This window comes from Xanthomonas sp. NCPPB 4037 (genome assembly GCF_041475695.2).
Classification (GTDB): Bacteria; Pseudomonadota; Gammaproteobacteria; order Xanthomonadales; family Xanthomonadaceae; genus Xanthomonas; species Xanthomonas campestris.
Map to the genome: position 1 here is coordinate 2743721 of NZ_CM191261.1, position 53619 is coordinate 2797339.

Genomic DNA, 53619 nt, shown 5'->3' on the forward strand with positions numbered 1-53619 from the left:
AGCGCCGGTTCCGTCGCGCGGTGGAAGAAAACGGCGTGCTGCCCGACGTGTTGCTGATCGATGGCGGCGCCGGCCAGTTGGCGCAGGCCCAGGCCGCATTGGCCGACCTAGGCATCGAGAATGTGTTGCTGGTCGGCGTGGCCAAGGGCGAGGAGCGCAGGGCAGGGCACGAAGCGTTGATCCTGGCCGATGGCCGCGAGCTGCGCCCCGGCGCCGCATCGCCCGCACTGCAATTCATTCAGCAGGTTCGCGACGAAGCGCACCGTTTTGCCATCACCGGCCACCGTGGACGCCGCCAGAAAGCACGCATGACCAGCAAGCTGGAAGATATTCCCGGCATCGGGCCACGCCGACGCGCCAGCCTGCTCAAGCATTTCGGCGGCCTGGTCGGTCTCAAGGCGGCCGGCGAAGCGGAGATTGCGCGGGTGGAGGGGGTCAATGCCGCACTCGCCGCGCGAATCTACGCTAACCTGCACGGGCTGGCGCTCCCCGATGCGGCAGGCGAGTCGAGTCCGTAATGAAGTTGACCATCCCCACGTGGCTGACACTGCTGAGGATCGTGATGATCCCGGTGTTGGTCGTGGTGTTCTACCTGCCGTACAAGTGGACCAATTTCGCCTCGGCCGGTGTGTTTGCCCTGGCCGCCATCACCGACTGGCTGGATGGCTGGGTCGCGCGGCGTTATCACCAGTATTCGGCGTTTGGCGCATTTTTGGACCCGGTGGCCGACAAGTTGATGGTCGCCGTGGCGTTGTTCCTCATCGTGCAAGGGCATCCCACGCCGTGGATGGCGTTCTGGGCGGCGGTCATCGTGGGGCGCGAAATCGCGGTGTCTGCATTGCGCGAGTGGATGGCCGAGATCGGGCAGCGTGCCAAGGTGCGCGTGGCGATGATCGGCAAGGTCAAGACCACCGCACAGATGGTTGCGTTGCTCTGTTTGCTGTATTCGGTCACGCCGGGGCAGATGCCCACGCATGAAATCTGGCTGGGCAACCTGATCTTCCAGGCGGGATATTGGACCCTGGCAATCGCCGCATTGCTGACGTTGTGGTCGGGTTTCCAGTATCTGCAGGCCGCATGGCCAAGTTTGCGTGCCGATGAAAAGGCCGCGATTACCAACAAACCGAAAAAAGTCGAAAGCAACAGTTGACAGCTATCCCGTTCACTGTAAAATTTCGCCTCCCAAGCGGGAATAGCTCAGTTGGTAGAGCGCAACCTTGCCAAGGTTGAGGTCGCGAGTTCGAGTCTCGTTTCCCGCTCCAAGATGTAAACGCGGCCCCATGCGCGGGGTCGTGTTGTTTCAGGGCAGGATGCCTTGGGTTTGATGTTTCGGCCTGGTGGTAGAGTGGTTATGCAGCGGACTGCAAATCCGCGTACGCCGGTTCAATTCCGGCCCAGGCCTCCACATCGTGTGTGTTTTCCCTGCCTCCAACGCGGCGATAGGGCTAGCGCAAAACGGTGACAAGCTGTAGAATATCGCTCCACGCGGGAATAGCTCAGTTGGTAGAGCGCAACCTTGCCAAGGTTGAGGTCGCGAGTTCGAGTCTCGTTTCCCGCTCCAAATTCAAGCCATGGACTTTACGGTCCATGGCTTTTTTATTTGGGTTGCACGTGGCGTGGATGAGCTGCACGTCGCGCAGCGATGGCCGGGCAATTTCGCGCTGGGGATCTAAAATTTACTGCGCTGCGCACTGGCAACGTATGAGCGATGGGCCAGTTGCCATGCAAGCTGGCTGCACCACACGCTGACAGCGCTGCAGGGCGAATGTGATTTCAGCAGGCGTGCCACTCCCTGCGCCACGTGATGGCAGATTGATTCTGATCAAGGCGCCTCTGTCGTAGGTACGGCAGGCTGCGCGCATGGAACCCGATATCGCTGCCGCGCATGCCCGTTGGAACTTCGATCAAGCGTTGTTGCAACGCTACGACCGCCCAGGCCCGCGCTACACCTCCTATCCCACTGCGCCGCACTTCCAGCCCGGGTTTGGTGCCACGGAGTTGCAGGCGGCGTTCTTGCGCGCGCAGGAGCAGCGCCCTGGGCGCGCCTTATCGCTGTACGTGCATGTGCCGTTTTGCAGCAGTCCCTGTTTCTACTGCGGCTGCAATCGGATCATCACGCGCGACGCGAGCAAGGGGCAGGCCTATGTCGCGCGGCTGCTCCGCGAGGCGACCAGCGTCGCCGAGCATCTGGAGCGCGGTCGAACGGTCGTGCAACTGCATCTCGGTGGCGGGACGCCCAATTTTCTCTCGCCTGCGCTGCTTGGCGACTTGCTCGATGGCCTGCGTCGCATCTTTCGTTTCAGTATCGATCCCGGTCGCGACATCTCGATCGAACTGGATCCTCGGGCTGTTCAACCTGACGACATTGCCACGTTGGCGCAAATCGGATTCACCCGGGTCAGCTTAGGTATCCAGGATCTCGATCCGGACGTGCAGGCAGCGATCAATCGCCGTCAGGGCGAGCAGGAGACATTGGAACTCATCGCTGCATGTCGGCAAGCAGGTATCGCCTCGGTGAACGTGGATCTGGTCTACGGTTTGCCGCGGCAGACGCAGGCGGGCTTCGCGCGCACGCTGGACCGCGTATTGGCGGCGCGACCAGACCGGCTGGCGATCTATGGGTATGCACACCTGCCGCACGTGTTCAAGGCGCAGCGGCAGATCGATGTGCAGGAGTTGCCTTTCGCGCAGGACAGGCTCGCGCTGCTCGGGCTCGCCGTACATACGTTGTCGGCGGCGGGCTACCAGTACATCGGCATGGATCACTTCGCGCTTCCCAGCGAAGACCTGGCGATCGCGCAACGGCGCGGCGATCTGCAGCGCAATTTCATGGGCTACACCACGCATGCCGATACCGATCTGATCGGCTTGGGCGTGAGTGCGATTAGCCATGTTGGCGATAGCTACAGCCAGAATCCACGCGAACTGGCTGCGTGGGAAGCAGCGGTCGATCGCGGTGCGTTGCCCGTGTGCCGCGGGATGCAACTGAGTGCAGACGACCTGCTGCGTGCGGAGGTCATCCAGGCCTTACTGTGCTGCGGACATGTGGATCTGGCTGCCGTGGCGCAACGCCATCAGTGCGATGCGCGGCAATGCTTCGATGACGCGTTGGCTGCGCTGGAGGTGCTTGCCGCCGATGGCCTGGTGGAGGTGCGCGGCCTGTGCGTTGATGTCACCGCAACAGGGTGGCCGCTGGTCCGCCTGGCTGCCATGTGCTTTGACCGCTATCTGCAACCTGTGGAGCAGGCCGTGCGCTACTCGAAAGCGATCTGATGGAGCGTGCGATAGGTGTGCCCGGGGCGGGGGTCGAACCCGCATAGCCTTGCGGCTGAGGGATTTTAAGTCCCTTGCGTCTACCAATTTCGCCACCCGGGCAGACCGATAGCGTGCCTGATTGCGGGGCGATTGTGAATCTCCATCGCGTGCAGAGCGGCTGACCGGGCGGTTGCCGGCTGCGCTATGCTGCCGCCGCACTGGCGCGCGGTGCCGTGCCGCGCATGATCGAAGGAACCGCATGTCCCGCACCCCGCCGTTCGACCCGCTTCAGGCGCGCATCGCCGTCATCGGCCTGGGCTACGTCGGCCTGCCGCTGGCCGTCGCGTTCGGTGAGCAGCGCGACACGCTGGGCTTCGATATCGATGCGCAGCGCGTGGCGCAGTTGCAGCAGGGCCACGATGCCACGCTGGAACTGGACGATGCGGAACTCGCCGCTGCAGGGCAGTTGCGCTACACCGCCGACGCTGCAGAACTTGCGGGCTGCACGATCTTCATCGTGACCGTGCCGACGCCGATCGACAGCTTCGAGCAACCGGATCTGGAGCCATTGCGTAGCGCCACTGCCTTGATCGCTGCTGCACTCAAGCCCGGCGATCTGGTGATCTACGAATCCACGGTTTATCCGGGAACCACTGAAGAAGTGTGCGTGCCCTTGCTCGAAGCAGGCTCCGGGCTGCGCTTCAACCACGATTTCTTCTGTGGCTACAGCCCCGAGCGCGTCAATCCCGGCGATCGCCAGCGGCGTCTGCGCGACATCCGCAAGATCACCTCCGGCTCCACACCCGACGCTGCCGACGCGGTGGATGCGCTCTACGCCAGCATCATCACGGCCGGCACGTGGCGCGCCGGATCGATCCGCGTGGCCGAAGCGGCCAAGGTGGTTGAGAACATCCAGCGCGACGTCAACATTGCGCTGGTCAACGAGCTGGCGCTGATCTTCGACAAGCTCGGCATCGACACGCTCGATGTGCTCGAAGCCGCCGGCACCAAGTGGAATTTCCTGCCATTCCGGCCCGGTCTGGTCGGCGGGCATTGCATCGGTGTGGACCCGTATTACCTGCTGCACAAATCCGAGAGCGTGGGTTACCACCCGGATCTGATCCACACCGCGCGGCAGGTGAACAATCGCGTTGGCCGTCACGTGGCAGAGCGCGTCTGCAGCTTGCTCGCGGCGCAAGGGATTGCGCCACCGCAGGCGCGGGTGCTGGTGCTCGGCGCCACCTTCAAGGAGAACTGCCCGGATCTGCGCAACAGTCGTGCCCTGGAACTGGTGCAGCTGCTGCAGGCCGCCGGCGCGCAGGTCGATACCTGCGACCCGTGGGCCGATCCCGAAGACGCGCTGCGCCACGGCGGTGTGCAGCTGTGCGAGATGCCGGAAGAGGGCGCCTACGATGCCGTGGTTTTGGCGGTGGCGCACGCGCAGTACCGCGACTACGATGCGCAGCGCATCGCCGCACTCGGCAAGCCGGGCGCGGTGTTCTATGACGTCAAATCGGTGTGGCCGCGCGCGTCGGTCAACGCTCGGCTGTAGCGCCGCGTTGCAGCCACTGCACCGCGCCCTGCGCCGCGCGCAGGCCGCTGGCAAAGCACGCTGTCAGCAGATAACCGCCGGTCGGGGCTTCCCAGTCGAGCATTTCGCCGGCGCAGAACACCCCCGGTTGCGCACGCGCCATCAGCTGCGCATCCAGTGCCTCCAGACGTACGCCGCCGGCCGTGCTGATCGCTTCCGCCAACGGCCGTGGCCGCAGCAAACGCAGCGGTAGCTGTTTGAGCGTCTGGGCGACGCGCGTGAGGTCATCGCCGGCCTGCCTGCCCAAGTGTTCGAACAGCAGCGCGGTCTTGACGCCATCGATGCCGGTCTGGCGGCGGAGGTGCTCGCTAAAACTGCGCCCGTTGCGCGGCTTTTGCAGATCCGCCTGCAGCCGCTCCAGCGTGCGGCCGGGTACCAGGTCGAGCCAGAGCGTCGCCGTGCCGTGTGTCTGGATCTGCGTGCGCAGGTCCGCCGACAGCGCATAGATCAGGCTGCCTTCGATCCCCGTTGCGGTGATCACGCATTCGCCCTGCAGCGCCTGTGTCGCACCATCGCGCCCTTGCCACTGCGCAACCACCGCCTTCAGTGGCGCACCGGCGTGGCGCTGCACGAAATGCGGCGTCCATGCGATATCGAAGCCGCAATTGGCCGGCTGCAGTGGCGCCACCGCGATGTCGCGCTGCTCCAGGAGGGGTGTCCATTGCCCATCCGATCCCAGCTGCGGCCAGCTGCCACCACCCAGCGCCAGGATCACCGCATCGGCCGCGAATGCCTGCTCGCCGGTTGGTGTGGCGAAGCGCAGCGCACCACCGTCATCCCAGCCAAGCCAACGATGCTGCACATGGAAACTCACACCCTGTTCTTTGAGTCGTCGCACCCAGCCGCGCAGCAGTGGAGCGGCCTTGCGGTCCATCGGAAATACGCGGCCAGAACTTCCAACGTAGGTCTCCACGTCCAGGTTGCGCGCCCACGCACGCAGTGCCTCGGCGTCGAACGCCTGCAGCCAGTGCCCAACCTCGGTGCTGCGTTCGCGATAGCGCTGTGCGAAGACAGGCGGCGGATCGGAGTGGGTCAGGTTCAAGCCGCCCTTGCCGGCGATCAGGAACTTGCGCCCGACCGACCCCTTCGCTTCATAAAGATCCACTGCAAGCCCGGCGGCGCGCGCGACCTCGGCCGCCATCAGGCCGGCCGGGCCGCCACCAATCACCGCGAGCCGCGGTGTGTTTCCATCAGTCATGAGGTGCGTGCTCAGCGCGGCTGCACGCCAAGCAGTTCGACGTCGAACACCAGCGAGGCGCCCGGCGGAATGACCCCACCGGCACCTTTGTCGCCGTAACCGAATTCCGGCGGGATCATCAAGGTCCGCTTGCCGCCGACGCGCATGCCGGCCACACCCTCATCCCAGCCGCGGATGACCTGGCGGCCACCCAGCACGAACTGGAACGGCTCGGCGCGATCCAGCGAGCTGTCAAACTTTTTGCCGTGTTTGTCGGCCGCCTTCTCGTCGTATAGCCAGCCGGTGTAGTGCACGGTGACCAACGCATTGGGCGTGGCTTCGGCGCCAGTGCCGACGGTGCGATCGATCCTCTCGAACGCGGCGATGGTGCCACCGGACGGGGGCAGGGCAGGGGCGCAGCTCGCCAGCGACAGGGCGGCGCAAAGCGTCAAAAAGAGGCGCATGGCGTGATCCACAGGAGTGAGGCGCGCATTATCGCACCTGGCTCCCGCTATCATCGCGTCATGGCGAAACTGCTGCTCAACCTACGCAATGTCCCCGACGACGAAGCCGACGACGTGCGGGCACTGATGCGCGACAACCTGGTGCAGACCTACGAAACGCGCCCCAGCAATTGGGGCATTTCCGCGGGCGGCATCTGGCTTAGCGAGGATGCCGACTATCCACGTGCCAAGGCACTGATGGATGCGTACCAGGCCCGGCGCGGCGCCGATGCGCGTGCGCAGCGGCAGCAGGCGCTGGCGTCGGGGACCGCGGAAACCTTTGGCGCGTTGTTGCGTCGACGGCCATTGTTCGTGCTGGCCACCCTGGTCGGCATGTTGGTGATCGCCTCGCTGGTGTTGCTGCCGTTCCTGCTGTTGCGCGGATAACCCGCCGCAGCGGATCGGGCTTAAAATAGCGCCATGATCACCAATACCGCTGCCTATCAGTTCGCCCCGATCCACGACCCGCAACAACTGGCGGACAGCGTGCTGGAGCGCGCCCAGCAGCGTGCGCTGAAGGGTTCGGTACTGGTGGCCGAAGAAGGCATCAACCTGTTTCTGGCCGGCGATGCCGAGCAGATCGCAGGCTTCTATGCCTGGCTGCATGCAGATGCGCGCTTTGCACAGATGCGCGTGAAATACAGCCATAGCGCCGAGCAACCGTTCGCGCGGCTCAAGGTCAAGGTCAAGCCGGAAATCATCAGCTTCCGCCGCGATGATGCCTCGCCGCTGCAAGGCCGCGCGCCGTCGGTCGCGCCTGCAGTGCTACGGAAATGGATGCAGCAGGGGCACGACGATCACGGCCGCCCGCTGGTGCTGCTGGATACCCGCAATGCCCAGGAAGTGGCGTATGGCACGTTCCAGGGCGCACTCACGTTGCCGATCGACAAGTTCACCGAACTGCCCGAGGCATTGCAGCCGCACCGTGCAGCGCTCGCCGATGCCACGGTGGTGAGCTTCTGCACCGGCGGCATCCGCTGCGAAAAGGCTGCGCTGTGGATGCATGCCGAAGGCATGGACAACGTGCTGCAGCTGGAAGGCGGCATCCTGGGTTACTTCGAGGATGTCGGTGGTGAGGGCTACGACGGGCGGTGTTTCGTGTTCGATGAGCGCGTGGCCCTTGATGCCGAACTCCGTCCGTTAGTTGATGGCGCAGCGTGCGCAGACGCAGGGAAAATCTGACCGGGCACGACTGTATTGCCCGATGTCTGCAACGCGTGCGTCGCGGCACGATGCTGGTCACGTGGAGTGCGGCGCAGCACGCGTTGAGCGCGGGTTCGCCGGGATCTGGCGCAGTACACGCGTCTAACTTCCACGTAATACGTCGCATCGAGCTTGCCCTGAATTATTCACGGAGCTAGGCTGCACCAGCCAGCCGCACAGCGAGGACTACACGGATGACAATCAGAGTTTTTCTGATCGACGATCATGCACTCGTGCGTACCGGCATGAAGATGATCCTGTCCAAGGAAGTGGACATCGAAGTGGTGGGCGAAGCAGAGAGTGGGGAAGCGGCGCTGCCGCAGATTCGCCAGCTCAAACCGGGCATCGTGTTATGCGATCTGCACCTGCCGGGAGTCAGCGGGCTGGAGATCACCGAGCGCATCGTCAAAGGCGACTACGGCACGCGGGTCATCATCGTGTCGGTGCTGGAAGATGGCCCGCTGCCCAAGCGGTTGCTCGAAGCCGGCGCGTCCGGCTATGTCGGCAAGGGCGGCGACGCGCACGAGTTGCTGCGCGCCGTGCGTGAAGTGGCGCTGGGCCGTCGTTATCTCGGCAACACCATCGCGCAGAACCTTGCGCTGTCCAACCTGGAAGGTGGCGGTTCGCCCTTCGATGCGCTGTCGCCACGTGAGCTTGAGGTCGCGCTGCTGCTGACGCAGGGTCTACGTCAGGAAGACATCGCCAAGCGCCTGAATCTCAGCGCCAAGACCATCAACACCCACAAGGCGCGCCTGTTCGAAAAGGTCGGCATCCAGGACAACATCGCCCTGGCGCGCCTGGCCAATCAGTACGGCCTGACCGATCCCGCACGCACGCTGTGAACGCATGCCGCCGCTGAGGCGATGTGGTGTCGTCGGCGGTGTCTGGCCGATCAATCGAGAGGCAGTTCGTGGCGCGTCACTTAGGTGGTCGCGTTGCGTTGGAACATGCGTGTCCATAGTCGGTCATTGAATAGATGGGCTGGCGTGTTCCTGTGCTGGTGCGAGTGGTAGAGCGGTGGTTGTGCTCTGCGCTTAGCGTCCTGTAGCGCTGTCGTCCTTTGGGCTATCAGCGTCTGAGATCGGGAGACGCGCAGGGCTGTAAATCCGCGGAGCGACTGCTCACCGATGTGGTGACGATGCAGGTACTCGCCGATCTGATCAAAGCGCTGAACTTCTGTTTGTTCGATGTGGCAACGGCGACGTTGTGTCTCTACACGCTCAAGGCGCGGTCTGATCGAAGCGGTAGTGGGCAGTAACTGTCGACGTTTGAAGTTCGCGTACCAGGCAGCTGCAGACTCCATGCAGTTCGCGACTGTCAGTTGATGACACAAAAAAGGCGGCCCGAAGGCCGCTTTCTCGTCGCCACCATCCGGGTTGCCCAGGACAGCGTCAGTCACGCGTAACGATCAGTGATCGCTACGCGGCTTGTTGGCATCGTTGGCATCGTCTTTCGACGCTGCGGCCTCGGTGTCGTCCTTGTCGTCCGCTGCACCAGCAGCGTCAACAGACGGTGCTGCCGGCTTGGACGCCTCCGACACGACCACCGTCGGCTGCCGTGCCTCTGCAGGTTGCTGCGCAGCCACAGGCGCCGCAGCAGCGGCCGGCGTGGAGTGCTCAGCTACCTTGGCTGCCGGAGCAGTCTCGACCTGAGCCTGCGGAGCTGCCGCTTGCGGCGATTGCGGAGCCAACGCATCGAGCAGGGTGGTCTGCACAGGCGCGTAGGGCTTGCGCGCCGGCGCCGCTGGCGCGGTATCGGTTGCCGGCTGTGCAACCGCGGCAGTCGAGGTCACTGCGATATCCACATCCTTGCCGGCAGTGCTGGACGGTTCGGCATGCGGTGCGGTGACCGTGACCACGGCAGCTTCGGCCGGCGCAACAGGCGCCGGCGTGACCTGCGCTGCAGGCGACGGCTCAACCGACGCTGTCGCGGCAGGCTGCGCCGATGCTGCAGGCTGCACCGGGGAGACGGCTGCAGTCGCTTCAGGACGAACGCTTTGCACCACTGCCGGAGCCGGGGACGCGGCTTCCGGAGCAACGCGCGGGGCATCCTGCACCGGAGCGCGTTGCTGCTCCTGTGCCGGCGCAGACTCGGTCGATGCGGAAGCGGCATGCGGTGCTGCAGCGGGTTCCTGCGATGCTGCCTGCGAGGATCCCGCCTGCGACGAGACGGCGGTTTCGGGCGAGGCAACCGGTGCCGACTGCGCGGTGATCACCGGCTGCTGCGGGGTAGTCGGTGCGCTGTCGACCGACGGTGCAGCTGCCGCTGTCGTATCAGCTGGCGGCCGCGTTTCGGCTCGCTCCTTCGGCACCGGACGTGGCGTCACCGGCGTCTGCTGCTCCGGGCTGCGCTCAACCGTTGCCTGGGCCCGAGCGGGCGGGTTGCCGGCATCGTCATCGAAGTCGAACTCGGGCTGCCCGGCGCGTGGCGCGGACGACGTCGGTGCTGGCGTACCGGCATCGTCGTTGTCGCTGTCCAGATCACCGTCGGCATCACCGTCCAGATCATCGGACTCAAGACCATCCACTCCGGTCCCACCTTCACCCGTGGCGCCTGCACCACGACGACGGCGGCGACCACCGCGACGGCCGCGACGGCGACGGCTTCCGCCCTCGCCATTGGCGCCGTCATCGCCTGCCGGTGCGTCCTGGGCATTGCCCTCGGCGGCGGCATCGGCAGTTGCCTCGGAGGCGGCGGGCGTCACCGTCACGTCGACCGGATGTGCGGCGTCGGTCTCGTGCGTTGGCACTGTCCTGGACACCGGCGCGGCGGTATCGGCAATGGCCGCTGCCACGCTTGCGGTGGTGGCGGTCGCTGCAGTCGCGGTCACGGCCTGTGCCACTGCTGCATCGTCCTGGCGTGCGGGACGCTGCTGCTTTTCAGCCGACGCACCATCCTGCTGGCGCGGAGGACGCGGCTGCTGGTTTTGCTGCTGCTTTGGCTGCTTCGGTTGCTGACCCTGCTGCGGCTGCTTGGGCGCCTGCGGCTCGTTGCGCGCTGGCTTGGCCACTTGCACTTGCTGCTGCGGCTGGCTGCCAGCTTGCGGCGCGGTCGGCTGGCGACGTTCGTCGCGGCGCTCCTTGTTGGCGCCGTTGCCATTGCCATTGCCGCGGTGCTGACCGCCATTGCCATTGCGTGCATCGCGACCATCGCGGCGTTGTCCGCCACGCTCGCCGCGATCATTGCGGTTGCCACGCGCGGCGTCGTTCTGACGCGGGCGCTGCTGCTGCGACGCTTCCGGCGTTGCGGCCGGGGCATCGACACCGCCGAAGATGCGTTTCAGCCAGCCCACCACTCCGGTGACCGGCGCGGGGAGCGGCAGTGCCACCACCGGCGCCGGGGCGGGGGCCGCGGCGACCGGGGCAGGAGCCTCTTCACGCACCGGAGCCGGTTGGCTCGGCTTGATCGAAGTCACCGCCGGCGCGACCGGGATATTCAACTGCGCCTTGGTCAGCGCATGCACCGGCAACTTGCGCGGCGTGCCGCGCTGATAGCTTGGCTTGCCGCTGTCTTCGCCCAGCTCGTTCTCGCGCAGGCGCGTGACTTCGTAGTGCGGGGTATGCAGCTGCTCGTCGGCCACGATGATGATCGGCGACTCATGGCGCTGCTCGATCTCGCGCAATGCGCTGCGCTTTTCGTTGAGCAGGTAATTGGCGATCTCCACCGGAGCCTGGACCAGCACCTGCCCGGTGTTCTCCTTCATGGCGTGCTCTTCGGCCACGCGGATGATCGACAGCGACAGCGATTCCACGCTGCGCATACGGCCATGGCCGTCGCAACGGGGGCACACGATCTGGCTGGACTCGCCCAGGCTCGGACGCAGACGCTGGCGGCTCATCTCCATCAGGCCGAAGCGCGAGATCCGGCCCAGCTGCACGCGCGCACGATCGTACTTGAGCGCGTTCTGCAGCTTGTTTTCCACTTCGCGCTGGTGCTTTGTGGATGCCATGTCGATGAAGTCGATGACCACCAGACCGCCGAGGTCACGCAGGCGCAACTGGCGCGCCACTTCTTCGGCCGCTTCCAGATTGGTCTGGAATGCGGTTTCCTCGATGTCGCTGCCCTTGGTGGCGCGCGAGGAGTTGACGTCGACGGCGGTCAGCGCTTCGGTCTGATCGACCACGATCGAGCCGCCCGACGGCAGCCGCACATTGCGCTCGTAGGCGCCTTCGATCTGCGACTCGATCTGGAAGCGGTTGAACAGCGGGATATCGTCGGTGTAGTGCTTGAGCTTGCGCAGGCTCTGCGGCATGACCTGCTGCATGAACTCCTGAGCGTCGGCATACAGCTCCGGCGTATCGACCAGGATTTCGCCGATGTCGGCGCGCAGGTAATCGCGCAGGGCGCGGATGATCAGGCGCGATTCCTGATAGATCAGGAAGGCCGCCGGCTTGCTCAGCGCGGCCTCGGCAATCGCCTTCCAGGTCTGCAGCAGGTAATCCAGATCCCACTGCAGCTCTTCGGCATCGCGGCCAACGCCGGCGGTGCGGATGATCACGCCCATGTCGTCTGGGATGTCGAGCTTGTCCAGCGCGTCCTTCAGTGCGGCACGGTCTTCGCCTTCGATCCGACGCGAGACGCCACCGGCACTCGGCGAATTCGGCATCAGCACCATATAGCGGCCGGCCAGCGAGATGAACGTGGTCAGGGCAGCGCCCTTGTTGCCGCGCTCTTCCTTGTCGACCTGGACCACCACTTCCTGGCCCTCACGCAACAGCTCACGGATGGTCGACTTGTTGTGGTCGACACCGGCCTGGAAGTAATCGCGGGAGATTTCCTTCAGCGGCAGGAAGCCATGGCGCTCGGCGCCATAGTCCACGAACGCCGCTTCCAGCGAGGGCTCGAGCCGCGTGATGCGACCCTTGTAGATATTGGACTTCTTCTGTTCCTTGGACGGCTGTTCGATGTCGATGTCGTACAGGGTCTGGCCGTCCACAATCGCCACGCGCAGCTCTTCGGCCTGCGTTGCGTTGATCAGCATTCGCTTCATTGTTGCGTTCCTCGCGCGCTCTACCGCGCGGAACGCCGTGACGTTTCGCCTCTGGAACGGGTCGCCGGCCTTTCGCGCAACGCGCGGACAGGCCTGGCTAGGGTTTCCAGCGCTGCAACACCACGGCAGGCCGCGGGAGCGCTTCTCTTAAGTTTTTTATAGGTGTTTCAGGGCCGGCAGCTGCGTCCGGACAACCGGGACAGCGCACGGGACATGTTCAGCGCAACGGCCAAAAAACCGCTGGCGATGGCCGGGTAGGCCGGTGAGCCGCTAACATGGCCGCCCCGGGGGCGGTGGTCGCGCACTGTGCCGGAATCATCGGAAGTCAGGCTTCTGGCCAATCAACTTTCAACGAAATCAAACCCTTATCTCGCTCGCCGAGTGTAACAGAATAAAGAGCCGGATGACCGACCCCCAGCCCCCCAAGCCTCCCGCCGACCGTGTGGGCGTGCGCATTCTCAAAGTTCCGGAAGACCGCACTGGGCAGCGGCTGGACAATTTCCTGCTGGGACAATTGAAGGGCGCGCCACGCAGCCTGATCTACAAGCTGGTGCGTAGCGGGCAGGTGCGCGTGAACGGCGGGCGGGCCAAGGCCGAGCGCAAGCTGGAGGGTGGGGAAGAAGTGCGCATCCCGCCGGTGCGTCTTACCGAGGAGGGCGACAAGGCTGCGCCGCCGTCGGCGTTCCAGGCGCGGCTGGAAGCGGCCATCGTGTTCGAAGATGCGCGGCTGCTGGCGCTCAACAAGCCTACCGGCGTGGCCAGTCATGGCGGCAGCGGGATCAGCTTCGGGGCGATCGAGACCCTGCGCGCCTTGCGTCCGAATCAGACGCTGGAGCTGGTGCATCGTCTGGATCGCGATACATCGGGCCTATTGATCGTGGCCAAAAAGCGCTCGGCGCTGACCGAGCTGCAGGCCTTGATGCGCGAAGACGACAGGGTGGACGGGCGCAGCATCACCAAGCGCTACCTCACGCTGCTGGTAGGGCGGATGCCCGACGGGGTGATGAGTGTGGATGCGCCGCTGCACATCGGCCTGCGCCAGGGCGGCGAGCGGCATGTGCAGGTCAATGCAATCGGCAAGCCGTCGCTGAGCCACTTCCGGTTGCTGGAGCGTCGCGGCGGGCATTCCTACTGCGAGGTACGCATCGAGACCGGGCGCACCCACCAGATCCGCGTGCATGCACAGCACCTAGGCCATGCGGTTGCCGGCGACGACAAATACGGCGACCCCGAGGTGAACAAGCGCCTGCGCGACCAGGTCGGCCTGCGCCGCCTATTCCTGCATGCCGCCTCGCTGGAGTTCGCGCTGGACAACGGCAAGACGCCGTATGTACTCAACGCACCGTTGGCGCCGGAGTTGGCTGAGGCGCTGGATCGGCTGGGTTGAGTCGCGGCTTCGCATGAGGCGATGGGTTCCTCGCTGGCGCGGGAAAGTACGTACGCGTCGTGCTTGATGCGCGGCGCGTGCAGCCTTTGCGGGCTCAACGTCAGATCTATCGATGCCCCGGGCATGGCAAACGGGACGGGATGAAATGCTTGAGGTCCATGCCTCCGCTGTCACCGGGGAACGGCTAGCGGGTCTAGCCCGCTAGCTGCCTCCGGAGCCTTTTCGTGGGTCTTGGCTAGAGCACGCCTCGCGTGAGTTCGCGTGTGCACGTCAGGCGCGCCGATTTGGCGCGATGTATCGGGCATCGCTGCATCCCTGTAACAGCAGACCAGGCAGCTGTGGGGCAGGGCAGCACTCATCAGCAGTGGCAATTGGCTGCAGGCTCAAGGCGCCGCATAACGGAACAACACCAGGCTGATCGCCAGCGTGCCCATGCCCGACACCAGGCCGTAGACCGTCTCGTGTCCTTGTGCGTAGCGCTTGGCGGCAGGCAGCAACTCGTCCAGGGCGAGGAACACCATGACCCCGGCGATCACCCCGAACACCGCGCCGAACACGGCCTCGGACAGCACGCTGGACAGGAGCAGGTAGCCGATGCCCGCGCCGATCGGCTCGGCCAGGCCGCTCAACAGGCTCGCCCCGAATGCATAGAACTTGTTGCGCGTGGCGAAATACACCGGCACGGCGATCGCAATGCCTTCGGGAATGTTGTGGATGGCGATGGCGAACGCCAGCGGCATGCCCACCGCCGGGCTTTCCAGCGTTGCGAAGAACGTGGCCAGGCCTTCGGGAAAGTTGTGCGCGGTGATGGCGACTGCCGTCAGCAGGCCCACGCGCCGGATGTAGGCGCGGTTGTCGTCGCGAAATTGCGGGTCGTCGGTGGACAGGCTTTGGTGCGGATTGGGCACCAGACGGTCGATCACCATGATCAGCAGCATTCCGCCCAGGAAGGTCAGCGTGCCGTAGGTGAAGCCGAGCTTGTCGTTGTAGGCGTTGGAGAACGAGGCGATCGACTTGTTGAGGATCTCCGACAGCGACACGAACACCATGGCGCCGCCGGCAAACGCCAGCCCGAAGGCCAGCAGGCGCGGGTTGGGCTTCTTGGCGAAGACGACCATGAGACTGCCCAGGCCGGTCGCCAGGCCGGCAGCCAAAGTGACCGCAAGCGCAGTCCAGACATTGTGCGATGACACTTCAAGCATTGACGCAACGACCTCGTCGAAAAGAATGGCGATCCGGCGGAGTGCGTGGCGAGTTCAGCTGCGCGTGTCTGCGCTCGGCCATCCGCTGCTGCAGGATGGCCATGGCGCGATGATGGATGCGTGGTGGTCAGCCGCCGCGGCGGGCGCGCTCTTCGATGGCGAAGCATTCGTCAGGCTTGGGGACCGGCGGCTTGAAGTCCACCGGCACCTGGATGGTCTGCGGCACCGGCTGTCCATTGCGGGTGGCGGCCTTGAACTTCCATTCGCGCACGCGCGTCTGCGCCGCCTCATCCAGCACCGGCTGGCCGCTGCTCTGGGCGACAGTCACATCGGTGGGGGAGCCTTGCGGGCCAACCACCACACGCAGCACCGTCTTGCCACCGATTCCCGCACAGGCCAGCTGCGGCGAGTATTCGGGCGGAGGCGTCTTCAGGGCGGCCAGCTCGGTGGGAGCCACGCCGGGCGTGGCGGCCTCCTGCGATGGCTTGCCGCAGCCGACGAGGGCGCCGGTGACGCACAGGCCGGCAAGCAGGGCGCGATACTGGTTCATGCGGTGATTCCTTGATCGAAGAGCTGCGCTGCCTTGGCCGCGCAGATGAAGTCGTTCTCGCTCAGCCCGCCCACGTCATGGGTGGAATAGCGCACCACCACGCGGTCGTAATGCACGCCCAGATCCGGATGGTGGTCTTCGCGGTGAGCGATCCAGGCCAGCGCATTGACGAAGGCGAGGGTGCGGTAATAGTCGGCGAAGCGAAATGTGCGTGTGATGGCCATGCCGGCTTCGGCCAGCTCCCAGCCGGGGACCTGGGGCAACAGCTCGGCCAGGCGGGCTTCGCCCAGCTTGTGGTCGCTGCCCGTGCGGGGCAGGCAATGGGCCTGTTCCAGGGGGATGAGATCGGTCATGACAGGCGGCCTCGCGAAGTGGCGAACAGAAGCACCCACCAGGATCACGGTGTTCCATGAGCGGGGGCGCATTGAGCGGTAGAATAACCCGCATGATCCAGATATCCGACAAAGCCCAGACCTATTTCCGCAAGCTCATCGAGCGCGAGGGTGTGCCCGGCATGGGCGTGCGCCTGAGCGCGGTGGACGCGGGCACCCCGCGTGCGGACGCCAAACTCGAGTTCGCCGAGCCGGCCGACTTGTCCGGCGACGAATGGGCCATCGATTGCGATGGCTTCACCTTGTATGTGGTGGCCGCTAGCGTGCCGTGGATGGATGGCGCCGAGATCGACTACGTCACCCAGTCCACCGGCAACCAGCAACTCACCATCAAGGCGCCCAAGATCAAGGGCGAGGCACCGGCCGAGTCGGCGTCGATGGTGGAGCGCGTGCGCTGGGTGGTAGAGAACGAGATCAACCCGCAGCTGGCCTCGCATGGCGGGCGCGTCGCGGTCCAGGAAGTCTCGGCCGAGGGAGTGGTGTTACTGCGCTTCGGCGGCGGCTGCCACGGCTGCGGCATGGCCGATGTCACCCTGAAGCAGGGCATCGAGAAGACCTTGATGGGGCGCGTGCCCGGCGTGATTGCCGTGCGCGACGCGACCGATCACGCCACCGGCGACGCGCCTTACATTCCGCGCGACAGCGCGGCCTGATTCCGCACCACCGGTGACAACCGCTGCCGATCTCCTGCAGGCGCTGTTGGCGCGCATGCCGGGCAAGCTCATTCTGGATCGGCGGACCGGGTTGCCCTATGGCTGGGGCATCTGGATGCGGGGGCGGCTGGGTACGCCAGCACGGTTTGATGACGACCAACTGACGGACGCGCTGTTGGCGCGTCCTGCGCCGCGACCTCGCGACGGTATGGCGGGAAGACTGAGTCCGTTCCAGGCATTCCGCAGCCTGTGGTGGCAACACTGGGACCCGCGTCCACGCGACGAGCGCCCGCTGCACTGGGGGGCGGTACTCGGCAGTGCGCTGATCCACCTTGGATTTGTCGCCTTGTTGCTGTGGGTAGTCAGCGTGCGCTGGGCCCCGGACGACACCAAACAGGGCGACGAGGCCCGGGTGCGCCTGACCTATGTAGGAGAGGGCGCCGCAGAGCAGGGCGGTGGCGAAGGCAAGCCGGTGGCGGACGCTGCGCCAGCCACAGCTGCATCTGGCGCTCAGCAAGCGGCGGCATCTGCGGTAGCCGCGTCGTCAGCAGCAGCGTCGCCGGCAAGCGCCGCATCCACAGTGGCCGAGCCGGTGGAGCCGGCAGCCGACGTGCCGGACGTCGCGCCCGAACCTGTTGTGGCCGCTGCGGCGGAACCCAGTACGCCCGATATCCCGCAGGTCCGTGTGCAGGTACCGCAGGTCACGCTGGAATCGCCGCTGCAAGTGACTGAAACACCGGTGCCGACCACGGATTTCGTCGTCCCGCCGCCGCCCACCATCACTGTGGCGCCACGCCCGATCGAGCCGGCTGCACCACAGGTACGTCAGCGCGAGATCCAGACGGTGACCGAGCGGCCACAGGTGCGCGAACTGCAGCGACCGACTACGGCCATTGCCGTGCGCGCTGCCGCGGCGCCCACCGTGCGCGAGCGCGAGATCGTCGTGCCCGAGCAGGCTAGGGTCACCGCGCCCACCGTGCGTGCACGTGAGGTAGTTCCCACGGTTCGCATGCCCGAGCTGGCGGTGCGTGCTGCGGAGCTGCCGAACGTGCCGGACCCGGCGCCACAGCCGACGCCGGCGCAGACACCCCCGGCGCAACCGGCAGTCGTGCAGACGCCTTCGGCCGCGACGGCACCCATATCGCCTGCGGCGCCGACACCTTCCAGCGCGCCGTCATCCGCTAATCAGACCAACCAACAGACGGCTGCGCAATCTGCGAAACCGGCGTCAGCGGCCGCCGCATCCAGCAAGCCGGCGGCCACCGGCGGTGCCGGCCCGAAACCAGTTGATCGCAGTGGCGGATGGGATGTGGCTGCCAACGCGGACGACTGGAGCAAATCGACCCGCGACCGTCCCGGGCAAGCAACCGGTGCCGATGGCAAACGCGACGGCATGTTCAACAACGACGGCAGCGTGCGGGTTGCCGCCGGTGGCGAGGCCGGCAATGGCGCTGGCGATCGCGGCCCGCCTGGCAGCGACACCGACACCTGGACGCGTGACCAGATTGCGCAAGGCGGCACCTGGCTTAAGCGGCCGCCGTACGGTTACACGCCGACGTCGCTGGACAAGTATTGGATGCCGAACCAGACGCTGTTGCAGGAATGGGTGCGGCGCGGATTGAAGAAGATCGAAATTCCCATTCCCGGCACCACGACCAAGATCAGCTGCGTGGTGTCGTTGCTGCAATTCGGCGGCGGCTGCGGCCTGAGCGACCCGAATCTCAACGATCAGCCAGCCACCGCAAGGCCGCCACCGGATGTGCCGTTCAAGCGGGAGTTGCAGGAAGACAATGGGGCTGTGAGATAGCAGGGCTGCAAAGAATGGCTGGGGTTGGTGGCCGGTGCTGCAGAACTGCTGGCAGCTCCAGAGTTAGATAAATTGATCAGTAAATCCGCATTAGCTCATCGAGCCGTCGTCGAACAAGGAGGGATCGCATGACAAGCGGAGGCCGTGAATTGGTGAAGTGGCTCGCGCTGCTGTTTATGACAGGCGACCACACCTTGAAGATTCTGCACCTGGGCTATGTGCCGGTCATTGCAGAACTGGGCCGCGTGGCATTTCCATTGTTCGCACTGGTGTTTGCCTACAATTTGGCGCAGCCGGGTGCTGATGTCGCCAAGTTGATCAAGCGTTTGTTCCTGTGGGGACTCATTGCGACACCGATTGCGGCGATCGCATTCAATCGGGCACTGCCGCTCAATATTCTCTTGTCCTTCGCATTGGCAGCTGTCTGTATTCGTGCGATCGAAGAACGAAAATGGGTTGTGTTGGCTTTCTGCCTGTTGCCGGCACCTTACCTGGTTGACTATCGGTGGAACGGTCTGGCGGTTGTACTCGGTGCTTGGCTGTTCTGGCGCAATCCCGCGGGCTGGCGATGGCCCAGGGCAGCGTCGGTTGTCGTGCTCTTGGTGATCCCGCTAGTGTTCTTGTGCTCGGTGAACCGGACGTTGTGGCCGCTGCTTGCGCTGCCGATTGCAGGTTTGGCTTACCTGTCATGGGCCATCCCGCGGACGGGTAGAGCGTTCTACATGTATTACTGCGGCCATCTGATGGCTTTGACTGGGTTGTCGTACGCAATGGTTTGAACTGATGCTCCTGCAGGCGTTGTTCTGACATAATATACAGAGCGCACGCGCTCGCTCTCCGCGATCCGCATTATACAAATCTGCGCATCGTTCCATTATCAGCAACACTCAGTTCCGAGACGCCAGAGTCTTCGGTGGATTCACCAGAGAGGAGGCGGCGCGCTTTCTCAACGTCAGTGTCCGCACCATTGGTCATTGGGAAACGGGTCGGGTTCGGCCCACCTATGCTGCATTCAAGCTGTTGCGGATATATCGGCATGGCGACCTAATCCATCCGGCCTGGTCCGATTGCTCGATCAATCACCGGGGCGCATTGGTCACCCCTGAGGGTCATGAAATAAAGCCGGCTGACTTGGCCTGGCTATCTCTGTTATTCCGTCGAGCTGAGGCGATGGGGCCGCTTCTTCGTGAGCGTGACCATTTGCGTCGACGGTTGGATGACATCGAGCAGGCCTCGGCCGGCGAAGCCGGCCGGGGCCTTGGGCTTGTCTATTATAAAACAACGCATACGCGCCCCCCCCAAACCCTTATGCAGCAAGGCATTGAGGTGTCATTCCGCATGTCTTGCGATGGGGCCATAATGGGGCCACAATGGCCCCATGAACGACGTCATTCACAAGCTAAATCTGAGGCTCCCAATGCACGTAGTGGAGGAGGCCAAGTCACAGGCTGCGGCCCTCGGCGTCTCCCTCAACGCCTACATCCTCTTCGCCATTTCGGAACAGGTGAAACGGGCCCGTCAGGATCTAGTAGTCGTTCCTGCGCCGGCCAGCAAACCAAAGCCAAAGCCTCGGCCGCCCACCCGGCCGTCAGCGATGCCTGCCTGGGACGATCCGGTGGTGACCACTGTCAGGCGCCCCACGGCCAAGGTTGGCCGCAATACGGATTGCCCCTGTGGAAGTGGTCGCAAGGCCAAGCATTGCCACCCGGAGTGGACCTAACCGGGGGTGCTCGGTGAAGCGTCAATCGAACCTTGAATATCTGCGCTGGGCGTTGGCTCGGTCCCGTCAGATGCGTGCTGTTATCGAGCAAATGAGGACAGAACGGCCGACCAGCATTGAGGAAAAGCTGGCGTTCTCATCAATGATCGAGAGCGCTGACACGTTCATTGCGTACTACGCGCGCGAGATTGATATCAGGACTCGGCGCATTGGTCATCGGCATCGTGTGCGGGGTGCCGCCGCGGCGCGCAGAAAGGCTGACAAGCCGTGCGCGCCCGGTGGTGACGTTGGGGATGCTCCGTGACGCGTCAACATGCGATACAGGGGTGCAGGGGCCTTGCCCCTGCGGGGTCGCGGCATGGATGCCGCGCTGTTGTGTTAGCGGCTGGAGCCGCGCAAGAGTGCGGGTCAGGGCCGGGCGGCAACCCGACTGCTGACCCGTTTTGGCATGCCCAGCTGGGCAATTCTTGCCGGTGGCAGCAACCGCCGGCAACACTCAGGGCCGCGATGGAGGCGGCACGCGTATGAAGCCACAGAACCGAGTCGGACATAATATACAGAGCCCACGCGCTCGCTCTTCGCGATCCGCATTATACAAATCTGCGCATCGTTCCATTATCAGCAACACTCAGTTCCGAGACGCCAGAGTCTTCGGTGGATTCACCAGAGAGGAGGCGGCGCGCTTTCTCAACGTCAGTGTCCGCACCATTGGTCATTGGGAGACGGGTCGGGTTCGGCCCACCTATGCTGCATTCAAGCTGTTGCGGATATATCGGCATGGCGACCTAATCCATCCGGCCTGGTCCGATTGCTCGATCAATCACCGGGGCGCATTGGTCACCCCTGAGGGTCATGAAATAAAGCCGGCTGACTTGGCCTGGCTATCTCTGTTATTCCGTCGAGCTGAGGCGATGGGGCCGCTTCTTCGTGAGCGTGACCATTTGCGTCGACGGTTGGATGACATCGAGCAGGCCTCGGCCGGCGAAGCCGGCCGGGGCCTTGGGCTTGTCTATTATAAAACAACGCATACGCGCCCCCCCCAAACCCTTATGCAGCAAGGCATTGAGGTGTCATTCCGCATGTCTTGCGATGGGGCCATAATGGGGCCACAATGGCCCCATGAACGACGTCATTCACAAGCTAAATCTGAGGCTCCCAATGCACGTAGTGGAGGAGGCCAAGTCACAGGCTGCGGCCCTCGGCGTCTCCCTCAACGCCTACATCCTCTTCGCCATTTCGGAACAGGTGAAACGGGCCCGTCAGGATCTAGTAGTCGTTCCTGCGCCGGCCAGCAAACCAAAGCCAAAGCCTCGGCCGCCCACCCGGCCGTCAGCGATGCCTGCCTGGGACGATCCGGTGGTGACCACTGTCAGGCGCCCCACGGCCAAGGTTGGCCGCAATACGGATTGCCCCTGTGGAAGTGGTCGCAAGGCCAAGCATTGCCACCCGGAGTGGACCTAACCGGGGGTGCTCGGTGAAGCGTCAATCGAACCTTGAATATCTGCGCTGGGCGTTGGCTCGGTCCCGTCAGATGCGTGCTGTTATCGAGCAAATGAGGACAGAACGGCCGACCAGCATTGAGGAAAAGCTGGCGTTCTCATCAATGATCGAGAGCGCTGACACGTTCATTGCGTACTACGCGCGCGAGATTGATATCAGGACTCGGCGCATTGGTCATCGGCATCGTGTGCGGGGTGCCGCCGCGGCGCGCAGAAAGGCTGACAAGCCGTGCGCGCCCGGTGGTGACGTTGGGGATGCTCCGTGACGCGTCAACATGCGATACAGGGGTGCAGGGGCCTTGCCCCTGCGGGGTCGCGGCATGGATGCCGCGCTGTTGTGTTAGCGGCTGGAGCCGCGCAAGAGTGCGGGTCAGGGCCGGGCGGCAACCCGACTGCTGACCCGTTTTGGCATGCCCAGCTGGGCAATTCTTGCCGGTGGCAGCAACCGCCGGCAACACTCAGGGCCGCGATGGAGGCGGCACGCGTATGAAGCCACAGAACCGAGTCGGACATAATATACAGAGCCCACGCGCTCGCTCTTCGCGATCCGCATTATACAAATCTGCGCATCGTTCCATTATCAGCAACACTCAGTTCCGAGACGCCAGAATCTTCGGTGGGTTCACCAGAGAGGAGGCGGCGCGCTTTCTCAACGTCAGTGTCCGCACCATTGGTCATTGGGAGACGGGTCGGGTTCGGCCCACCTATGCTGCATTCAAGCTGTTGCGGATATATCGGCATGGCGACCTAATCCATCCGGCCTGGTCCGATTGCTCGATCAATCACCGGGGCGCATTGGTCACCCCTGAGGGTCATGAAATAAAGCCGGCCGACTTGGCCTGGCTATCTCTGTTATTCCGTCGAGCTGAGGCGATGGGGCCGCTTCTTCGTGAGCGTGACCATTTGCGTCGACGGTTGGATGACATCGAGCAGGCCTCGGCCGGCGAAGCCGGCCGGGGCCTTGGGCTTGTCTATTATAAAACAAAGGCCTCGCCCGCCCCTCAAACCCTTATGCAGCAAGGCATTGAGGTCTCATTCCGCATGTCTTGCGATGGGGCCATAATGGGGCCACAATGGCCCCATGAACGACGTCATTCACAAGCTAAATCTGAGGCTCCCAATGCACGTAGTGGAGGAGGCCAAGTCACAGGCTGCGGCCCTCGGCGTCTCCCTCAACGCCTACATCCTGTTCGCCATTTCGGAACAGGTGAAACGGGCCCGTCAGGATCTAGTGGTCGTTCCTGCGCCGGCCAGCAAACCAAAGCCAAAGCCTCGGCCGCCCACCCGGCCGTCAGCGATGCCTGCCTGGGACGATCCGGTGGTGACCACTGTCAGGCGCCCCACGGCCAAGGTTGGCCGCAATACGGATTGCCCCTGTGGAAGTGGTCGCAAGGCCAAGCATTGCCACCCGGAGTGGACCTAACCGGGGGTGCTCGGTGAAGCGTCAATCGAACCTTGAATATCTGCGCTGGGCGTTGGCCCGGTCCCGTCAGATGCGTGCTGTTATCGAGCAAATGAGGACAGAACGGCCGACCAGCCTTGAGGAAAAGCTGGCGTTCTCATCAATGATCGAGAGCGCTGAGACGTTCATTGCGTACTACGCGCGCGAGATTGATATCAGGACTCGGCGCATTGGTCATCGGCATCGTGTGCGGGGTGCCGCCGCGGCGCGCAGAAAGGCTGACAAGCCGTGCGCGCCCGGTGGTGACGTTGGGGATGCTCCGTGACGCGTCAACATGCGATACAGGGGTGCAGGGGCCTTGCCCCTGCGGGGTCGCGGCATGGATGCCGCGCTGTTGTGTTAGCGGCTGGAGCCGCGCAAGAGTGCGGGTCAGGGCCGGGCGGCAACCCGACTGCTGACCCGTTTTGGCATGCCCAGCTGGGCAATTCTTGCCGGTGGCAGCAACCGCCGGCAACACTCAGGGCCGCGATGGAGGCGGCACGCGTATGAAGCCACAGAACCGAGTCGCACATAATATACATTATGCGAACTGAAGGGCGCTATCAGTGATGTGGGTATGCCGCTGGTGAGCTCGATGCTTCACCTGACTCCGGCGCGGATCCGGGCGCGCTCCGAGCGCTGGGGATCAAGAGCGGCGCATCCGTGCGCCATAGCCTTTTCAAGCAACGGTCAGAAGGACTGAGGCTTCAAGCGCGGCACGTCGTTCCCACCGCTCATTTGCTTGTCATAGGCGGCTGCGGCCTTGGCTGCGATGTCCTTCTCCTCGGCCTGCTGCAACATGGCCATGAGTTGCAACTTAGCTATCTCGTTGGACACTTGGGCTTGCTCGCCACCAAGTCGCGCCTGCAACTCGGCGATGGCTTTGGGATCCGAGGTCCCGTTGATCTGGCCGATTAGGTTCTGAATCTGATCGGCACGCTTCATGGCAGCGTCGAATCCGGCCAGGCCTGTGGCTTTATTGACGGCTCCAAGCCGTTCCTGCCGCGCACGCACATCGGAGTACATGTCGGTGATGGAACCGTTCTTGCTGTTGTTGATGATGTCCTGGACGTTGCCACTGATGCCAGCAACGTTGCCTGTCTGCACAGCGTCATAGAGGCCCGTCCAATCCTGCGGAAGGTATTGGCGCAAAGCCGGGTTATTGAACAGGTCGCCCAGCCCCCGAGAGCCAGTCAGGGACTCATACTGCCGTTTGGCCTGGTCCAACTGATTTTTCAGCTGGACAATCTGTTCGGTGTACTTGGCAATATTGGCTGCTTGATTGGCCACGGTCGTGGTGTTGAGCACCACGTCGGTGGTTGGAATCTGAGCACTGGCAGTGAATGGCATTGCCAGGCTCGCGAGCAAAACCCCTCCCAGCAGGTTCGCTTTCATAGTGGCTTCTCCTTTGATTTGACGCGGCTGACGAACGCCGGCACCCAGCGATCGGGATCATCGCCCACGTCTGCGATGACCGCTTCAATGACTTCTGCGCGATCAGGGGAGCACGACAGAACCAGCAGTTCGTCGGAAAATCCCACGAGGTTGAGGGTGCCGACCGCGCAGTTTCCACCCTGCTTGATGACAAACTTCCGCGAGTCGGCTGGCATGGACTTCACCAGGTCAAACTCAGCATCGGTGAGCTTGAATCCCTCAACATAGTCGGCACGTGTAGCCATCGGGTTCGGCAAGAAAATCTGGGTGGCGCACTGCTGGATGATGGTGCGCGCGATCGGGCTTTCGAGCGCATCGCCCGGCTCTTGCGTGGCAAAGACCAGGAGGCCATTGGCTTTGCGGATGGTCTTCAGCCCGTCCTTCGACCACTTCGTAAAGAATTGATCCTCAAGCGGCTTCCAGAACTCGTCCATGACCTTGATAAAAGGCTGGCCGTTGACCATCGCGTCGGTGCGATGCATGAGGTACATCATCATGGGAGTGCGGATGATCGGCACGTCCAAGAAGTCCGTGTAGTCGAACCCGTATAGGCGATGCTTGGTCAGGTCGATGTCGTCGGTATCGTTGTCGAACAACCAGCCATACTCCCCGCCCTCGCTCCACTTGAGCAGCCGAGCGTGCACGGTCGGGCGTGGATTCGGATCGTTAGGGTCCGGCATTGGGTTAGGCAGATTCTGCAGGAGCAATGAGAACCGCCGCAGCGGTCGATCAAGGCGAAACATCACTGTCTCTAAGGCGCGGGAAATCTCTACTTCGTCGTTGTGGTTGACAGTGTCCCCAGACGACTCAGCTAGCTGCCGGATGAGCGCTTTTAGGAATATGACGTTCTCTGGAGTCGGGTCCAGCTGCAACGGATTCATACCGGTGGGCTGGCCCATCGCGAGGGGGAAGTAGCGACCGCCCATCGCCATCACGGTTCCTTGCATTCCGCGATCCTTGTCGAACACCACAACCGAGGGGCGGAACTTGGCGGCCTGAGCGAGCAAAATGCCGAGCAAGACGGTCTTGCCCTGCCCCGTCATGCCGGTGATGATCGTGTGGCCAGCTGGCCGCTCACCCTCATTGTCTTCGGTCGGATCGGTGGCATGGAAATTGAAGTAGAGCGGTGTGCCGGCATCCGTCTTGAACATCGTCACAGCGGATCCCCAGGGGTTGCCTGTCGGTTTGCCCGCCATGTAGTTGTGCAGCGAAGAGAAGCTGAGGAAATTTTGAGAGGAGATTGGCGCAGGACGCGGCCGGTACTGCCAGTTGCATGGCAGCTGGGCCCAGTACGCTGCCTCCAGCGCCAGGCCGATCACCTGCGGGACGATGCCTACATCGAAGAACAAGGCCCGCGACTTTTCCAATCGGTCACGCGTCTCAGCTGGCGTGTCGCCAAAGACGGCCAGCGTGGCGTGGTGCTCGCCGAAGGCAAATTCGCCAGCCATGAGTTGGTCCAGCGCAAACGTTAGCTCCTGGACCTGCTGATCGGATGGATCGTTTGAGTCAATCAGGTGCTGCCTATGGCGTTCCAGCTGGCCCCTTGCAGCATGGCGAGATAGCAGGGAAAAGCTTTGGGTCAGGACACACTCATAAGGCACCTTGAGGAACTTGTTCAGATGCCCCGGCTCGCTCCGCTTCTCGTAGTCGAAGATTTCAACCATGCCGAAGAAGCGCGTCCGCGTTGGTGTTCGAATCTCACCGAGCTCGCCCCACGAGGAAAAGTTGATCCGGTTCTGCGGCATGGTTTGCCGGAAGTGCTCATAGGTCACCGGCATGGGCAGATGCTCGCCATTCACCAAGCGAGCTAAGAACTCGGCAGGCCGCGAGTAGAGGTAGACAGGCAGGCCGGAGGCTTTGGCAGCGGCTTCAGCCTTGACCAGGTCAGTCCGCGTGTCGGCAGCATCTGCGGCGCCCCGGCTCTGCTCACGATTCCACCATTCGCCGAGCTCTAGCCGCGTCTCTTCCTGGATAGGCTCGCCATCCTCACCGATCCCATCGGTGGCCACGTGCACGCACTGATACGTACCCAGCACTTCTGGGCCATATCGCCTGAGCGAGGCGAGGAACAGACGCTGTAGCTCTTCGAGGTCTTTGACGGCCGATTGCTGGCGCTCTCGCTTTTCCTTGACGCTCTGCTTCTCAAAACGAGCAAGCAGGGCCAGAGTCTTATCCGGCACCGCCCGGTGGACGACCGTCAGGTAGAGCTCATTCACCAGGAGCGACTTGTCAGTGAACATCGCACGGTACTTGGCGTCAAAGCCAGCGCAGAATGCGTTGTCGTATTGGGCCTCTTGGTATTCGGTAACACGACGCCTGACCATGTGCGTCCAAAGCGAGAGGTGATCGGTCGCCGCGCCTTTGAAGACAGTGTTGAGGTCAGCAACCCAGTTCATTAGCGTCTGATAGTCAGCACTCAGGTGCGATCGACCGGTCAGTTTGAATACCGTGAGCAGATCGCCTGCGGCGGTTCCAAGAATGGTATCGGTCACATGCCGCGTATAAGGGATGTAGTCGGATATACCCTTTTCGGCGAGGAGTTCTTTCTTGGCAGCAATGTCACCGAACATTTCTTTTTCTCCTGCGCTTATACGTAGCCGGGGCATACGACGAGGCGTTCCAAAACTTCTTATTTGTGTTGCGCAACTTAGTGTCAATCCATAGTCCAAGCGTCGAAAACGCCTTGTCGTCATGCTTCACGATCTGACGCAGCACGAATAGAATCGGGATCAGCAGCAGCCAGCAGAAGATGCTGACAAGCATGGCTAGCACAAAGATGACAAACACGGAGAAGATCAGAGGTAGAAGCGGAACCCCCATGAACATGGCGGTGCGCGTTGCGCCTTTGAACAGGGGGAACGACGTGGGCTGTTTGTCGTCCATCGTGAGCCCCTATCAGGTGGTCATGAAGATCGCAACAATTTCCGAGACGGATCCGGCGATGATCAGGCCGACAATCCATTTGATAAAGGAGTCTTTGCGGATGATGTCGAACCAATAAAGGGCGACAAGAATAAGTCCAGCAATCACCGCAATTATTGGGATAAAGGCAAGCAGGTTGTCCTTGAGCGTGGTCAGGAAGCCTTTTGCCTTGGTGAGTCCTTGTGCCTGCGCGTCGGATGCAGCAAGCACAAGAAAAATTGACGTTGCGAAGGAAGCTTTGTAATCGGAAAAGCGTGCGTAGATGCCTTTCATGTCTACCTCAGTTGGAAGTGTCCTTTCTGGACGTTGTAGTGATCGCGCAGGAACCGGAACATGGCGCGTGGATCGCTCCATTCGCGCTTACGGCCCCTTTGGCTTACGAGGCGGTATTCGGACAAGGAGCCGTCCTTGTGGTTGCGAATGGACAGCACAAACGTCCAGGCGTGCTCCTTGGTTTCGATTACAACGCACTCTTCGATGGTGCTTTGGGTCAGTAAAAGATCGAGGTCTGGTGACTGGATAAGCTTCATTGCAGTTGCTCCCGTTGGCCGTGGTGAACGAGCCAGCGTAAGCGCTGCCTTGACTTTTGTCCTTTTCAAGAATGACATTGCGATGCATCAATATTCCATAGTCGATCCTGTAAGAGTGATGGGCAGATGGTCTTTTGATGCCGTATCGGCAGCGGGAGAGGCATTACCCTCCTCGCTTCTCAACGTGCGTTCCATGCGGCTACGGGCCGCTGCCCTGCCGAACGCGTCCGTGCGATCCCGGCCGAAAGCGTCGGCAGCGCCAGCCTCATCGGCCATGGGCTGGGGTCCTGCGGCCCCGGTCTTCGACTCTTCGATTGATTGGCCATCGGGAAGAAGCGCCGGGACCAGGGCCGCAGGGTTCTTGCCGGCAGAGCGTTCAACGCGGCTCACATACCCATTGGCATGGCCGCGCGTGAAGGTGCCGGTGTTGTAGCAAGACAGCGCGTTGCGGAGCGCTGCCTGATCATTTGATTCGCTCGCTGCGGCACGCGTGAAGCAATCTGTGAGAACGCGGGCGGCAGCTGCCAGATTGGCGCAGGGCTCAAAGACGTCTTCCCATGACATGCTGAACTTGCTGACGTTCTTGCTGTTGATCTGGCCAAGACCAGAGTCGAAGTTGTAGCCGTTCGCCAGCAGATATTTCGCGGTGCTCACCGCCTCAGGTTGCGTGTCGGGTTGGCGCGGTAGTTGGGCGCCTCCATTGATGTTGATTGCATAGGCGCGAAAGCTCGACTCAGCCTTGACCACCGCAGCAAGCGTGGTCGGATGGACCGACGGAGCACATTGGCGTGCTAGAACGTCGAACTCAGTCACCGGCTGAGCTGACGCATTCGGGCCTATCGTTGCCCCGAACAGCCCTACCAGAAGTGCCAGAATGCGCAGCGACATTGGCTATGTCTCGATATGTCGATGTTGACAATGTGATACATCATTTATCACAGAATGATGGTTGTCAACCTTTGTTACCCTGTTTGCTTGTGGCGATGTCTTGCGTGACTGGACCCGCACCAACAGCCTGGACAATTGGCCGTCAAATGAAAATTGGGAAAGTTACGAGGGCTAATTAGCGATGAAGGAATTGATCGCAAAGTTGTTGCAACGCCCTGCAATCGCGGCTGATCAAAGCAGCACCGCTAGCGTTGGTGAACGACTCAGCGAGGGATACGGTCAGCCGAAGGTCGAGCCTGGATCTACGCTGGACACGATGGCTTCATTGGGCGCCAATGGTGCCGTGGAGTACGCCGTGGCGGTCGTCGCTGAGATTGATCAGATTGTGTCGGCGTGCACGCTTGCTGACGATGCGACTCCTGTTGAGTCAGTGCTTGAGCAAATACACGGGCTTAAAAACGCGCTAGCCCCTATTGGTTCCGCAGAGCTGTTGGCAGCGTGTGAGCAGCTGCGCCGCGATGCCAGTCAAGCAGATCGCATTTCCTTGGAGTTGCGCTTCAAGGCGTTAGCCAAAGCTGCCGCCATTCTTGTGAAAGACTTCCAATCCAACGTACAGACACACAACCAAGGAAATCATGGCTAGTGCCCCCCAACTAGAAGCGCCCGGCCTAATCGCCGCCGCCAAGCAGCTTCGGAACGAGCGCTTGGTCAGGATCTTCGAATCGTTCCTTGAATTCCGCGCGTGTGTCGGACGAGTGATTGTCCAGGCGATCGTGACGATTTGGAGCTTTGGCTGGCTTTACGGCCCTCAACCGGTGTTGGTGAAGGATGCCGTTTCGGTCTTCCCAATCTCGGTGGCGCTATTGGCCTTTTCTTTGGTCTGGATGGTGCTGATTCGTAAGCGGGTGATCCCTCAGACCGAATGGCTGGATGGCGTGGGCTTTGCGATGAATCTGCTGTTCATCGGGATCCAAACGCATCTTGCCTTTCTCTTGCTGATTTCGCTCAACGCGTTCTTGCCGTTCATTAGCATTGCAGCCGTTGCGCGCTATGGACGGAAGGCGGTTCTACCTGTTCTAGCTGGGTCTTTTGTGCTGCTTGTGTTGACAGCTCCGCCAGGCTATTGGATATCGCGCCCGGCCTACTTTGTGTATGCCGTCGCCCACAGCGTGGTGCTGCCTTTGTTGGTCGCGCGTATTGTGATGGCTATGCAAGAGGTCGCCTTTCAAGCACTAGCTTCTCGTGATGCGCAGAGCCGCTTTATCAGCACGATGAATCACGAGCTCCGGACGCCCTTGAATGCAGTGATCAACTGTTCGCAGCTGATCGACACCGACAACATGCCGACCGAGCAGCGCGACTTGATGAAGGCGATGACTGTCAACGCGACGGCCTTGCGGCATCGCGTCAACGAGGTGCTCGATGTTGCAAGCATTGATGGCGGCCGCCTCCAGCTGGTGACAAAGCCGCTGAACCTCTCGGATGTACTCGATACGGTCAAGGCCGTGTGCGGCAGCGCGGCTTCGGTCAAAGGAGTGACGCTCGGCTATCGCTTCAATCCCTCCGAAACGCCCTACGTGATGGGCGATGAGGGACGCATTGAGCAGGTAATTACCAACCTGGTGACCAATGCAATTAAATTCACGCCATCGGGGGGGACAGTCGATGTCCTGATTGAGAGCACCCGCGCTGACGGCCGATGGGACACTTTGGTTTCCGTTACGGATACGGGCATTGGCGTTCCCGATGACAAGAAGGCATCCATCTTCACACCCTTCACGCAGCTCAGTACGGGCTCGAACCGGACAGAAGGTGGCGTTGGCCTAGGTCTTTTCATTGCCCTTTCAGTCTCGAATGCAATGGATGGCCGCCTGACGGTGAGCGACAACCCCGGCGGCGGCAGCATCTTCCGCTGGGAGTTCAGCCTGGCTGCGGCGGCCGTTGAGACGAGTCGCACGCTTGACCTGCGCGAGGCGCTTCGGCGCCACATCGAGACGGTGACGCCCATGCACTGCCTGGTGTTCGAGGACATGGACACCAATCGGCTGGTTATCGGTAATTTGCTATCGCGTGCGGGTCATAGGGTCACGTTCCACATCGATGGTGCAGACGCGGTAGAGCGGATCCGCCAAGCCAATCCAGACCTGGTATTCCTTGACCTGCACATGCCTGGCAAGTCGGGCTGGGATGCTCTGCGTGAAGCCGGGGACTCCATCACAACGTTGCCGCCGATCATCGTGCTCACTGCTGACACACGCAGCGATTCGATTCGGGAAGCGTCCGATGCAGGTGTCTCCGGTTACCTGGCCAAGCCGATCAACGCCCATGAGCTCCTGGCAACAATCAAACACTATGCCGAAGACCGACACCGATAACGTCAAGCCTGGCAACGCCTCGCGTTGCTACTGGCAGGACGGCGACCATGCGCCGACTCCGGTGGCCATGCTGTATCTGCATGGCTTTACGGCGAGTCCTGGCGAGGCAGCTGAGCTGCCAGAGATCATGGCCGACGCACTGAATGCCAACCTGTACGTTCATCGCTGGCCTGGTCATGGAACGGATGAGCCGACGGCAATGCAAGGCCTGACCGTGGAGACATTGCAGGATTCCGCGGCGGAAGCGCTGGCGCGGGCATGCAGCATGGGTGACCAGGTGGTCATTGTCGGATCCTCACTGGGCGCCACCCTAGGCCTCTGGCTGGCATCGCAGCGACCGAGGGATGTGGCCGCAGTCGTTGCGTGGTCTCCGGGAGTTCAGGCGGCCATCCCATCCCTGCTGGAAGCCGCGTGTGCAGAAGTAGAGCCGATCACCGACCCGCGCCCCCGCACGGCCGCTGCGCAGGCGTTTTGGTCGAAGACCGTCCACCCGGACGGATACCGGGCCTTGCGGACCATGTTTGCCAGGTTTACGGTGGATCCGCCCTGGCCGCAGGTTCGCTGTCCGGTCTTTCTCGGCTACTACCGTGCTCCAGCAGGTGACGAAGATCAGACCGCTTCGGTACCGGCGATGTTGGCCATGTTCGACGCGCTTGGAACGCCGCTGGAGAACAAGCACGCCATTGCATTTGCATCGGGCGCGCATGTCATTGGTTCGCCGCACAAGAGCCTTGTTGCACGACAAGTGGCGGACGCATCGATTGATTTCCTGCGGGATCAACTCATGTGCTTAGCTCATGCCAGGGCCGGATAGGTCAGCAGGAAGAAATGGCAGATGTTCAGCGCGGCGTGCGCCGCTATGGCACCGATCAAGCCTGCGCGACGGTACGCTAAGCCATACCCGATTCCAGCCAGCACGCTCAGCAGTTGCATCGTAAGGCCCTGACCGTAATGGGCAGCGCCGAATGCCAATGCTGCGATTGTGATAGCAATCCAGTCGGCGCCGCGTCGCTTGTTCAGCAACCTCACCAGGCCGGCCTGCAAGTAGCCACGGAAAAACACCTCTTCGGCGAAGCAGACAAGAATCACGTTGTTGAGCGCCCATAGCCATGCGGAGGCAGGCAATTTCGGCTCAAACTGCACAAGGCCAACCGCCAGTGCACATAGGGCCAATGCAACGAAGGACCCAAGGCCGAAGGCGATGCCGAGCCCTACCCTGCGAAGCGTCGGCCCCGCTGTGTCCAGCCACGCAATGAATGCGACGACCCACACAGCACTCAGCGTCTTGTCTAGGTTCAAATACGCCTTGTACGGAACCGCGTCAGGTGAGATGAGCCCATTGATTGCCACGGGGTTGTTGAACCCGGGCGCTACATGCAGCCGAAGCGCAATCGCTGTCAGGATGAAGAGCAGATGCCCGGCGATGCGAGCCCACCTGCTGGTGCCGCGCATCACTGCCCAGCCGGCAACACCAAGAGCCGCCAACGAAAATACGACTGCGACGGAGAGTTGCCCGACCAGAGCCGCCAGCGTGTAACCGACCCCGATCGCCCAGAGGCCCGCCGTGCGCGTGCGGTCGCGCCAAAGCAACACCACGGCCGGAAAAATAACCACCCAAGGCAGCCATGCCAGACCATGGATCACAATCGCCGCTTGCTCAGCTCTCATAGTTTTCCCAATGTTCGCGCTGTTAGGGGTGGGGTATAACCATGACCAACAGCCACCCAATCGATAGAAAGCCAATGAATCACTCTACGACGACTGCTAGCCGGCTTGCAGTAGTCGGCGGAGCGACGGAGCCAGCGCCAACCCGGGCGATTCCAACGCCGGGCGTGGCGAGCTTCACTTACATCATCGCCGACGACCATCCGTCCGTCACCATTGCCGTGGGTCACATGCTCTCCGACCTGCTAGGTGTTGAGGCCTCACGATTCACATCCACAAATTCAAGTTCTGAACTTCTAGCCGCAGTGGCTGAGAGCCAATCCGCACATCGGATCATTGTTCTAGACCTGGTCATGCCAGGTGGACTCAAACGTGTTGCGCTGGTACGTGCACTACTGGCGGCAGATCCAGCATTGAAAGTGCTGGCGTACACCGCCGAGGAAAGCCCGTTTCTCGCGCGCGCGATCATGGAAAACGGTGCATCGGGCTATGTTGCAAAGACAAGCCCCGCTGCCGAGTTGATCGACGCGATTGCCGCGATAGCGGCAGGCAAGACATACATCGATAGCCATATCGATCTAGACAGCACTAACAAGCACCCATGGGCATCGCTTACGGAAAGCGAGCGAGCCGTTTTGGTGTCTTTCTGCCGAGGATCCAAGGCACACGACATCGTGGAGGCGAGCGGCCGCAGCTACAGCACGGTGACGACACATAAGTACAACGGGCTGGGCAAGCTGGGGCTGCGAGATGGAAACGACCTACTTCCTTTCATCTATGAAAACGGCCTACTCCACGAGTTGGACAGCTGAGCAAGCTGGTCGATTGCATCCGGAATTTTGCGCTCTGTTGACTTGAGTGCGCATCCCGTGCTCAGTTGACAATGTTGCAAAAATGACGAATCATTTATGCATAAGTGATTCAGGTCACTTCTTTACAAAGGAGTTCTCGATGTTGAAAGACCAACACGACTCATTGCCCGCCAATCTCGATATCAGTGGCCTATCCGTTTCGCAGTTGACGCTATTGCAAGAAGAGCTCGACAAGCAAAGGGCGAGTGCACAGGAGCGCGAACGCCAGCTCGTGAAATCACGGGTTGTTGAGGTGCTGGAGAGCGCCGGCTATTCGGTAGCGGACTTGCACAGCCTGTTCCCGGGGTCCGGTCGTCAGACATCAAAAGCGCGTGCGGCATATCGTCATCCAACGAAGCGCCACGTTTACTGGACCGGCAAAGGGCGAAAGCCACAATGGCTCATTGAGTACGTGAGCGTTGAGGGCCAGTCGCTGGACGACCTGAGGGTCAAGTGACATGGGTACTGTCGTCGCCTTTAGGCGCCATCGCATCCATCGCCGTAGCGGATCCAGCGAAGCGACGCCAGGTGCCCTGACTGGGTGGACATGGCGTGGTGTCGGCACAGCGGCTGCGGCCACCGCAGCGGTCCTATCCGCCTTACGTTGGCCAGCACGAGTTGGCCTTGTCCTGGTTGGGGCAGTTGGGGTGATCGGAGTGTTCGGTTGCTTCTGGCTTTCATCACCGACCAATTGGCCAATGATTCGACACGCCGTCGCGGCCTTTTTAGGGGCGGTTGCCCTATGGCACGGCGGGGAGGCGGCCCTACGAGGTTCAAGAACCGCCGCAGCCCACAGCTTTGCGAAGGCGCGCCAGCGTCGTGCACCAGGTGCTGGTGCTGAATAAAAAAACCCGGCGCTAGAACGCCGGGGAAGAGTGTTGGCCCATTCCACAAGGCCGTTGCCACCCTACCCCTGTAGCGTCGGCCCTTCAAGGAGCGATCGATGTTGATATTGACCCGCCGGATAGGTGAGACGCTGGTCATAGGTGGTGAATCCACAACTGTGACTGTGCTGAGCGTCAAGGGCTCACAGGTGCGCATCGGCATAAGGGCCCCGGCCGAGGTTGCTGTGCATCGTGAAGAGGTGTGGGAGCAGATCCGGCAGCAGCAAAAGGGCACGGGTTATGCGCCTCGTTCTTGACGTGCCGAGCGTGCCGCACAGCCTATGCGTCCGCGCGTGCCAAGCCGCAGAAGAAGTGCTCGCTGAGCGCGGCGTTAGTTTGTCGCAGCTATCGCTTTGCGGTACCTACCAGCACAAGGCAGAGCAAGACGCCTACAAAATGGCATGTGCAGCTGCTGTGCTGGTGCTGGTTGGCTACAGTGCCCCGCCCTCGCTGATCGAGCACGCTTGCTTCAAGCTGGTCCCGTAATGCTGGCCAAGTTGCTCGCGTCAGTGAGCCTCATCGCGGTCACGGCCGGCGGCTACCTGGTCAGCAACACACAGGTAGCTCCAGCCGGCCAGCCCAACGATGCAATTGCAGACCAAACAGCAGGCTATCTCGAAACTTTCATCGAGCACCCTGCCCTGTCTGCGTGTGTTACAGAGCGCTACGGCAAGCAGCTACGGCAAGCAGGGCTGGCCCGCTTTCGTTTGGAGCCACAAGCAGGTGATTGCCCGTATGCGGCCTGTGCCCGATCGAGGATCCGGGGGCTGGCTGAGCACAGAGACACACGCGGTGCGGTGTTACGCACCGCCCTGTTCATGGATCCGCCGAAGATCCCAATCGCCTCACCGCTGCTGGGGGATTCGATACCGTTCGCCCTAGATGTCCAAGGCGAACGCATCATAGTGACGGCACCCCCAGCCCTGCCGTTGGCCGCACCGCTCGCCAACGTTTGCAAGGCCATGGCCGCCCCGCTGCAATCAATCGCGGATTCGTGACGGCGCGTCGCTTAGATGAAACCTTCAAGGTCATCGCGGGTGAGTACGCCGAGCCGATGCCCCCACGACGCAATCAGTTCCACGACCTCAGCCGATTCGGCCGGATAGGTGGCCAGTAGCTCGGCCTCGAAGGCCTGGATCACCTCTAGTGGCTCGGCCGCGCCGGCGAGCCGGTGTTGGAGCTGATCGAAAAGGCTAAGGGTGCGGGCTTCGCTCATGGGCTAGAGTCTACGTCCAAGCTTCTCAAGCCGTGAGACGGCCTGGCCGATACTGGCAACATGCACAGAACCGAACTCCGCACCCAGCTCGACCAGCTGGACGCAGCAGTCCCCGCGCTCCTGGCTGGATCCCCTGACCGTTGCCACTTCTGGCAGGCCTTCGCCGGTATGGCGGACGTGATCGAGGACGGCGCCGTCACGGCCGAAGATGCCCAATTCGTGTCCCGGCGGATCGATGAAATCCTTGCCTGGCATGGCCTTGAAGACACCGACCGCGACTGCTGAGGGTCAGCTATGTGCTACTCCGCCCAGATCCGGGCCGACTACAAGAAACTCGTGCGCAATTACGGCGCGATCATGTCTATCAAGGAATTCGCCGAGCTCTACTTGTTCGACGCCGGCAAGGCGCGGCCAAAGACACCGAAGGGCATGGATGATGCCTTTGTGGGTGCCGATGATCCCCAGGTGCAGCCGATCGCCGCAGCCGTGGCGCAGTGGCGCGGCGTGGAAGCGAGGAAGCTGTAAGAAGAGCTGTTCGCCCAGAAGACGCGCCTGGTGGGCGCCGAGCGGGCGTTGCAAACCAAGGTCACCAAGAAGGCGCAGAACGACGTGCGCGTGGCCACCAACAAGATCGAGCGCGCTCGAGCCAAGCTATCCGACCTCAATCGTTCCGAGCCGCTGTCGCGCGACTCCCGGGTGTTCCCGGGCGTGTATGCGCCGGTGATCGTGATGGAGGGCGGCCAGCGCGTCATCAAGCCGATGCGCTACCAGTGCCGCCTGTGCGGCAAGCCAGCCAATTACGATGTGCGGTTCCCCGGCACCTACAACGCCCGCAGGGACAACCTGGAAGGGTTTTGGGGCCAGGCCTTCGGCCGCAACCATGGCGTGATCATCGTGGACGCGTTCTACGAGAACGTGGCGCGGCATGCCATGGAGGGCCGCACCCTCAGCGAGGGCGAGAAGGAAGAAAACGTTGTGCTTGAGTTCCGGCCGCAGCCGGCGCAAGAAATGGTGATCGCCTGCCTTTGGTCGGAATGGGACGGCCCAGAGGGGCGCCTACTCTCGTTCGCGGCCATCACCGATGAGCCGCCGCCCGAAGTGGCCGCAGCTGGCCATGATCGGTGCATCGTGCAAATCAAGCCGGAGAACATCGACGCTTGGCTCAACCCGGATCCGGCGGACCTTGCCGCGTCCTATGCAGTGCTCGACGACCGGCCTCGCCCGTATTACGAGCACCAGCTGGCGGCGTGAGCATCGACCAGGCGCCAGTCCCGCCTGCCCCTGTTCCTGACATGGCTTGGGTGCGGGAAGGAGAGCGGTTGAAGCTGCAATATCGCGGACTGCCGGTCGTCAGCATCACGCAGGAGGACGATGGCTCGTTTGAAATTCGGACGCGTTGCTACATCGAAGGCCCAAGCGTGAAACGCCGTATGGCGACACAGGCGGGATGCCTCCGATATGCAGATGCTTGGTTGGGCCGGTGGCGGGGCCAGGCCAAGGCAGAGATAGACAACAAGATCCGCGCGGCCGAGGTGATGCGGGCGCAGGACGAGGAGAGCCGCCGCAATCTGCCACTCGCGCAGGTGGCCCCCTCAGGCAAGCGGCGTCGCCGGCGCTAGAGCCTCGATGCCGCTGGCGGCGAAGGCGGCAAGTCGCGCTGCGTGAAAATTCTTGCTTCAGCTATCTCAATCTCGGGTTCGTTGTCTGTATCCCAAACCAGCGTCGCGCCGTCGGGTGTCTCCTCGCCAGATGCTCCGCTGATCTTCAGCCAGATGCCGATGGGAACGAAGCCATTCGCTGACGCTGTCACCAGATCGCGCATTGCATCCGGAGCGAGCGTGATTGCGGCGTACAACTCTGCCCCTTGTTCGAGGCCGCTGGTTAGGTAGCACGCGACCCTGCCCACAATACCGGGCGATTGCTGCTGGCCAACCACCTCCCCGCCTGCCGAGATGGACACCTCCCAAGTGAACGGGGAAAGGTCGAACCCATCGGATGTTTCCAGAGCCGCCATGCCGGCCGCAGCCTTCATGCTCATGGTCGGCAAGGTGGCTTCCAGGCCCGACGGCGCATGGGAGCCCAAGCCCAAAGTCCAGCTCAACGGTTTCAGCAGCAGGGTCTTAGTCGATTGCATTGGCGTCCAGTCATGGCAGATCTACTTGCGTGCAGGGTCGGCAGCACTGGGGTTGAGTAGCAGCGTCAAGCAGTACGCGCAGTCGGTTTGGTGATTCGGTACACGGTATGGGAACAACACTATGAAATTCTTCCGATGGCTTCGCGACTCGGCCAGTTACTGGCGGCGCGCAGCAGTGCGGACAATCAACGTTTGTACGATGGCGGCGTCCCCGTAAGGACATAGAGGATATCTACGCCAATATGGTGCGCAGCGATGAGATACGCGCCACCAGGTAGATTTGTGTCTTTTTCGAAATACAGCTGCGCCCACCTACTGACAGAACAGCGCTCGGCCATTTCGATTTGAGTAAGGCCGAGGCGCTTTCGCTCCGTCAGAAGACGTGCGCCGACGGTCTCGGGGAGCGCGGTTGTAGCTGTACGAGGGTTTGAACTCATGAACGGTGTTTGGTTAATGCGCGGAAGCAAGCATGATAGCGGTCAAGCCTAGCGCCTCACCCTCACCAATGCCCCGGCTTATCGATTGGCTTGCCAGGCTTACGAACGCGCTCTGGAAGCTGAGCTGCGACCAGCTCGCCATCCAAAATGTATTGACGTGTCCAGTCAGCGCGGCTCGACAGCGAGACGCTGACTCTTCTGTCCGATTCACCATCGATCGGCGGCCTGCGTGGCGTGACCACGCCAAGCACGATGGTCGGGAAGTCCTCGCGGATAGCCGCAAGGACCGGCTCGATATCGCTATCGTTGGAGCACACAACCAGTTGCTGATAGCGCGCCGACGCAGCATCGCGATACATGGCCAGCGCCAGGTTCACATCGGTCTGTTTCTCTTCGAGCTTCCAGACCCTAACCCGTCGCGCTCGATCATACGGCTGGCCGCTGACAAACTCCGGCAGAAGGGTTCCCGCCTTGTCCCAGCTGTGTTTGCCTAATGTCGTGGCGAATCGTTGTGGGTGGGTATGAGGGTCGGCAGGGAATCGTTCCGAGAACAGCCATTTCATTGCTAAGGCATTGAATCAACTTGTGATATCAAAGGAGAACCAAGAATGCCGACGTACAACGATGACTCTGCGCTTGCCGTGCTGTTTCGTTTGCCGCAGGCAGACGGCGGGCTGTACGTGGTGGCTACCGCCGACACCAATGACATGGCTCAGGTGTTCGTGGCTCAGAAGCTCCCGCAGCGCATTGGGCACGGGCCGGCTCGCTATGAGCGCCAGCCCATGTCCGAGAGGGTACGGGAGCGCTTGCTCGCGAGCGGATTCAACGCGGACCAGCTGCAGTAGGATCGAGCTTCCCAGGGATCAGGCGGGATAACTCAGAATTATCCCGCCTTAGAGCATGGCGACCTTGCGGCTCCGATAGCGGTCACGACATTACGTAATTACGTGGTACGTACCACGGTACGAAATCGTTGGCCCTGTTGAGCACGATTCCCTGCCGACCCTCGTGCTGTTCTTGATCCATGCAACGATCCAGGGCCTGACCGGCGCCCTAAGTCGGTTTCATCAGCACTAAGTCGCAGATCGACACAATCATTTCAGCGTTCGGCGGCACACGTCGATAAGGGAGATTTATGAATGCAGCACGGTTGATGGCTGTTGTCTGTATGGCACAACTTGCGGGCTGCGCTCTTCAGCCAGCTCGGGATCCAGAGGTGACGCAGCTGCGCCTTGATGTAACCCAGCTCACCAGCCAGGTCGCCGAATTGGAACGTAAAGGCAAGCACGAGACGCCCCCGCCGCCCGCTTGCTATCTCAATGGGCAACCCTACAGCGAAGGCGCTGTCGTGGCAGGGCGAATCTGTGGGACCGGCACGATGGTCTACAAAGACGGCCAACGGACGCCACTTGAATGGTTGCCCCATCGCACGAACTGATGGCGCCTGCCCCGCGCTTTTTGCCCCGCTTAAGCGGGGCTTTTTTTGCCCGCTCAAACATTGAATGGTCCATTTAGGCTGGCCCATTTTAGGTGGTCCGTTTGTCGTTTTCAGAAGACGATTTCACCAGTTCACTGGCTGGCCGCCGTGTGTGCATAGAACTTCTGACCGAGAGCGGTCAGAAGTTCTATGCACGAAGCGCCGCGAGAGGTCGGAATTGCTCAGAACTCCTATGCACGGTGCGACAAAGTCGGAACCGCCGAAAATTCCGGCGATCAACCGGCAAGCTGCTTGATGCGCTCGGCCAGGCGGCCGAAAGCCTCGTTCACGCATTCCAGCACCTTGGGTGCTGCGCCCTGCGTGCGCAGCGAGTCTTTGAAGGCGTCCAGGTCGGACAGCCATTGCCGATGCAGGCGGCCCAGCTCGTCGAGCTCGCACGAAACGCCTGGGGAGTTGGCCGACTGTTAGGATCCAGCGGTGGATTTGCTCAGCCAACCGCGCTGGGCCCAATATCTCAGCATCCATCCATTAAGAAGACCGGAAGCGATCTTAAAATCCCAGATCGCTTCGCCGGCCCCGAACTGCCGCTTACCACTGCCGGTGCTAGAGAGCTCCATTGCGCTCGCCATCACAGTAGGATCTTCGGGGAAAAACGCTGCGCGAAAAGCATCTATCTTCGTAGCAAGCTGAAGAACATCTTGCGGTGCTAGCATTTGACCAAGATTGTGCCCAATCTTATTGCGCAAAGCATTTAGATCGAGCACCGCCAAACATATCTCCACCGGTACACCGAAGGCGGCAGCAAGTTGCACTTTATTCGAAAAGTTCTGTGGTACGGAGGTGATGACTTTGGCGATCTGCGAATTGATCGAGGATTTCAGAGCGACTACCAGCAGCTTTTCAACGTGAAGGTGGATACGCAACACACATCCTACGAGGTCCTCTGTCTCAAAAGCACGTATTAATTCTTCGTGCGAGAAGGGTTGGATAAATTCATGATAGGCCGACACGGGTAAACTCCTGAGATTGCGCTATTAGGGAACCTCTGAACAACGCCCCTCACAAAAGGCGCGTTGATTGCCCTTGCGCCGTGAGAAGTGCCACCGCCTTCTTATCGAAGGAAACGAAGGTTTCCCCGCCAAGCCAGTTGCCTTCGTAGGCAATGACGCCATCGGCAAAGTCTCCGCCCGCGTCGAGCACCAGCAAGCCAGCCTCCACGGCAGGCCGGTTCACTTCCACATTCGCGGCGGCCAGTAGTGCCCGGATCGCGCTGGCCGCGTCGGCTTGCTGGAAGCCGTAGACACGCAGCAGCACCCAAACAAATTCGCATAGGCACGGCAACGCGACCGCGATCAACTCGGCGTCGGTCAAGACTGCGGCGGCAACGTCCGCTTGTGCGGGATCGTCACGCACAACCGCACGCACAAGGACGTTGGTATCGACTGCGACCTTCATTGCTTACCTGCCCAGCCTTGCGCCGCCGCCTCGTTGATTTCTTCGATGGTGGCAACCTTCTGCGTCCTGCCCGCGAGCAGGCCGACAAAGCTGGCTATCGTCCCTGCGGGTCGGGCCGCCTTGAGCACGCCCCGACCATCTGGCAGCAAGTTCAGTTCGATCTTGTCGCCTGGCCTGATGCCGAGGTGTTGCAGTACGTCCTTCCGAAATGTCACTTGTCCCCGTGCGGTAACGGTCAATGTGGTCATGGTGGTTTGCCCTCGCAACCCAAGGTTGATGCTTTGCATTGTAATGCAAAAACGCCTTACTTTCAATGTCCGTCAAACGATCATTAGTCGGCCATGCCGGACATTGTCCGGCAATGCACTTGCTTAACGGGTTTTCGGACATTATGATAGGCGGACAGAAAGACGGACAAAAGGGGCGGTAATGGTACTGATCGGCTATGCGCGGGTATCGACGGCGGAACAGGACACCGCTTTGCAGACGGATGCGCTACGCAAGGCAGGCTGCGAGCGCGTTTTTGAGGACACGGCTTCTGGGGCCAAGGCCGACAGGCCCGGCTTGGCTGATGCGCTGGCCTACCTGCGCGCCGGCGACGTGCTGGCCGTCTGGCGTCTGGATCGGCTCGGGCGCTCAATGCAACACCTCATCGAGACAATCGCCGCGCTGGAAGCGCGTGGCGTCGGCTTCCGGTCGCTGACCGAAAGCATCGACACCACCACGCCGGGCGGACGGCTCATCTTCCACGTCTTCGGCGCACTGGGCCAGTTCGAGCGCGACTTGATCCGCGAGCGCACCAAGGCCGGGCTGACCGCTGCCGCCGCACGCGGGCGGAAGGGCGGGCGAAAGCCGGTTGTCACGGCCGACAAGTTGCAGCGAGCGCGGGAGCACATCGCCAACGGGCTTAATGTCCGAGAGGCCGCTAAACGGCTCAAGGTGAGCAAGACGGCTCTATACGCCGCGCTGCAATCCACTAGTGCAGCCAACTTCTGACATTCCGTGCAGCTGTCCTCTGAGAATGACACATCCGCGACCAGAGGACAGTTCACCAACTCAAGGGCGGGCGACCCAAGGCGTCCAGTCGCTCTGCGTCCTCCAGGATCGCTGTTGTCGTGCGCGGCGAAATGGGCTGCGCTTCATCCAGCCCGTAGGCTTGCCGCGCAGCATCGGCGGCTAAATCCTCAAGCGTCCCTTGTGAGTACTCTTGCAGTCTTTGACGCGTGCCTTCGGCAAGATCCGGGGCGATGACCGGCATCGAGGAAAAGATGTAGCCCGGCGCATGCTTGGCATGGTTAGCAAGAAAGACTGCCCCCATGTCGCGCGCATACGCATGCCGCGTAGTTTGCGGATCCTCGATCTCGGCTCTGAATCCGTTTGTCCTGTCCAGCGCTTCGATTGCGTCAGGCTTGTCGAATCGTTCAACTACAGTGGTGGTCGTTCGGTACGTTTCGGCCCAGCGCGAATCCCCTAGTCGCACGGCTGGACCATCGCACCACGAGTCAAGGACCACCGCGGACTCCTCCGCCTCTATCGCGCCTGGTGGCTGGTAAAGCGCGTAGATGTGGGGCACCCCGTAGTCACGTACGGTCATCATCTGCCCGCCATCCTCCATGCGGACGGCATGTTGACGTGCATTGATCGCTGCGTTCTCGTCACAGTTGCCAGCCCCCAAAGCCAGTGCGCTTCCTGCCCATGAATTCTGGTCATTTCTACTGAGGGTGTAGGACAGAGCGCTGTAGGTGGCGCTCCGTCCGTTGCTGAGCCTCAGATCGCTATCGACATTGCCTCGTCCAAGGTGCAAGGCGAGTCGTGTCTCGTGCACCGTCGCTGTGGCGTCGGCAAGGCGTTGGCGGTCGCGCGCATCTTCGATGGGTCTGTCGTTGAGGCGCATACCAAGCTGGTAGGCCGCCTGCTGAACTTCGTGCGGCTGTAGGGTCGGCCCGGCGCCCGCCCGCCTCGCCCTGCGAGCCCCGAGTGATGGCAAGCCATGCAGGCTGGGTGACATGGGCGCCTCGGAGGATGAAGGCGTAGAGGGCGGGGTTTGCTCTAGGGCGTGAGTTGCATAATGGTCAGGTGACCCTGCCACGCTCGGCTTCGAAACGCATAGACCCATTTCCAGCTCCTGCAGTACTGAGTCATCAAGGTTAGCGAGAAGCTCTCCGATTTGCGTAGGCTCACCGAAGTCATGGCTGGGACCACGAAGGATTGGCGCTGGTACGCGCGCGTGCTTGCCGGCAAGCACGCCTGCACATCTGAAAGATTGCGGCGAACCCTGGGGCAATGCCGAGTCATCCATTGCTGGTAGCGGCGCTGTGGCTGCACTCTGTTGCCGGGTAAATCGGTGTTGGAGCAAGAAGGGCGTGTATCGATGAAGGAGAAGTACTGGCCGGATCATCTGGCCAAGGGATTTATCGGGATTGACGATGCCCAATTTTCACTGGCGCATCTGCAGCCATTCACTTACCAAGTGACCATTGCCACGCCCGACCGGGCGGCGGTGGCGGTGTCTGTATCCGTGGAATTCAGTTCGCACTGCGTCAGCAAGGGCCCGCCCAAGCAAGGGCCGGCGCTGGTCTTCCACGCAGGCCACGACAACCTGGTTATCGACCAGCGTCGGATCTGGCGCTGTTTTCATCCCGCGCGTTATGGGGGTTCAGCCGACATACGTGTAAAAATGACTCGCAGAATCCGATTTCTTTTGTGAAAACATGAAGTTGCCAGATAAAACGGCGCTTCCATCGGCTCATCCACTACCTCGTCCCTTTCGAGGTTCGGCACGCTGCAACTGTCTTGCGGCGAGTGTGCGAGGCCGGTCGGTCACAGGGTGTGTAATAGACGGACGCCGCCGGCCCATGTAGCGGGGTCTTGACCATGCGGGCCATCCCAAGCCGCGGGATGCAGGTGATCGGCTCGTGCTCGCTCTCATGAAGCCAGTGGCATCCGTCTATTACCCACCCTGCCGACCCTCAATCCGGCGGTAGGAGGCGTGCCTGACGCAGCGCTGCCAGATCGGCCGAGCCGGTACAGAAGCAAGCCACCGCTAACTGGCGGATAACGATCTCGAAATGCGCGACCACCGCCTCGGTCGATACTGTTGCCGCGCGCAACACGCCGGCGGCCTGCCCGGCGATGTCGGCACCCAGGCGGATTGCCTTGGCCACATCGACGCCATCGCGGATTCCCCCAGACGCGATCAGCTTCACCGCAGGCAGCGTACGGCGGATGGCCTGCACGCTGGTCGGGGTCGGAATGCCCCAGTCGGCAAACGCCATCGCCACGGCGCGGTCGGCAATATCAAGGGCACGCTCGCCCTCCACCGCCGCCCAACTGGTGCCGCCGGCACCGGCGACGTCGATCACCGCCACGCCGGCCTCGACCAGCGCACAGGCCACCGCAGCCGACAGGCCTGATCCCACTTCCTTGACAACGATCGGTACACCGATACTGCGCGCGGTGCGGGCGATCTGGGCCAGCACGCCACGCCAATCGCGGTCGCCCTCCGGTTGCACTGCTTCCTGCAGCGGATTGAGATGAATGATGAGTCCATCAGCCTCCAGCGCATCCACAGCTCGGCGCGCCAGATCCAGGCCATCTGCCTCGCATAGTTGCGCAGCGCCGATATTCGCCAGCAGGGGAATGTCTGGTGCGTTGCGGCGCAGCGCGCGGGTCAGTCCCTGGGCACTGTGCGATTGCAGACTCACGCGCTGAGAACCGACGCCCATGGCGATGCGCAGGATCTGCGCTGCCTCGCTCAGATGGCGATTGATCGCATCGGCGCGCGGCATACCGCCGGTCATCGAACTGATCAGCAGCGGCGCACGCAGGGTCTTGCCCAACAACGATGCCCGCAGGTCGATTTGCGCCAGATTCAGTTCGGGCAACGCGCAGTGTTCGAAGCGGATGCGTTCCCAGCCAGGCACGACCGCGGTCGACGTGGCTTGCCTAGCCAGCACGATGTCCAGATGGTCGTCCTTGCGCCGGCTCAGCGCCTCGTCCCCGCTTGCTCCCGCGCTCGCGGCGGTACCGAGCAGCGCGTGCGGATCCGCGCCTGGTGCGTGTTCAGACCTGCGCATGCTGGCCTCCCTCCACCGCATCACTGCGGTAGCGGTTGATCGACGTCTGGTAGTACTGCGTGCCGATGGCCGCCATGGCTTCGAACAACACGGGCCACGGCGTGGGAAAGCGTTCTTCGGTAAGAATCTGTTGCAGCATGCGAATCAGGCCGGCCAGTTCGTCGTGGAGGAAGTCGACCACAGGCATGGTCGGGTAGCGCTGCTGCAGTATGATCGCGGCGTTGGCGGTTTCGCCGGCTACCTGGTCCTTGTCGCGTCCGTGCAGGTCGTTGTGCAGGCGTCCAATCGCGCAGATCAGCCGCAGGGCCTGGCGGAATGCGGGACGCTCGCGCAGGGCCGACATTTCCAGGCCCCACAGCAGCGACAGGCAGCAGAACACGTTGGCGTAAGCAATCGAATTGATGCCGGTGTAAAGGTACTCGGCATAGGACCAGGCGTGCGCCGTTGCTGCCTGCGCGGGGCCGACGCGCAGCGCAGCGCAATAGCGCCGTGTGTCGTAGAGCAGTTGCACATAGTCGCCATGCTCGTAGGCAAGCCCGGCCAGCGAAGCACGCAGCGCGGCACAGGCCTCGAAGCCCGGCAGCGCGCACGGCACGCCTTGCCCCAGCGCCTGTTCAACCGCGTCAAGCTGCACCGGTGCGATCAGGGCCAGGTCGTTGCAGTCATCGAGCCAGAACAACAGCGCCAGTTCGCAGTAAAACGCCACAGTCAGCGCGTCGTCCTGCGGATCGCGGCCGGTGCGGGCGTTGATCTCGCGTAATCCCGGCTGGATGCACTGCAAGATGTAACTCCCGCCCCTGACCGCTTCGGCGGCATGCTGGTCGGCGAAGCCCGTCAGGGATCGCCCCCAGTCCCGCACCTGCTGCAGTGCGTGTTCGCTCCCGATCATGGCGCCGCTCCTGCATGCGTGGCCTCGGCCGGCGCGCCCTGCTCCCAGTGCAACGCCAACCACAGCCCGGCAAGTTCGGCCACACGCACAACCAGGGTCGGGCAATACAGTTCCTTGCCGATCCACAGCGGGGTTTGCGGCAGCGCGTACGGCACATACCGGGCGAGCATCCACGCCCGCGCCCGCGTCACCGCCTGTGCGATACGCCTGCGTGCTGCCGGTTCCTCGCTCCGGTCCATCGTGTGCAGCGCGAACAGCGCATAGGCGGTTTCCTCGAGCGTGGGCGCACTGCCGGCGCCCCAGCCGCCGTCCTCGCGCTGGGCCTGCAGCAACGCCGCCAGCACGCGTTCGTCCCGCCATTGTGGCTGGCCGTGCGCCAGCGCGGCGACCGCGTGCGCGGTGGGATATAACCACGACACATGCCATTTCTCGTTGCTCCAGACGCCATCGGGGTTACGGTTTGCTTCGACGTAGGCGCGGGTGGCGACGGCCGGCTCGCCCAGCAGGCGCAATGCATGCAGCGCATGGATATTGGTCGACACCGAGGCATTGCGTTCGCCGGGGAAGGTGACGAACAGCGCGCCACTTTCGAACTGGCGCAATGCATCGGCCGCCGGGGCGCGGCTGGCCAGATGCAGGACGCTCAATGCGACTGCGGTGTCGTCCGCGTCGGCTGCGAAATGCTTGGCTGGCCCCAACCCGCGCGCGCTCATGCGCGTCTCGAGTGGTGCGACGGTCGCGCACACGGCCTCGGCGAGCGCGGGATGCGCGAATAGCCCGGCCAGGTGCAGGGTATACAGCGACCAGGCTGGCTCGAACACATTGATCGGCCAGACGTTGGGCACGATGCCCTCGATACCGCTGCGGGTCGCCTGCGCGGCCGCCTGCAGATACGCGTCGGCGCGCCCGGCTTGCCGTGTGCCGCCTTGCTGCAGCGCCTGCGCACGCCAGGCGGCGGTGGCCGCCGGACTGATGCCGATGCTGCCATCCTCGTCCGGGCATGCGCTGACCTGCTGGCCCAGGCCCCATGCCTCCCAGGAATGCAACAGCGGATGCCCGGAGGGCAAGGTCGTCACCTTCGCCAGCCTGGCCAGGCGTGCCTGACGCAGTGGCCACAGCGCCGGGTGGCGCGGAAATGCCGCGCTGTTCGACAACGCGGCGGCCTCGCTGTACAGCGGCGGCAGGATCAGTTCTGCGCCGATCGGTGCATCGTCCGGTACGGCGTGCGCATAGGGATCGGGCTGTCGCTCCAGAAAGCGCGTCGCGGCATGGAGCGCCTCGGCCGCGCCGGGAAGTGCCCCGGCGCGCTGCAACGCCAGCCATGCGGCCCACGTGGGGACATGCCGGAACAGCGGGAAATCCACACTTCCCCACCCGCCATCGACCTGCTGTTGCGCGATGAGCCATGCGTAAGCATCGTACCTGTCAGCGAGACCGTCGTGGAACAGTAGCGCGCGCGCCGTGTCGTAGACCGACGGGCCAACGGTGCCACCGTCGCGCGTCTCACCAAGCAGATGGCACAGTTCCGAGAGAATCTGTTCGGACAGCGCGCTCATGTGGATAGCTCCTCCTGCCGCAACGCGCACGGCACGTGCTGGGACAAATACGCGCCGGCCCGCCGCAACATCTGCTCCAGCCGCTGCGCGCGCGGCCCCAACGGGGTGATGGCTTCGCCTGCGTCGCGCAACAGGTTCAACGCGAACTGACGTGCGGCCGGCAGGCCCATGATCGAGGCACAGGTCGGCTTGTGCGCCGCCGCGTCCTTGCCGGGGGTCTTGCCCAGTGTCGCGACATCCGCCGTCGCGTCGAGAATGTCGTCCACCACCTGTAACGCCAGGCCGAAGCAGGCGCTGTAACGATCGAGCGCGGCGTACAGTTCGGCATGCTCGGCATCTTCGGCGATGGCGCACAGCGCGCCCATGCGGACCGACGCGCGGACCAGCGCGCCGCTCTTCATCCGGTGCATCGCCATGATCGTATCCAATGCGACGTGCTTGCCGACCAGTGCCAGATCCATGGCCTGCCCGCCGGCCGCGCCGTCGGCGGATACCGCCTGTGCCAGTTCGCGCACCAAGGCGATGCGGTTGTCGCCGGGCGCCTCCACCCTGGCCAGGGTCAGGAACGCGTGCGCCTGCAGCGCATCGCCGACCAGGATCGCGGTGGCCTCGCCGAATTTGACGTGCACGGTCGGCAGGCCGCGACGCAACACGTCGTCGTCCATGGCGGGCAAGTCGTCATGGACCAGAGTGCAGGCGTGCATCATCTCAATGGCGGCGCCGACGTCGTCGAGCACGTGCGCCGGCGTGTCGGCCAGGTCGCCGGCCGCCAGGCAAAGCAAGGCGCGGGTACGCTTACCGCCATGCAGGGTGGCGTAGCGCATCGCCGCCATCAGCTCGGTGGTGCCGTCCTCCTCGGCGTTGAGAAGAAGCTCCAGCACCTGCTCGACCCGTTTTGCGCCAGCCTGCATCCAGACTTCCGGCAGCAGATGGCCGGACGTGGCATCTGCCTGGTGCCCCGATCCGCCGAGCTCGGAAACGCCTACGCGGTCGTCGTGTGCCGTGGATCCGATCTGCATGTTGTTCATGTGGTTATTCCTGCAAGAGGACGGCCGCACCGCCTCGGTGGTAAAGGCGCCAGTTCCGGCATGGGTTGCCCGCTCATGCGAAGCCGATGCGGATGGCCATGGACGGATGCGCGGTCGGGTAATAGCGCCGGCCTTTGTCGACGTCGTTCAACAAGCGCGGCCGCAACCCCGCCTTGTGCATGGTTGATGCAAGGACGATGCAGAACTGCACCAGCTCCAGCCAGACCAAGTGGTAGCCGATGCATACGTGCGGGCCAGTACCGAACTGCAGCATGTCCAGAGGCCGGATCGGCTCGCTGCGTTGCAGCCAACGCGCCAGGCGAAACTGGTCCGGCGCTTCGTGCAGCATGGCCGAGTTCGAGAAATGCAGCAGCGGGATGCACAGTGAGGTACCTGCCGGAATGTGCCGGTCACCGAGTTGCAGATCGTGCACGGCGCGACGAGGCAGCAGCGTGGTCGCCGGGTGCACGCGCAGGGTCTCGCGGAACAGCGCCTCGGCGACCGGGCACGCCGCCAGGTCCGCAGGCTCGGTCGGCACTGCGCCCAGCCGCTGCGCCTCGTCGACCAGCGCCTCCCACAGCATCGGCTGTCGCGCCAGCTCGATCACTATCCAGGCCATTGTCGAGGCGGTGGTGTCGTGGCCGGCCAGCAGCAGCAATCGAATGTTGGCGACTAGCACATCGTCGGCGAGCGCCTCGTCACGGCCATCGAAAGCGTTCACCATGTCGTTGATCAAGCCGGTACGTGCGGCATGCGCGCGCGCGTCGCGGACGAACTGGCGCAACTGGGCGTCGATCCAGTCGCGGGCGGCGCGGCCGCGACGCAATGGTAGCCCGGGCAGATCCAGCGGCGGCGCAACGATCAGTTGCAGCAGTTGCCGGTACTTGCGCTGCCACCCCGGCAGATCCTGCGCGGGGATGCCCATCAGGCTGAAGATGAGGGTAAGCATCAGGTCACCGGTTTCGCGCAGAATGGACACCTCGCCGCGCTCGCGCCACGCCTGTACGCGCGCCTGGATGACCGGCGCGAACAGCGCGCCGATGCCGGCCTGGGTCAGTCCCTTCGGCAGGAACGCCGCCTTGATCGCATCGCGCGTCTGCCGATGCGCGCTGCCGTCCTGCGCGACCAGCGTTCCCCCCAGCAACTCCGGCGCGATCTCCTCGATCAGCGCGGAGGACACGTCCTTGTGCCGGAGCAGAGCGAACGCGTCCTGATCCACGCAGGTCATGAGTTGCCCGGCGGGGCCGAAATCCAGCCAGAAGTGCGCGCCCAGGGTACGTTCGGCCTGCTGCAGCAACCGCGGCAGGTCGCAGACGATCGCCGGAAGATGCCCGACCAGCGGATAGGCGCCGGGCACCACCGGGATGCCCTGCTGTAACCGTAGCCGTCGGTTAAGCGGGTTGCGCAGCAAATCCATCAGCGATCCGCCACGAAAGCGGTTCCGATGGCATCGACGCTGGGGGGCGCCGTGCGACTATTGCCGCCGTCGGCGTAGGTCGGCACGTGCGCCAGCATGCCGCCATCGATGCATATCACCTGGCCGGTGATGAACGCGGCCTCGTCGGAAAGCAGGAAGGTCACCAGCGCCGCCACGTCCTCGGGGCGACCGATGCGCGGCAGCAACTGGTGCCGACGCAGGTGTGCCTGCATGGACGCATCCAGCTTGGCCAGCAGGCGTTCGGTCATGATGAGTCCGGGCGCGACCGCATTGCAGCGAATCTGCGCATGCCCGTACTGGGTGGCCAGCGACGCCGACAGCATGTTCATCGCCGCCTTCGACGCGGCATAGGCGGTCTGCGCGGTGTCGCCGCTGAGCCCCTGGCACGAGGACATGTTGACGATCGCACCACCGCCGCGGGCGATCATCTGTGCAATGCCCTCACGGCAGCACAGCAGCGTGCCGCGCAGATTGGTCGCCATGGTCTGGTCCCATACCGCCAGATCGAGATCGAGGATCGCGCGGTCGTGCGGTGTCAACTGCATCGCACTGGCGTTGTTGACCAGCAGGTCCACGCAACCGAAGTGCCCCGTCGCCGTCTCGAACAGCGCGGCCACCGCCTGCGCATCGGCGATGTCGGTCGCCACGGCCAGCGCGCCGCCCCCGTCGTCCACGATCTGCGCGGCGCAGGCGATGGCCGCCGGAGCATCGATGTCGGCCACCACCACGCGACCGCCATCGCGCGCGATGGCCATAGCGCAGGCCTTGCCGATGCCGGCACCGGCGCCGGTCACCACGGCCACCTTGTCTTCAAACCGTCCCATCGTGGCCTCCTGGATTGCGTGTGCGTTCGGCTTGCGAATCGGCTTGCGAAGACGCCGGCGCGGCTCTGGTACGTGCGGCATCGGCATCGATGACCCGGATCGCGGCGACCGGACACTGGCTGGCCGCTAGCCGCGCCGCGGCGTGCAGCGCAGGCGGAACCTCCGACAAGCACACTTCGGCGACGCCGTCAGGCTCGCGCTGGCGGAACACGCCCGGCAAAGTCAGCGCGCACTGACCGGTGGTCGCACACAACGCCTGATCGACCACGACACGCATCTCAGCCACCGTGCACCTCCTCCAGCCGTACCGGCAGGGCGCGGAACGTGCGCAGGAAACCGGAGGGTTCACGTGTCGGCGGCGCGGCCAATGCCAGCGTGGGAAAGCGTGCGTGAATCCGCGGCAGGCTCTCGGCCAACTGCACCCGTGCCAGTTGCGCGCCCAGGCAGAAGTGAATGCCGTGGCCGAAACTCAGCATCACCTTGCCGTCCGTCGACATGCCCGGGCTGGTGCCATGGAAACGCGCCGGATCGAAGCGATCCGGATCGGCGAAGGCTTCCGGGTCGCGATTGCCCGCCGCGATCAGCACGCGCACATCCGAGTCCTTCGGAATCACCATGCCCCCCAATTCGATGTCGCGCTGGGCGATGCGCGGGATGGAGCTGAACATCGCCGGCGCGTCGCAGCGCAGCACTTCTTCGACGAAAGCCTTCACCTCCGCCTCGTCGCCTTGCAGCCAGTGCAACAGTTCGGGATGCGCCAGCATCGCCAGAACCGCATGGTCGAGGGTGGCGGCGGTAGTGGCGAAGCCGCCCAGCAGCATGCCCCAGAGCATGCTTATCAGCTCCGCGTCCGAGAGCGCGTCGGCATCGTCGTCGTGCGCCCCGACCAGCATTGAGACTATGTCCTGCTGGGGGGTAGCGCGCTTGCGCTCAATCAGGTCGCCGAAGTAGCGCTGGACCCCGGCGCTGGCAGCATCGGCCGCAGCGAGTTGAGGATCGCTGGCGTGCGGGCTCAGGCCTTCCAGAATGGTTCCGATGCTGGTGGTCAGTGCGAATATGTCGTCCTGCGGCATGCCGAACAGTTCGGCGAACACCAGCATCGGTAGCGCCAGCGCGAACTCGCGATGGAGATCCACCGTCTCCCCGCGCTGCAACGCGGGCGTCATGGCATCCAGGCGTGCGGCGACGGTGCGGGCGATGCACGGCCGCAGCGCGTCGATCTGGCGCATGGTGAAATCGCGCGAGATCAGCCGGCGCAGGCGCGTATGCGTCGGCGGCTCCTTCATCGCCAGCGTGGAGGCCAGCAGTTGCATCGACAGGCTGGTCGCCGCACGTGGAAAGTAGCGCGCCAGCTCGCCCGGCGCCGGGCCGCGGAACGCGTCGCCGGTGGCCTTGAGCGCCCAGTAGATGTCGGCGTGGCGGCTCAGCAGGAACAGGCCCGAGGCTCCGCGATGCACCGGATCGTGCTCGCGCAGCCAGCGCATGAACGGGTACGGGTCATTGATGCATGCTGGCGATGCCAGTTCGGCGAAGGCATCGCGGCAGATTGCGTTGGGTGCTGCTTGCACGTCCATCTTGCTTGGTTACCTGTTGGCTGACGGATCGGTCTGGCACAGCGAACGCGCCAGGCCTGAGTGGAAGAGCGCCACCGGGGCGGCGTGCGTATGTCACCAGCGCACCGGAAACGCCTCGAAACCGCCGGTGATGATTTCCTTGCGGAGCGTCAGTTCTTCCGGCGCCACTGCCAGGCACAGTGCGGGAAAGCGCTGGAAGATCGAACCGAACACCACCTTCAGTTCCAACCTGGCCAGCGCTACACCGATGCAGTAATGCGGACCGTAGGAGAACGCCAGGTGCGGCTTGGCATCGCGGCCGATGTCAAAGACCTTGGGATCGTCGAAATGGCGCGGGTCGAACGAGGTCGCCGGCAGGCCCACCAACACCTTGCTTTCGGCAGGGATGTGCACGCCAGCGATGCACACGTCGGCCCGTGGGTAACGCATGATGCCGTCCCAGCCCGCGCCCGGCGGATACATGCGCAGGATTTCCTCGACGGCACTCTCCACCATCGACGGATCGGCGACCAGGCGCTCGCGCTGTTGCGTATGGCGCAGCAGCGCCAGCAGGCCGAACTCGATCTGTGCGACGGTGCTCTCGTGCCCCGCCACCAGCATGCCCGCCGCCAGACCGATCGCCTCTTCCTCGCTTG

The 53619-nt window shown here is 62.8% G+C and carries 58 protein-coding genes, 4 tRNA genes and 5 pseudogenes (2 of these 67 only partly in view); 36 read left to right on the forward strand and 31 right to left on the reverse strand.

The features are described from left to right. The 6 genes from uvrC to hemN all read left to right on the forward strand — a co-directional run. Window positions 1–518, forward strand: partial view of an excinuclease ABC subunit UvrC gene (uvrC, locus tag ACCQ01_RS12285; protein ID WP_011037266.1) — the 3' end only. It extends 1339 nt beyond the left edge of the window; 518 of the gene's 1857 nt are visible here — the last part of the coding sequence; the start codon falls outside the window, past its left edge; the stop codon is at window positions 516–518. Continuing rightward, window positions 518–1150 carry a CDP-diacylglycerol--glycerol-3-phosphate 3-phosphatidyltransferase gene (gene pgsA / locus ACCQ01_RS12290; RefSeq protein WP_011037265.1) on the forward strand — a complete coding sequence of 211 codons (633 nt, stop codon included), beginning with the start codon at window positions 518–520 and terminating at the stop codon, window positions 1148–1150. Before uvrC ends, pgsA begins: the two co-directional genes overlap by 1 nt. A 36-nt stretch (window positions 1151–1186) precedes the next feature. Further along, window positions 1187–1262 (forward strand) — tRNA-Gly (locus tag ACCQ01_RS12295). Window positions 1263–1331: 69 nt separating this feature from the next. Next, window positions 1332–1405, forward strand: a tRNA-Cys gene (locus tag ACCQ01_RS12300). 80 nt (window positions 1406–1485) lie between these two features. Continuing rightward, window positions 1486–1561 (forward strand) — tRNA-Gly (locus ACCQ01_RS12305). Between the two features lie 299 nt (window positions 1562–1860). Beyond that, complete coding sequence (gene hemN, locus ACCQ01_RS12310; RefSeq protein WP_228432737.1) at window positions 1861–3273, forward strand: oxygen-independent coproporphyrinogen III oxidase; 1413 nt, start codon at window positions 1861–1863, stop codon at window positions 3271–3273. A gap of 18 nt (window positions 3274–3291) precedes the next feature. Here hemN and ACCQ01_RS12315 read toward each other — a convergent pair. Beyond that, window positions 3292–3375, reverse strand: a tRNA-Leu gene (locus tag ACCQ01_RS12315). Window positions 3376–3514: 139 nt separating this feature from the next. Between ACCQ01_RS12315 and ACCQ01_RS12320 the strand changes: the two genes are divergently transcribed. Then, on the forward strand, window positions 3515–4807 hold the full coding sequence (locus ACCQ01_RS12320) for a nucleotide sugar dehydrogenase (protein WP_228432738.1): 1293 nt from the start codon (window positions 3515–3517) through the stop codon (window positions 4805–4807). On the opposite strand, the gene ACCQ01_RS12325 is transcribed toward ACCQ01_RS12320, so the two are convergent. Further along, window positions 4791–6044, reverse strand: a complete 1254-nt coding sequence (locus ACCQ01_RS12325) for a TIGR03862 family flavoprotein (protein WP_228432739.1) — start codon at window positions 6042–6044, stop codon at window positions 4791–4793. The two genes, ACCQ01_RS12320 and ACCQ01_RS12325, sit on opposite strands and share 17 nt — an antisense overlap. 11 nt (window positions 6045–6055) lie before the next feature. Then, a complete protein-coding gene (locus ACCQ01_RS12330) occupies window positions 6056–6487 on the reverse strand; it encodes an FKBP-type peptidyl-prolyl cis-trans isomerase (RefSeq protein ID WP_042595959.1) in 432 nt (143 codons plus the stop codon). Between the two features lie 60 nt (window positions 6488–6547). Between ACCQ01_RS12330 and ACCQ01_RS12335 the strand changes: the two genes are divergently transcribed. The 3 genes from ACCQ01_RS12335 (at window position 6548) to ACCQ01_RS12345 (ending at window position 8571) form a co-directional block, all read left to right on the forward strand. After that, window positions 6548–6913 (forward strand): DUF6164 family protein, encoded by a 366-nt coding sequence (locus ACCQ01_RS12335; RefSeq protein WP_012438461.1) that lies wholly within the window; start codon window positions 6548–6550, stop codon window positions 6911–6913. Between the two features lie 33 nt (window positions 6914–6946). Further along, window positions 6947–7708 (forward strand): sulfurtransferase, encoded by a 762-nt coding sequence (locus ACCQ01_RS12340; RefSeq protein WP_115556127.1) that lies wholly within the window; start codon window positions 6947–6949, stop codon window positions 7706–7708. Between the two features lie 215 nt (window positions 7709–7923). Beyond that, complete coding sequence (locus ACCQ01_RS12345) at window positions 7924–8571, forward strand: response regulator (RefSeq protein ID WP_011037241.1); 648 nt, start codon at window positions 7924–7926, stop codon at window positions 8569–8571. 566 nt (window positions 8572–9137) lie between these two features. Here the strand turns inward: ACCQ01_RS12345 and rne are convergent. Beyond that, window positions 9138–12719, reverse strand: coding sequence for a ribonuclease E (gene rne, locus ACCQ01_RS12350; protein ID WP_228432740.1), 3582 nt, complete (start codon window positions 12717–12719; stop codon window positions 9138–9140). A gap of 403 nt (window positions 12720–13122) precedes the next feature. Between rne and ACCQ01_RS12355 the strand changes: the two genes are divergently transcribed. Then, window positions 13123–14106: an RluA family pseudouridine synthase gene (locus tag ACCQ01_RS12355; RefSeq protein ID WP_011037239.1), complete on the forward strand. Its 984-nt coding sequence runs from the start codon at window positions 13123–13125 to the stop codon at window positions 14104–14106. Between the two features lie 383 nt (window positions 14107–14489). Here the strand turns inward: ACCQ01_RS12355 and zupT are convergent, their stop codons facing one another. From zupT to ACCQ01_RS12370, 3 genes are all read right to left on the reverse strand, one after another. Next, complete coding sequence (zupT, locus tag ACCQ01_RS12360; RefSeq protein WP_011037238.1) at window positions 14490–15308, reverse strand: zinc transporter ZupT; 819 nt, start codon at window positions 15306–15308, stop codon at window positions 14490–14492. Between the two features lie 127 nt (window positions 15309–15435). Then, window positions 15436–15858: an energy transducer TonB gene (locus tag ACCQ01_RS12365; RefSeq protein WP_228424697.1), complete on the reverse strand. Its 423-nt coding sequence runs from the start codon at window positions 15856–15858 to the stop codon at window positions 15436–15438. After that, window positions 15855–16211: a 4a-hydroxytetrahydrobiopterin dehydratase gene (locus ACCQ01_RS12370; RefSeq protein WP_228432741.1), complete on the reverse strand. Its 357-nt coding sequence runs from the start codon at window positions 16209–16211 to the stop codon at window positions 15855–15857. Before ACCQ01_RS12370 ends, ACCQ01_RS12365 begins: the two co-directional genes overlap by 4 nt. Window positions 16212–16303: 92 nt before the next feature. Between ACCQ01_RS12370 and ACCQ01_RS12375 the strand changes: the two genes are divergently transcribed. The 12 genes and pseudogenes from ACCQ01_RS12375 (at window position 16304) to ACCQ01_RS12430 (ending at window position 23656) form a co-directional block, all read left to right on the forward strand. Further along, window positions 16304–16903 carry an NfuA family Fe-S biogenesis protein gene (locus ACCQ01_RS12375; protein ID WP_014507816.1) on the forward strand — a complete coding sequence of 200 codons (600 nt, stop codon included), beginning with the start codon at window positions 16304–16306 and terminating at the stop codon, window positions 16901–16903. A 13-nt stretch (window positions 16904–16916) separates the two neighbouring features. Next, window positions 16917–18710: a transmembrane repetitive protein gene (locus ACCQ01_RS12380; RefSeq protein WP_228432742.1), complete on the forward strand. Its 1794-nt coding sequence runs from the start codon at window positions 16917–16919 to the stop codon at window positions 18708–18710. Window positions 18711–18838: 128 nt separating this feature from the next. Next, entirely contained in the window at window positions 18839–19489 is a 651-nt protein-coding gene (locus tag ACCQ01_RS12385; protein WP_228432743.1) for a TraX family protein, read from the forward strand. Between the two features lie 97 nt (window positions 19490–19586). Continuing rightward, a pseudogene (locus ACCQ01_RS12390) lies at window positions 19587–19826 on the forward strand (helix-turn-helix domain-containing protein); the annotation flags it as partial. A gap of 262 nt (window positions 19827–20088) precedes the next feature. Continuing rightward, window positions 20089–20430 carry an SEC-C metal-binding domain-containing protein gene (locus ACCQ01_RS12395; RefSeq protein ID WP_372358795.1) on the forward strand — a complete coding sequence of 114 codons (342 nt, stop codon included), beginning with the start codon at window positions 20089–20091 and terminating at the stop codon, window positions 20428–20430. A 13-nt stretch (window positions 20431–20443) separates the two neighbouring features. Beyond that, a complete protein-coding gene (locus ACCQ01_RS12400; RefSeq protein WP_228434183.1) occupies window positions 20444–20734 on the forward strand; it encodes a hypothetical protein in 291 nt (96 codons plus the stop codon). A gap of 220 nt (window positions 20735–20954) precedes the next feature. Further along, window positions 20955–21287: pseudogene (locus ACCQ01_RS12405) on the forward strand (helix-turn-helix domain-containing protein); the annotation flags it as partial. A 262-nt stretch (window positions 21288–21549) separates the two neighbouring features. Then, window positions 21550–21891: an SEC-C metal-binding domain-containing protein gene (locus ACCQ01_RS12410; protein ID WP_372358795.1), complete on the forward strand. Its 342-nt coding sequence runs from the start codon at window positions 21550–21552 to the stop codon at window positions 21889–21891. Between the two features lie 13 nt (window positions 21892–21904). Further along, window positions 21905–22195: a hypothetical protein gene (locus ACCQ01_RS12415; protein ID WP_228434183.1), complete on the forward strand. Its 291-nt coding sequence runs from the start codon at window positions 21905–21907 to the stop codon at window positions 22193–22195. 220 nt (window positions 22196–22415) lie between these two features. Next, window positions 22416–22748, forward strand: a pseudogene (locus ACCQ01_RS12420) (helix-turn-helix domain-containing protein); the annotation flags it as partial. 262 nt (window positions 22749–23010) lie between these two features. Beyond that, the gene (locus tag ACCQ01_RS12425) at window positions 23011–23352 is read left to right on the forward strand and encodes an SEC-C metal-binding domain-containing protein (protein ID WP_372358795.1); all 342 of its coding nucleotides are present in this window, start codon (window positions 23011–23013) and stop codon (window positions 23350–23352) included. Between the two features lie 13 nt (window positions 23353–23365). Continuing rightward, on the forward strand, window positions 23366–23656 hold the full coding sequence (locus ACCQ01_RS12430; protein WP_372358796.1) for a hypothetical protein: 291 nt from the start codon (window positions 23366–23368) through the stop codon (window positions 23654–23656). A 404-nt stretch (window positions 23657–24060) separates the two neighbouring features. Here ACCQ01_RS12430 and virB5 read toward each other — a convergent pair whose 3' ends face one another. From virB5 to ACCQ01_RS12460, 6 genes are all read right to left on the reverse strand, one after another. Further along, window positions 24061–24765 (reverse strand): P-type DNA transfer protein VirB5, encoded by a 705-nt coding sequence (gene virB5, locus ACCQ01_RS12435; protein WP_228434182.1) that lies wholly within the window; start codon window positions 24763–24765, stop codon window positions 24061–24063. Further along, complete coding sequence (locus tag ACCQ01_RS12440; RefSeq protein WP_228434181.1) at window positions 24762–27374, reverse strand: VirB4 family type IV secretion/conjugal transfer ATPase; 2613 nt, start codon at window positions 27372–27374, stop codon at window positions 24762–24764. The genes virB5 and ACCQ01_RS12440 overlap by 4 nt, the downstream gene beginning before the upstream one ends. Beyond that, entirely contained in the window at window positions 27364–27687 is a 324-nt protein-coding gene (locus tag ACCQ01_RS12445; RefSeq protein ID WP_228434180.1) for a VirB3 family type IV secretion system protein, read from the reverse strand. Before ACCQ01_RS12445 ends, ACCQ01_RS12440 begins: the two co-directional genes overlap by 11 nt. 12 nt (window positions 27688–27699) lie before the next feature. Then, complete coding sequence (locus ACCQ01_RS12450; protein WP_228434179.1) at window positions 27700–27999, reverse strand: TrbC/VirB2 family protein; 300 nt, start codon at window positions 27997–27999, stop codon at window positions 27700–27702. A 2-nt stretch (window positions 28000–28001) separates the two neighbouring features. Then, the gene (locus ACCQ01_RS12455) at window positions 28002–28256 is read right to left on the reverse strand and encodes a hypothetical protein (protein WP_228434178.1); all 255 of its coding nucleotides are present in this window, start codon (window positions 28254–28256) and stop codon (window positions 28002–28004) included. Between the two features lie 87 nt (window positions 28257–28343). Then, a complete protein-coding gene (locus ACCQ01_RS12460; protein ID WP_228434177.1) occupies window positions 28344–29144 on the reverse strand; it encodes a lytic transglycosylase domain-containing protein in 801 nt (266 codons plus the stop codon). A gap of 181 nt (window positions 29145–29325) precedes the next feature. Here ACCQ01_RS12460 and ACCQ01_RS12465 point away from each other — a divergent pair, with 181 nt between their 5' ends. From ACCQ01_RS12465 to ACCQ01_RS12475, 3 genes are read left to right on the forward strand one after another with little or no spacing between them, the layout of a single operon-like run. After that, complete coding sequence (locus tag ACCQ01_RS12465; protein ID WP_228434176.1) at window positions 29326–29787, forward strand: hypothetical protein; 462 nt, start codon at window positions 29326–29328, stop codon at window positions 29785–29787. Then, on the forward strand, window positions 29780–31519 hold the full coding sequence (locus ACCQ01_RS12470) for an ATP-binding response regulator (RefSeq protein ID WP_228434175.1): 1740 nt from the start codon (window positions 29780–29782) through the stop codon (window positions 31517–31519). The genes ACCQ01_RS12465 and ACCQ01_RS12470 overlap by 8 nt, the downstream gene beginning before the upstream one ends. Beyond that, on the forward strand, window positions 31497–32333 hold the full coding sequence (locus tag ACCQ01_RS12475; RefSeq protein WP_228434174.1) for an alpha/beta hydrolase: 837 nt from the start codon (window positions 31497–31499) through the stop codon (window positions 32331–32333). The genes ACCQ01_RS12470 and ACCQ01_RS12475 overlap by 23 nt, the downstream gene beginning before the upstream one ends. Here ACCQ01_RS12475 and ACCQ01_RS12480 read toward each other — a convergent pair. Continuing rightward, window positions 32315–33187: a CPBP family intramembrane glutamic endopeptidase gene (locus tag ACCQ01_RS12480; RefSeq protein ID WP_228434173.1), complete on the reverse strand. Its 873-nt coding sequence runs from the start codon at window positions 33185–33187 to the stop codon at window positions 32315–32317. The genes ACCQ01_RS12475 and ACCQ01_RS12480 overlap by 19 nt on opposite strands. A 74-nt stretch (window positions 33188–33261) precedes the next feature. Between ACCQ01_RS12480 and ACCQ01_RS12485 the strand changes: the two genes are divergently transcribed. The 4 genes from ACCQ01_RS12485 (at window position 33262) to ACCQ01_RS12500 (ending at window position 35917) form a co-directional block, all read left to right on the forward strand. Beyond that, a complete protein-coding gene (locus ACCQ01_RS12485) occupies window positions 33262–33996 on the forward strand; it encodes a response regulator transcription factor (protein WP_228434172.1) in 735 nt (244 codons plus the stop codon). Between the two features lie 139 nt (window positions 33997–34135). Then, a complete protein-coding gene (locus ACCQ01_RS12490) occupies window positions 34136–34492 on the forward strand; it encodes an H-NS histone family protein (protein WP_228434171.1) in 357 nt (118 codons plus the stop codon). A gap of 486 nt (window positions 34493–34978) precedes the next feature. After that, window positions 34979–35176 (forward strand): carbon storage regulator CsrA, encoded by a 198-nt coding sequence (gene csrA / locus ACCQ01_RS12495; protein ID WP_228434170.1) that lies wholly within the window; start codon window positions 34979–34981, stop codon window positions 35174–35176. A gap of 228 nt (window positions 35177–35404) precedes the next feature. Then, window positions 35405–35917, forward strand: coding sequence for a hypothetical protein (locus tag ACCQ01_RS12500; RefSeq protein WP_228434169.1), 513 nt, complete (start codon window positions 35405–35407; stop codon window positions 35915–35917). An 11-nt stretch (window positions 35918–35928) separates the two neighbouring features. On the opposite strand, the gene ACCQ01_RS12505 is transcribed toward ACCQ01_RS12500, so the two are convergent. After that, window positions 35929–36135, reverse strand: a complete 207-nt coding sequence (locus ACCQ01_RS12505; RefSeq protein WP_228434168.1) for a hypothetical protein — start codon at window positions 36133–36135, stop codon at window positions 35929–35931. Window positions 36136–36195: 60 nt separating this feature from the next. Here ACCQ01_RS12505 and ACCQ01_RS12510 point away from each other — a divergent pair, with 60 nt between their 5' ends. The 3 genes and pseudogenes from ACCQ01_RS12510 to ACCQ01_RS12520 all read left to right on the forward strand — a co-directional run bounded on the left by ACCQ01_RS12510 (window position 36196) and on the right by ACCQ01_RS12520 (window position 37754). After that, on the forward strand, window positions 36196–36420 hold the full coding sequence (locus ACCQ01_RS12510) for a hypothetical protein (RefSeq protein WP_228434167.1): 225 nt from the start codon (window positions 36196–36198) through the stop codon (window positions 36418–36420). Window positions 36421–36429: 9 nt separating this feature from the next. After that, window positions 36430–37386: pseudogene (locus ACCQ01_RS12515) on the forward strand (SOS response-associated peptidase family protein). Between the two features lie 68 nt (window positions 37387–37454). After that, window positions 37455–37754 (forward strand): hypothetical protein, encoded by a 300-nt coding sequence (locus ACCQ01_RS12520; protein WP_228434166.1) that lies wholly within the window; start codon window positions 37455–37457, stop codon window positions 37752–37754. Here the strand turns inward: ACCQ01_RS12520 and ACCQ01_RS12525 are convergent. The 3 genes and pseudogenes from ACCQ01_RS12525 to ACCQ01_RS12535 all read right to left on the reverse strand — a co-directional run bounded on the left by ACCQ01_RS12525 (window position 37751) and on the right by ACCQ01_RS12535 (window position 39083). After that, window positions 37751–38269 carry a hypothetical protein gene (locus ACCQ01_RS12525; protein ID WP_228434165.1) on the reverse strand — a complete coding sequence of 173 codons (519 nt, stop codon included), beginning with the start codon at window positions 38267–38269 and terminating at the stop codon, window positions 37751–37753. The genes ACCQ01_RS12520 and ACCQ01_RS12525 overlap by 4 nt on opposite strands. Window positions 38270–38484: 215 nt before the next feature. Continuing rightward, window positions 38485–38607: pseudogene (locus ACCQ01_RS12530) on the reverse strand (XRE family transcriptional regulator); the annotation flags it as partial. A gap of 161 nt (window positions 38608–38768) precedes the next feature. Then, a complete protein-coding gene (locus ACCQ01_RS12535; RefSeq protein WP_323370346.1) occupies window positions 38769–39083 on the reverse strand; it encodes a PIN domain-containing protein in 315 nt (104 codons plus the stop codon). A 231-nt stretch (window positions 39084–39314) separates the two neighbouring features. Here ACCQ01_RS12535 and ACCQ01_RS12540 point away from each other — a divergent pair, with 231 nt between their 5' ends. Continuing rightward, entirely contained in the window at window positions 39315–39551 is a 237-nt protein-coding gene (locus ACCQ01_RS12540) for a hypothetical protein (RefSeq protein WP_055026918.1), read from the forward strand. A gap of 1057 nt (window positions 39552–40608) precedes the next feature. Here ACCQ01_RS12540 and ACCQ01_RS12545 read toward each other — a convergent pair. The 3 genes from ACCQ01_RS12545 to ACCQ01_RS12555 are packed head-to-tail and all read right to left on the reverse strand — an operon-like array spanning window position 40609 to window position 41847. Beyond that, window positions 40609–41154, reverse strand: a complete 546-nt coding sequence (locus ACCQ01_RS12545) for a hypothetical protein (RefSeq protein WP_228434164.1) — start codon at window positions 41152–41154, stop codon at window positions 40609–40611. Window positions 41155–41203: 49 nt separating this feature from the next. Next, window positions 41204–41599, reverse strand: a complete 396-nt coding sequence (locus ACCQ01_RS12550) for a type II toxin-antitoxin system VapC family toxin (RefSeq protein WP_003159186.1) — start codon at window positions 41597–41599, stop codon at window positions 41204–41206. After that, a complete protein-coding gene (locus ACCQ01_RS12555; RefSeq protein WP_002804328.1) occupies window positions 41596–41847 on the reverse strand; it encodes an AbrB/MazE/SpoVT family DNA-binding domain-containing protein in 252 nt (83 codons plus the stop codon). Before ACCQ01_RS12555 ends, ACCQ01_RS12550 begins: the two co-directional genes overlap by 4 nt. A 181-nt stretch (window positions 41848–42028) precedes the next feature. On the opposite strand from ACCQ01_RS12555, the gene ACCQ01_RS12560 reads away from it, so the two are divergent. Further along, window positions 42029–42595 (forward strand): recombinase family protein, encoded by a 567-nt coding sequence (locus tag ACCQ01_RS12560; RefSeq protein WP_011036809.1) that lies wholly within the window; start codon window positions 42029–42031, stop codon window positions 42593–42595. Window positions 42596–42647: 52 nt separating this feature from the next. Here ACCQ01_RS12560 and xopE read toward each other — a convergent pair whose 3' ends face one another. Continuing rightward, window positions 42648–43715, reverse strand: a complete 1068-nt coding sequence (gene xopE, locus ACCQ01_RS12565) for a XopE/AvrPphe family type III secretion system effector (RefSeq protein ID WP_228434185.1) — start codon at window positions 43713–43715, stop codon at window positions 42648–42650. A 255-nt stretch (window positions 43716–43970) separates the two neighbouring features. On the opposite strand from xopE, the gene ACCQ01_RS12570 reads away from it, so the two are divergent. Next, entirely contained in the window at window positions 43971–44306 is a 336-nt protein-coding gene (locus ACCQ01_RS12570) for a YjaZ family protein (protein WP_228434163.1), read from the forward strand. A gap of 262 nt (window positions 44307–44568) precedes the next feature. Here the strand turns inward: ACCQ01_RS12570 and fni are convergent, their stop codons facing one another. The 9 genes from fni to ACCQ01_RS12615 all read right to left on the reverse strand — a co-directional run. Then, complete coding sequence (gene fni / locus ACCQ01_RS12575; RefSeq protein ID WP_372358797.1) at window positions 44569–45696, reverse strand: type 2 isopentenyl-diphosphate Delta-isomerase; 1128 nt, start codon at window positions 45694–45696, stop codon at window positions 44569–44571. After that, on the reverse strand, window positions 45662–46564 hold the full coding sequence (locus ACCQ01_RS12580) for a terpene synthase family protein (protein ID WP_228434161.1): 903 nt from the start codon (window positions 46562–46564) through the stop codon (window positions 45662–45664). The genes fni and ACCQ01_RS12580 overlap by 35 nt, the downstream gene beginning before the upstream one ends. Further along, window positions 46561–48120, reverse strand: coding sequence for a hypothetical protein (locus tag ACCQ01_RS12585; RefSeq protein WP_228434160.1), 1560 nt, complete (start codon window positions 48118–48120; stop codon window positions 46561–46563). Before ACCQ01_RS12585 ends, ACCQ01_RS12580 begins: the two co-directional genes overlap by 4 nt. Beyond that, window positions 48117–49031, reverse strand: a complete 915-nt coding sequence (locus ACCQ01_RS12590; protein ID WP_372358899.1) for a polyprenyl synthetase family protein — start codon at window positions 49029–49031, stop codon at window positions 48117–48119. The genes ACCQ01_RS12585 and ACCQ01_RS12590 overlap by 4 nt, the downstream gene beginning before the upstream one ends. Before the next feature lie 190 nt (window positions 49032–49221). Further along, complete coding sequence (locus ACCQ01_RS12595) at window positions 49222–50565, reverse strand: cytochrome P450 (RefSeq protein ID WP_228434158.1); 1344 nt, start codon at window positions 50563–50565, stop codon at window positions 49222–49224. Continuing rightward, entirely contained in the window at window positions 50565–51410 is an 846-nt protein-coding gene (locus ACCQ01_RS12600; RefSeq protein ID WP_267132187.1) for a glucose 1-dehydrogenase, read from the reverse strand. Before ACCQ01_RS12600 ends, ACCQ01_RS12595 begins: the two co-directional genes overlap by 1 nt. Next, window positions 51397–51687, reverse strand: a complete 291-nt coding sequence (locus ACCQ01_RS12605) for a ferredoxin (RefSeq protein WP_228434157.1) — start codon at window positions 51685–51687, stop codon at window positions 51397–51399. The genes ACCQ01_RS12600 and ACCQ01_RS12605 overlap by 14 nt, the downstream gene beginning before the upstream one ends. A 1-nt stretch (window position 51688) precedes the next feature. After that, the gene (locus ACCQ01_RS12610; protein WP_228434156.1) at window positions 51689–52894 is read right to left on the reverse strand and encodes a cytochrome P450; all 1206 of its coding nucleotides are present in this window, start codon (window positions 52892–52894) and stop codon (window positions 51689–51691) included. A gap of 183 nt (window positions 52895–53077) precedes the next feature. Continuing rightward, window positions 53078–53619: the final stretch of a cytochrome P450 gene (locus tag ACCQ01_RS12615; protein ID WP_228434155.1), read on the reverse strand. It continues 661 nt past the right edge of the window; 542 of the gene's 1203 nt are visible here — the last part of the coding sequence; the start codon falls outside the window, past its right edge; the stop codon is at window positions 53078–53080.

Excerpts from the sequence above, each read along its gene's own strand:
- ACCQ01_RS12465 (WP_228434176.1), top strand. The coding sequence starts at position 29,326 with ATGAAGGAATTGATCGCAAAGTTGTTGCAACGCCCTGCAATCGCGGCT.
- ACCQ01_RS12325 (WP_228432739.1), bottom strand. The coding sequence starts at position 6,044 with ATGACTGATGGAAACACACCGCGGCTCGCGGTGATTGGTGGCGGCCCG.
- ACCQ01_RS12345 (WP_011037241.1), top strand. The coding sequence starts at position 7,924 with ATGACAATCAGAGTTTTTCTGATCGACGATCATGCACTCGTGCGTACC.
- rne (WP_228432740.1), bottom strand. The coding sequence starts at position 12,719 with ATGAAGCGAATGCTGATCAACGCAACGCAGGCCGAAGAGCTGCGCGTG.
- ACCQ01_RS12440 (WP_228434181.1), bottom strand. The coding sequence starts at position 27,374 with ATGTTCGGTGACATTGCTGCCAAGAAAGAACTCCTCGCCGAAAAGGGT.
- ACCQ01_RS12375 (WP_014507816.1), top strand. The coding sequence starts at position 16,304 with ATGATCCAGATATCCGACAAAGCCCAGACCTATTTCCGCAAGCTCATC.
- ACCQ01_RS12595 (WP_228434158.1), bottom strand. The coding sequence starts at position 50,565 with ATGGATTTGCTGCGCAACCCGCTTAACCGACGGCTACGGTTACAGCAG.
- ACCQ01_RS12445 (WP_228434180.1), bottom strand. The coding sequence starts at position 27,687 with ATGGACGACAAACAGCCCACGTCGTTCCCCCTGTTCAAAGGCGCAACG.
- ACCQ01_RS12320 (WP_228432738.1), top strand. The coding sequence starts at position 3,515 with ATGTCCCGCACCCCGCCGTTCGACCCGCTTCAGGCGCGCATCGCCGTC.
- fni (WP_372358797.1), bottom strand. The coding sequence starts at position 45,696 with ATGCGGTGGAGGGAGGCCAGCATGCGCAGGTCTGAACACGCACCAGGC.
- ACCQ01_RS12555 (WP_002804328.1), bottom strand. The coding sequence starts at position 41,847 with ATGACCACATTGACCGTTACCGCACGGGGACAAGTGACATTTCGGAAG.
- virB5 (WP_228434182.1), bottom strand. The coding sequence starts at position 24,765 with ATGAAAGCGAACCTGCTGGGAGGGGTTTTGCTCGCGAGCCTGGCAATG.
- ACCQ01_RS12395 (WP_372358795.1), top strand. The coding sequence starts at position 20,089 with ATGAACGACGTCATTCACAAGCTAAATCTGAGGCTCCCAATGCACGTA.
- ACCQ01_RS12485 (WP_228434172.1), top strand. The coding sequence starts at position 33,262 with ATGAATCACTCTACGACGACTGCTAGCCGGCTTGCAGTAGTCGGCGGA.
- ACCQ01_RS12525 (WP_228434165.1), bottom strand. The coding sequence starts at position 38,269 with ATGCAATCGACTAAGACCCTGCTGCTGAAACCGTTGAGCTGGACTTTG.
- xopE (WP_228434185.1), bottom strand. The coding sequence starts at position 43,715 with ATGGGTCTATGCGTTTCGAAGCCGAGCGTGGCAGGGTCACCTGACCAT.
- ACCQ01_RS12540 (WP_055026918.1), top strand. The coding sequence starts at position 39,315 with ATGCCGACGTACAACGATGACTCTGCGCTTGCCGTGCTGTTTCGTTTG.
- ACCQ01_RS12335 (WP_012438461.1), top strand. The coding sequence starts at position 6,548 with ATGGCGAAACTGCTGCTCAACCTACGCAATGTCCCCGACGACGAAGCC.
- ACCQ01_RS12500 (WP_228434169.1), top strand. The coding sequence starts at position 35,405 with ATGCTGGCCAAGTTGCTCGCGTCAGTGAGCCTCATCGCGGTCACGGCC.
- ACCQ01_RS12570 (WP_228434163.1), top strand. The coding sequence starts at position 43,971 with ATGAAGGAGAAGTACTGGCCGGATCATCTGGCCAAGGGATTTATCGGG.
- ACCQ01_RS12585 (WP_228434160.1), bottom strand. The coding sequence starts at position 48,120 with ATGAGCGCGCTGTCCGAACAGATTCTCTCGGAACTGTGCCATCTGCTT.
- hemN (WP_228432737.1), top strand. The coding sequence starts at position 1,861 with ATGGAACCCGATATCGCTGCCGCGCATGCCCGTTGGAACTTCGATCAA.
- ACCQ01_RS12605 (WP_228434157.1), bottom strand. The coding sequence starts at position 51,687 with ATGCGTGTCGTGGTCGATCAGGCGTTGTGTGCGACCACCGGTCAGTGC.
- ACCQ01_RS12480 (WP_228434173.1), bottom strand. The coding sequence starts at position 33,187 with ATGAGAGCTGAGCAAGCGGCGATTGTGATCCATGGTCTGGCATGGCTG.
- ACCQ01_RS12365 (WP_228424697.1), bottom strand. The coding sequence starts at position 15,858 with ATGAACCAGTATCGCGCCCTGCTTGCCGGCCTGTGCGTCACCGGCGCC.
- ACCQ01_RS12590 (WP_372358899.1), bottom strand. The coding sequence starts at position 49,031 with ATGCAGGCTGGCGCAAAACGGGTCGAGCAGGTGCTGGAGCTTCTTCTC.
- ACCQ01_RS12450 (WP_228434179.1), bottom strand. The coding sequence starts at position 27,999 with ATGAAAGGCATCTACGCACGCTTTTCCGATTACAAAGCTTCCTTCGCA.
- pgsA (WP_011037265.1), top strand. The coding sequence starts at position 518 with ATGAAGTTGACCATCCCCACGTGGCTGACACTGCTGAGGATCGTGATG.
- ACCQ01_RS12580 (WP_228434161.1), bottom strand. The coding sequence starts at position 46,564 with ATGATCGGGAGCGAACACGCACTGCAGCAGGTGCGGGACTGGGGGCGA.
- ACCQ01_RS12505 (WP_228434168.1), bottom strand. The coding sequence starts at position 36,135 with ATGAGCGAAGCCCGCACCCTTAGCCTTTTCGATCAGCTCCAACACCGG.
- ACCQ01_RS12610 (WP_228434156.1), bottom strand. The coding sequence starts at position 52,894 with ATGCGCTGGCTGCGCGAGCACGATCCGGTGCATCGCGGAGCCTCGGGC.
- csrA (WP_228434170.1), top strand. The coding sequence starts at position 34,979 with ATGTTGATATTGACCCGCCGGATAGGTGAGACGCTGGTCATAGGTGGT.
- ACCQ01_RS12330 (WP_042595959.1), bottom strand. The coding sequence starts at position 6,487 with ATGCGCCTCTTTTTGACGCTTTGCGCCGCCCTGTCGCTGGCGAGCTGC.
- ACCQ01_RS12455 (WP_228434178.1), bottom strand. The coding sequence starts at position 28,256 with ATGAAGCTTATCCAGTCACCAGACCTCGATCTTTTACTGACCCAAAGC.
- ACCQ01_RS12340 (WP_115556127.1), top strand. The coding sequence starts at position 6,947 with ATGATCACCAATACCGCTGCCTATCAGTTCGCCCCGATCCACGACCCG.
- ACCQ01_RS12385 (WP_228432743.1), top strand. The coding sequence starts at position 18,839 with ATGACAAGCGGAGGCCGTGAATTGGTGAAGTGGCTCGCGCTGCTGTTT.
- zupT (WP_011037238.1), bottom strand. The coding sequence starts at position 15,308 with ATGCTTGAAGTGTCATCGCACAATGTCTGGACTGCGCTTGCGGTCACT.
- ACCQ01_RS12355 (WP_011037239.1), top strand. The coding sequence starts at position 13,123 with ATGACCGACCCCCAGCCCCCCAAGCCTCCCGCCGACCGTGTGGGCGTG.
- ACCQ01_RS12490 (WP_228434171.1), top strand. The coding sequence starts at position 34,136 with ATGTTGAAAGACCAACACGACTCATTGCCCGCCAATCTCGATATCAGT.
- ACCQ01_RS12370 (WP_228432741.1), bottom strand. The coding sequence starts at position 16,211 with ATGACCGATCTCATCCCCCTGGAACAGGCCCATTGCCTGCCCCGCACG.
- ACCQ01_RS12460 (WP_228434177.1), bottom strand. The coding sequence starts at position 29,144 with ATGTCGCTGCGCATTCTGGCACTTCTGGTAGGGCTGTTCGGGGCAACG.
- ACCQ01_RS12510 (WP_228434167.1), top strand. The coding sequence starts at position 36,196 with ATGCACAGAACCGAACTCCGCACCCAGCTCGACCAGCTGGACGCAGCA.
- ACCQ01_RS12600 (WP_267132187.1), bottom strand. The coding sequence starts at position 51,410 with ATGGGACGGTTTGAAGACAAGGTGGCCGTGGTGACCGGCGCCGGTGCC.
- ACCQ01_RS12475 (WP_228434174.1), top strand. The coding sequence starts at position 31,497 with ATGCCGAAGACCGACACCGATAACGTCAAGCCTGGCAACGCCTCGCGT.
- ACCQ01_RS12410 (WP_372358795.1), top strand. The coding sequence starts at position 21,550 with ATGAACGACGTCATTCACAAGCTAAATCTGAGGCTCCCAATGCACGTA.
- ACCQ01_RS12550 (WP_003159186.1), bottom strand. The coding sequence starts at position 41,599 with ATGAAGGTCGCAGTCGATACCAACGTCCTTGTGCGTGCGGTTGTGCGT.
- ACCQ01_RS12425 (WP_372358795.1), top strand. The coding sequence starts at position 23,011 with ATGAACGACGTCATTCACAAGCTAAATCTGAGGCTCCCAATGCACGTA.
- ACCQ01_RS12560 (WP_011036809.1), top strand. The coding sequence starts at position 42,029 with ATGGTACTGATCGGCTATGCGCGGGTATCGACGGCGGAACAGGACACC.
- ACCQ01_RS12470 (WP_228434175.1), top strand. The coding sequence starts at position 29,780 with ATGGCTAGTGCCCCCCAACTAGAAGCGCCCGGCCTAATCGCCGCCGCC.